The organism is Polaribacter sp. R2A056_3_33, from assembly GCF_019278485.1.
Taxonomy (GTDB): Bacteria; Bacteroidota; Bacteroidia; order Flavobacteriales; family Flavobacteriaceae; genus Polaribacter.
Window position 1 is genome coordinate 2,595,218 of sequence record NZ_CP058984.1, and the last position, 57,671, is coordinate 2,652,888.

General features: G+C 31.2%; 51 protein-coding genes and 3 tRNA genes (2 of these 54 running past the window's edge). 25 read left to right on the forward strand and 29 right to left on the reverse strand.

Going from position 1 to position 57,671, the window contains the following annotated elements:
- A protein-coding gene (locus H0I29_RS10820) for a TonB-dependent receptor (protein WP_218752299.1) crosses the window boundary here: on the forward strand, positions 1 to 2,122 show its 3' portion. It extends 938 nt beyond the left edge of the window; 2,122 of the gene's 3,060 nt are visible here — the last part of the coding sequence; its start codon lies off the left edge, out of view; the stop codon is at positions 2,120 to 2,122.
- 12 nt (positions 2,123 to 2,134) lie between these two features.
- Entirely contained in the window at positions 2,135 to 3,712 is a 1,578-nt protein-coding gene (locus H0I29_RS10825; protein WP_218752301.1) for a RagB/SusD family nutrient uptake outer membrane protein, read from the forward strand.
- Between the two features lie 451 nt (positions 3,713 to 4,163).
- On the opposite strand, the gene H0I29_RS10830 is transcribed toward H0I29_RS10825, so the two are convergent.
- Entirely contained in the window at positions 4,164 to 4,676 is a 513-nt protein-coding gene (locus tag H0I29_RS10830) for a hypothetical protein (protein WP_218752303.1), read from the reverse strand.
- 281 nt (positions 4,677 to 4,957) lie between these two features.
- A tRNA-Pro gene (locus tag H0I29_RS10835) sits at positions 4,958 to 5,032 on the reverse strand.
- An 82-nt stretch (positions 5,033 to 5,114) separates the two neighbouring features.
- Between H0I29_RS10835 and H0I29_RS10840 the strand changes: the two genes are divergently transcribed.
- Positions 5,115 to 6,197 carry a PQQ-dependent sugar dehydrogenase gene (locus H0I29_RS10840; RefSeq protein WP_218752305.1) on the forward strand — a complete coding sequence of 361 codons (1,083 nt, stop codon included), beginning with the start codon at positions 5,115 to 5,117 and terminating at the stop codon, positions 6,195 to 6,197.
- 108 nt (positions 6,198 to 6,305) lie between these two features.
- On the forward strand, positions 6,306 to 7,253 hold the full coding sequence (trxB, locus tag H0I29_RS10845; RefSeq protein WP_218732774.1) for a thioredoxin-disulfide reductase: 948 nt from the start codon (positions 6,306 to 6,308) through the stop codon (positions 7,251 to 7,253).
- Positions 7,254 to 7,331: 78 nt separating this feature from the next.
- On the opposite strand, the gene H0I29_RS10850 is transcribed toward trxB, so the two are convergent.
- The gene (locus tag H0I29_RS10850) at positions 7,332 to 7,778 is read right to left on the reverse strand and encodes a KTSC domain-containing protein (protein ID WP_165732937.1); all 447 of its coding nucleotides are present in this window, start codon (positions 7,776 to 7,778) and stop codon (positions 7,332 to 7,334) included.
- 235 nt (positions 7,779 to 8,013) lie between these two features.
- Here H0I29_RS10850 and H0I29_RS10855 point away from each other — a divergent pair, with 235 nt between their 5' ends.
- Positions 8,014 to 8,787: an RNA polymerase sigma factor gene (locus H0I29_RS10855; RefSeq protein ID WP_218752307.1), complete on the forward strand. Its 774-nt coding sequence runs from the start codon at positions 8,014 to 8,016 to the stop codon at positions 8,785 to 8,787.
- A gap of 56 nt (positions 8,788 to 8,843) precedes the next feature.
- Here the strand turns inward: H0I29_RS10855 and H0I29_RS10860 are convergent, their stop codons facing one another.
- From H0I29_RS10860 to H0I29_RS10885, 6 genes are all read right to left on the reverse strand, one after another.
- Complete coding sequence (locus H0I29_RS10860) at positions 8,844 to 9,659, reverse strand: 5'-nucleotidase, lipoprotein e(P4) family (RefSeq protein WP_218752309.1); 816 nt, start codon at positions 9,657 to 9,659, stop codon at positions 8,844 to 8,846.
- A gap of 230 nt (positions 9,660 to 9,889) precedes the next feature.
- A complete protein-coding gene (locus H0I29_RS10865) occupies positions 9,890 to 11,686 on the reverse strand; it encodes an acyl-CoA dehydrogenase family protein (RefSeq protein ID WP_218752311.1) in 1,797 nt (598 codons plus the stop codon).
- 49 nt (positions 11,687 to 11,735) lie between these two features.
- Positions 11,736 to 12,098 (reverse strand): four helix bundle protein, encoded by a 363-nt coding sequence (locus H0I29_RS10870; RefSeq protein ID WP_218752313.1) that lies wholly within the window; start codon positions 12,096 to 12,098, stop codon positions 11,736 to 11,738.
- A 41-nt stretch (positions 12,099 to 12,139) separates the two neighbouring features.
- Positions 12,140 to 13,330, reverse strand: coding sequence for an acetyl-CoA C-acyltransferase (locus tag H0I29_RS10875; RefSeq protein ID WP_218752315.1), 1,191 nt, complete (start codon positions 13,328 to 13,330; stop codon positions 12,140 to 12,142).
- Positions 13,331 to 13,407: 77 nt separating this feature from the next.
- The gene (locus H0I29_RS10880; protein WP_218752317.1) at positions 13,408 to 15,813 is read right to left on the reverse strand and encodes a 3-hydroxyacyl-CoA dehydrogenase/enoyl-CoA hydratase family protein; all 2,406 of its coding nucleotides are present in this window, start codon (positions 15,811 to 15,813) and stop codon (positions 13,408 to 13,410) included.
- 103 nt (positions 15,814 to 15,916) lie between these two features.
- A complete protein-coding gene (locus H0I29_RS10885) occupies positions 15,917 to 16,378 on the reverse strand; it encodes a MarR family winged helix-turn-helix transcriptional regulator (RefSeq protein WP_208888610.1) in 462 nt (153 codons plus the stop codon).
- Between the two features lie 283 nt (positions 16,379 to 16,661).
- Between H0I29_RS10885 and H0I29_RS10890 the strand changes: the two genes are divergently transcribed.
- The 5 genes from H0I29_RS10890 to H0I29_RS10910 are packed head-to-tail and all read left to right on the forward strand — an operon-like array spanning position 16,662 to position 21,816.
- Positions 16,662 to 17,591 (forward strand): ABC transporter ATP-binding protein, encoded by a 930-nt coding sequence (locus tag H0I29_RS10890; RefSeq protein ID WP_218732781.1) that lies wholly within the window; start codon positions 16,662 to 16,664, stop codon positions 17,589 to 17,591.
- Between the two features lie 4 nt (positions 17,592 to 17,595).
- Positions 17,596 to 18,921: an ABC transporter permease gene (locus tag H0I29_RS10895; RefSeq protein WP_218752319.1), complete on the forward strand. Its 1,326-nt coding sequence runs from the start codon at positions 17,596 to 17,598 to the stop codon at positions 18,919 to 18,921.
- 11 nt (positions 18,922 to 18,932) lie between these two features.
- A complete protein-coding gene (locus tag H0I29_RS10900) occupies positions 18,933 to 19,775 on the forward strand; it encodes a mechanosensitive ion channel family protein (RefSeq protein WP_218732783.1) in 843 nt (280 codons plus the stop codon).
- Positions 19,776 to 19,783: 8 nt separating this feature from the next.
- Complete coding sequence (locus tag H0I29_RS10905) at positions 19,784 to 20,653, forward strand: DUF6268 family outer membrane beta-barrel protein (RefSeq protein WP_218752321.1); 870 nt, start codon at positions 19,784 to 19,786, stop codon at positions 20,651 to 20,653.
- On the forward strand, positions 20,653 to 21,816 hold the full coding sequence (locus H0I29_RS10910; protein WP_218752323.1) for a sigma-54 dependent transcriptional regulator: 1,164 nt from the start codon (positions 20,653 to 20,655) through the stop codon (positions 21,814 to 21,816). Before H0I29_RS10905 ends, H0I29_RS10910 begins: the two co-directional genes overlap by 1 nt.
- On the opposite strand, the gene H0I29_RS10915 is transcribed toward H0I29_RS10910, so the two are convergent.
- Together H0I29_RS10915 and katG are read right to left on the reverse strand one after the other, a co-directional pair.
- A complete protein-coding gene (locus H0I29_RS10915; protein ID WP_218732786.1) occupies positions 21,794 to 22,294 on the reverse strand; it encodes an ankyrin repeat domain-containing protein in 501 nt (166 codons plus the stop codon). The genes H0I29_RS10910 and H0I29_RS10915 overlap by 23 nt on opposite strands.
- A gap of 163 nt (positions 22,295 to 22,457) precedes the next feature.
- A complete protein-coding gene (gene katG, locus H0I29_RS10920; protein WP_218752325.1) occupies positions 22,458 to 24,632 on the reverse strand; it encodes a catalase/peroxidase HPI in 2,175 nt (724 codons plus the stop codon).
- A gap of 301 nt (positions 24,633 to 24,933) precedes the next feature.
- Between katG and H0I29_RS10925 the strand changes: the two genes are divergently transcribed.
- From H0I29_RS10925 to H0I29_RS10935, 3 genes are all read left to right on the forward strand, one after another.
- Positions 24,934 to 25,575 (forward strand): peroxiredoxin, encoded by a 642-nt coding sequence (locus H0I29_RS10925; RefSeq protein ID WP_165732922.1) that lies wholly within the window; start codon positions 24,934 to 24,936, stop codon positions 25,573 to 25,575.
- 69 nt (positions 25,576 to 25,644) lie between these two features.
- Positions 25,645 to 25,953, forward strand: coding sequence for a co-chaperone YbbN (locus H0I29_RS10930; RefSeq protein WP_218752327.1), 309 nt, complete (start codon positions 25,645 to 25,647; stop codon positions 25,951 to 25,953).
- Positions 25,954 to 25,960: 7 nt separating this feature from the next.
- The gene (locus tag H0I29_RS10935) at positions 25,961 to 26,218 is read left to right on the forward strand and encodes a hypothetical protein (protein WP_068450561.1); all 258 of its coding nucleotides are present in this window, start codon (positions 25,961 to 25,963) and stop codon (positions 26,216 to 26,218) included.
- 34 nt (positions 26,219 to 26,252) lie between these two features.
- On the opposite strand, the gene H0I29_RS10940 is transcribed toward H0I29_RS10935, so the two are convergent.
- The 8 genes from H0I29_RS10940 to H0I29_RS10975 all read right to left on the reverse strand — a co-directional run bounded on the left by H0I29_RS10940 (position 26,253) and on the right by H0I29_RS10975 (position 33,065).
- Positions 26,253 to 27,029, reverse strand: coding sequence for an SGNH/GDSL hydrolase family protein (locus H0I29_RS10940; RefSeq protein ID WP_254712613.1), 777 nt, complete (start codon positions 27,027 to 27,029; stop codon positions 26,253 to 26,255).
- Positions 27,019 to 27,186 carry a hypothetical protein gene (locus tag H0I29_RS10945; RefSeq protein ID WP_165732919.1) on the reverse strand — a complete coding sequence of 56 codons (168 nt, stop codon included), beginning with the start codon at positions 27,184 to 27,186 and terminating at the stop codon, positions 27,019 to 27,021. Before H0I29_RS10945 ends, H0I29_RS10940 begins: the two co-directional genes overlap by 11 nt.
- Before the next feature lie 21 nt (positions 27,187 to 27,207).
- The gene (locus H0I29_RS10950) at positions 27,208 to 27,894 is read right to left on the reverse strand and encodes a GNAT family N-acetyltransferase (RefSeq protein WP_218752329.1); all 687 of its coding nucleotides are present in this window, start codon (positions 27,892 to 27,894) and stop codon (positions 27,208 to 27,210) included.
- Between the two features lie 71 nt (positions 27,895 to 27,965).
- Positions 27,966 to 28,817 carry a DUF2807 domain-containing protein gene (locus H0I29_RS10955; RefSeq protein ID WP_218752331.1) on the reverse strand — a complete coding sequence of 284 codons (852 nt, stop codon included), beginning with the start codon at positions 28,815 to 28,817 and terminating at the stop codon, positions 27,966 to 27,968.
- A gap of 78 nt (positions 28,818 to 28,895) precedes the next feature.
- Positions 28,896 to 30,524 (reverse strand): pyruvate dehydrogenase complex dihydrolipoamide acetyltransferase, encoded by a 1,629-nt coding sequence (locus H0I29_RS10960; RefSeq protein ID WP_218752333.1) that lies wholly within the window; start codon positions 30,522 to 30,524, stop codon positions 28,896 to 28,898.
- Between the two features lie 3 nt (positions 30,525 to 30,527).
- Positions 30,528 to 31,517: a pyruvate dehydrogenase (acetyl-transferring) E1 component subunit alpha gene (pdhA, locus tag H0I29_RS10965; RefSeq protein WP_218732792.1), complete on the reverse strand. Its 990-nt coding sequence runs from the start codon at positions 31,515 to 31,517 to the stop codon at positions 30,528 to 30,530.
- A gap of 129 nt (positions 31,518 to 31,646) precedes the next feature.
- Positions 31,647 to 32,321, reverse strand: coding sequence for a hypothetical protein (locus tag H0I29_RS10970; RefSeq protein ID WP_254712614.1), 675 nt, complete (start codon positions 32,319 to 32,321; stop codon positions 31,647 to 31,649).
- Positions 32,322 to 32,396: 75 nt separating this feature from the next.
- Positions 32,397 to 33,065 carry a M15 family metallopeptidase gene (locus H0I29_RS10975; protein ID WP_218752335.1) on the reverse strand — a complete coding sequence of 223 codons (669 nt, stop codon included), beginning with the start codon at positions 33,063 to 33,065 and terminating at the stop codon, positions 32,397 to 32,399.
- Between the two features lie 123 nt (positions 33,066 to 33,188).
- Here H0I29_RS10975 and ctlX point away from each other — a divergent pair, with 123 nt between their 5' ends.
- Positions 33,189 to 34,124, forward strand: a complete 936-nt coding sequence (gene ctlX, locus H0I29_RS10980) for a citrulline utilization hydrolase CtlX (RefSeq protein WP_218752337.1) — start codon at positions 33,189 to 33,191, stop codon at positions 34,122 to 34,124.
- A gap of 126 nt (positions 34,125 to 34,250) precedes the next feature.
- Positions 34,251 to 34,949: a PrsW family intramembrane metalloprotease gene (locus H0I29_RS10985; protein ID WP_218752338.1), complete on the forward strand. Its 699-nt coding sequence runs from the start codon at positions 34,251 to 34,253 to the stop codon at positions 34,947 to 34,949.
- Between the two features lie 54 nt (positions 34,950 to 35,003).
- Here the strand turns inward: H0I29_RS10985 and pafA are convergent, their stop codons facing one another.
- On the reverse strand, positions 35,004 to 36,644 hold the full coding sequence (pafA, locus tag H0I29_RS10990) for an alkaline phosphatase PafA (RefSeq protein WP_218752340.1): 1,641 nt from the start codon (positions 36,642 to 36,644) through the stop codon (positions 35,004 to 35,006).
- 108 nt (positions 36,645 to 36,752) lie between these two features.
- On the opposite strand from pafA, the gene H0I29_RS10995 reads away from it, so the two are divergent.
- The 5 genes from H0I29_RS10995 (at position 36,753) to H0I29_RS11015 (ending at position 40,190) form a co-directional block, all read left to right on the forward strand.
- On the forward strand, positions 36,753 to 37,493 hold the full coding sequence (locus H0I29_RS10995; RefSeq protein WP_165732910.1) for an ABC transporter permease: 741 nt from the start codon (positions 36,753 to 36,755) through the stop codon (positions 37,491 to 37,493).
- 3 nt (positions 37,494 to 37,496) lie between these two features.
- The gene (locus H0I29_RS11000) at positions 37,497 to 38,270 is read left to right on the forward strand and encodes an ABC transporter ATP-binding protein (RefSeq protein WP_218732797.1); all 774 of its coding nucleotides are present in this window, start codon (positions 37,497 to 37,499) and stop codon (positions 38,268 to 38,270) included.
- Positions 38,271 to 38,326: 56 nt separating this feature from the next.
- Positions 38,327 to 38,399 (forward strand) — tRNA-Lys (locus H0I29_RS11005).
- A gap of 115 nt (positions 38,400 to 38,514) precedes the next feature.
- Positions 38,515 to 38,587 (forward strand) — tRNA-Lys (locus tag H0I29_RS11010).
- A 121-nt stretch (positions 38,588 to 38,708) separates the two neighbouring features.
- Entirely contained in the window at positions 38,709 to 40,190 is a 1,482-nt protein-coding gene (locus H0I29_RS11015) for a DUF389 domain-containing protein (protein WP_218732798.1), read from the forward strand.
- A 161-nt stretch (positions 40,191 to 40,351) separates the two neighbouring features.
- On the opposite strand, the gene H0I29_RS11020 is transcribed toward H0I29_RS11015, so the two are convergent.
- The 4 genes from H0I29_RS11020 to H0I29_RS11035 all read right to left on the reverse strand — a co-directional run bounded on the left by H0I29_RS11020 (position 40,352) and on the right by H0I29_RS11035 (position 44,600).
- Positions 40,352 to 40,948 carry a SprT-like domain-containing protein gene (locus H0I29_RS11020; protein ID WP_218752342.1) on the reverse strand — a complete coding sequence of 199 codons (597 nt, stop codon included), beginning with the start codon at positions 40,946 to 40,948 and terminating at the stop codon, positions 40,352 to 40,354.
- Positions 40,949 to 40,975: 27 nt separating this feature from the next.
- Complete coding sequence (locus H0I29_RS11025) at positions 40,976 to 41,656, reverse strand: SDR family oxidoreductase (RefSeq protein WP_218752344.1); 681 nt, start codon at positions 41,654 to 41,656, stop codon at positions 40,976 to 40,978.
- A gap of 271 nt (positions 41,657 to 41,927) precedes the next feature.
- A complete protein-coding gene (locus H0I29_RS11030) occupies positions 41,928 to 43,445 on the reverse strand; it encodes a hypothetical protein (protein WP_218752346.1) in 1,518 nt (505 codons plus the stop codon).
- A gap of 111 nt (positions 43,446 to 43,556) precedes the next feature.
- Positions 43,557 to 44,600, reverse strand: coding sequence for a glutaminyl-peptide cyclotransferase (locus tag H0I29_RS11035; RefSeq protein WP_218752348.1), 1,044 nt, complete (start codon positions 44,598 to 44,600; stop codon positions 43,557 to 43,559).
- A 262-nt stretch (positions 44,601 to 44,862) separates the two neighbouring features.
- Here H0I29_RS11035 and H0I29_RS11040 point away from each other — a divergent pair, with 262 nt between their 5' ends.
- Positions 44,863 to 45,117, forward strand: coding sequence for a type B 50S ribosomal protein L31 (locus H0I29_RS11040; RefSeq protein WP_087520665.1), 255 nt, complete (start codon positions 44,863 to 44,865; stop codon positions 45,115 to 45,117).
- A gap of 287 nt (positions 45,118 to 45,404) precedes the next feature.
- Positions 45,405 to 46,373 (forward strand): YpdA family putative bacillithiol disulfide reductase, encoded by a 969-nt coding sequence (locus H0I29_RS11045; RefSeq protein ID WP_218752350.1) that lies wholly within the window; start codon positions 45,405 to 45,407, stop codon positions 46,371 to 46,373.
- An 11-nt stretch (positions 46,374 to 46,384) separates the two neighbouring features.
- Here the strand turns inward: H0I29_RS11045 and H0I29_RS11050 are convergent, their stop codons facing one another.
- The 3 genes from H0I29_RS11050 to gcvP form a co-directional block, all read right to left on the reverse strand.
- A complete protein-coding gene (locus H0I29_RS11050) occupies positions 46,385 to 47,071 on the reverse strand; it encodes a hypothetical protein (RefSeq protein ID WP_254712615.1) in 687 nt (228 codons plus the stop codon).
- Between the two features lie 447 nt (positions 47,072 to 47,518).
- The gene (glgP, locus tag H0I29_RS11055) at positions 47,519 to 49,159 is read right to left on the reverse strand and encodes an alpha-glucan family phosphorylase (protein ID WP_218732805.1); all 1,641 of its coding nucleotides are present in this window, start codon (positions 49,157 to 49,159) and stop codon (positions 47,519 to 47,521) included.
- A 375-nt stretch (positions 49,160 to 49,534) separates the two neighbouring features.
- Complete coding sequence (gene gcvP / locus H0I29_RS11060; RefSeq protein ID WP_218752354.1) at positions 49,535 to 52,414, reverse strand: aminomethyl-transferring glycine dehydrogenase; 2,880 nt, start codon at positions 52,412 to 52,414, stop codon at positions 49,535 to 49,537.
- A 185-nt stretch (positions 52,415 to 52,599) separates the two neighbouring features.
- Between gcvP and H0I29_RS11065 the strand changes: the two genes are divergently transcribed.
- The 3 genes from H0I29_RS11065 to H0I29_RS11075 all read left to right on the forward strand — a co-directional run bounded on the left by H0I29_RS11065 (position 52,600) and on the right by H0I29_RS11075 (position 56,317).
- A complete protein-coding gene (locus tag H0I29_RS11065; protein ID WP_218752356.1) occupies positions 52,600 to 53,421 on the forward strand; it encodes a hypothetical protein in 822 nt (273 codons plus the stop codon).
- 141 nt (positions 53,422 to 53,562) lie between these two features.
- Positions 53,563 to 55,455: a phosphoglycerate dehydrogenase gene (gene serA / locus H0I29_RS11070; RefSeq protein WP_218752357.1), complete on the forward strand. Its 1,893-nt coding sequence runs from the start codon at positions 53,563 to 53,565 to the stop codon at positions 55,453 to 55,455.
- A 10-nt stretch (positions 55,456 to 55,465) separates the two neighbouring features.
- A complete protein-coding gene (locus tag H0I29_RS11075; RefSeq protein WP_218732809.1) occupies positions 55,466 to 56,317 on the forward strand; it encodes a M23 family metallopeptidase in 852 nt (283 codons plus the stop codon).
- 81 nt (positions 56,318 to 56,398) lie between these two features.
- On the opposite strand, the gene H0I29_RS11080 is transcribed toward H0I29_RS11075, so the two are convergent.
- Together H0I29_RS11080 and H0I29_RS11085 are read right to left on the reverse strand one after the other, a co-directional pair.
- Complete coding sequence (locus H0I29_RS11080; RefSeq protein WP_218752358.1) at positions 56,399 to 57,133, reverse strand: flavodoxin family protein; 735 nt, start codon at positions 57,131 to 57,133, stop codon at positions 56,399 to 56,401.
- A 90-nt stretch (positions 57,134 to 57,223) separates the two neighbouring features.
- Positions 57,224 to 57,671: the 3' portion of a PAS domain-containing protein gene (locus H0I29_RS11085; protein WP_254712751.1), read on the reverse strand. It continues 98 nt past the right edge of the window; 448 of the gene's 546 nt are visible here — the last part of the coding sequence; its start codon lies beyond the right edge, outside the window; the stop codon is at positions 57,224 to 57,226.

Sequence of the window (57,671 nt, forward strand, 5' to 3'; positions counted from 1 at the left end):
AAATACAGATTTATCTATAATGGGGAATTCAGAAAATTCTAATTATTATATTTCTGTTAATCATTTTGATCAAGAAGGAATTTTAAAAGGTTCTGGATTAGAGAGAGTTACTTTTAGAACGAATTTAGATGTAAGGCTTTCAGATAAATTTAAAACAGGTATCCGTTTAAATGCAACACATTATAAAAAAGAAAATAATAAAGTCAATTATTCAAGTATTGTCTCTTCAGTTTTACCTATTAGAACTGTCTATGATGAAAATGGAGATTATACGGGTGTAAACCCAATAAGTTCTTCAACGGAAAGAAACCCGGTAGCAGATGCTAATTTAAGAGTGGATCATGATTTAGTTACCAAGCTTATTACAAATGCTTATCTTGAGTATGAGTTGTTTGAAAACTTTAAATTGAAGTCTACTTTTGGTGCAGAAATAACACATACAAAATACAACGATTATCTTCCGGGAGCTTTACCTGATAGACAGATTTCTAATGGTGGAACGGGATATGCTAATATAGCTACAAATTATGCTAAAAGTATTTTGAATGAAAATACGTTTACCTATGATTTAGGTTTAGAAGATCATTCTGTTAAGTTGTTAGGTGGGTTTACATGGCAAAAGGATACGAATGAAAGCACTGTTTCTCAGGCAGATGGTTTTCCTAATGATGCTGTTTTGTTTAATAATCTAGCTTTAGGTGATGCAACGCTTTATTATGCAAATTCTGGATATGGTCAAAGAACATTAGCTTCTTTTTTAGGTAGGGTAGATTATGGTTATAAAAGTAAATATCTTTTAACTTTAGTTGGTAGATACGATGGCTCTTCTGTTTTTGAAGAAGGTAGCAAATATGCCTTTTTTCCATCTGTGGGGCTTGCTTGGAATGTAAGTGATGAGGCTTTTTTAGAAGATATAGATGTAATTGATAAATTAAAAGTTAGAGGTAGTTATGGTATTGTTGGTGAACAAGGAGTAAATTCTTATAATTCTATTGCAACGTATAATAACACTATTAATATTTTTAACGACAATGTTGTAAATGGTGTTCAGTTGGGATCTGTACCAAGTGAAGGATTAACATGGGAAACGACAAAACAGTTAGATCTTGGTTTTGAAGTTAGTTTTTTAAAGGATAGAATTTCTTTTGAAGCAGATTACTATTTAAAAACTACCGAAGATTTACTTTTAGCAAAAGCTTTATCTGCACAAGCAGGAGGTGGTACTCAGTTGCAAAATGTAGGTTCTGTAGAAAATAAAGGTTTTGAATTTTCATTAAACACCATTAATGTGGAGAAAAAGGATTTTTCTTGGAATTCAACATTAACAATATCTACAAACAAAAGTAAAGTTTTAGAGTTAGATGGTAGAGATTATTTAGATTTACAATCTACAGGTAACCAGGGTGGTACTTCTGCAAGACTTATTGTTGGAGAGTCTATGCCAGTTTTTATTGGACTTAAATACTTAGGAACTTATAAAAATGAAGATGAGATAATTGCAGATGGTAGAAAAGGAATGTCTTTTATTGGTGGTCCTAGGTTTGAAAATTTAGATGATAACCCTACCTGGAATGATGAAGATGCTGTTATAATTGGTAGTCCAGAACCAGATTTTTATGGAGGTTTTAGAAATACATTTACTTACAAAGGTCTTTCTTTAGATGTCTTTTTTCAAGGTCAATATGGTAATGATATCTTCAATATAAGAACACAGGCATCTTATTACGGAAGAGGAGAGCAAAATTTAGATTCTAGAGTGTTAAATCGTTGGCAAGAAGGGGTAAATGAAACTTCAGATATACCTAGAGCGGGTGCTTCTACAAGTTTATTCAATCCTAATAGTACTGTTAATATAGAGGATGGTTCATTCTTAAGATTAAAAACAGCTACTTTAAATTATAATCTTCCATTAGATAAAATAGGATTAGAAAATACATTAAGCGCATTTAATGTATATGTAACCGGTACTAACTTGTTTTTATTATCTAAATTTAAATTAGGAGATCCAGAAACAAGTAATTTTAGTGCTAGTAGTGGGTTAGGTTCAGTATCTCAGGGTTTTGCTTCTGGTACTTACCCTTATGCTAAATCTGTTACATTAGGATTAAAAATGGAATTTTAAAAAAATAATAAAATGAAAAATATATTAAAAAATAAAGTTGTTCTAGTCTTACTAGGTTTATTTGCTTTAATTTCTTGTGATGATTTTCTACAAGAAGATTTAAGAGATGCAATTACTCCTGGAAATTTTTTCAATAATGACAAAGAGGCAGAATTAGCTGTAAACGGAATTTATAGAATATACCATAATAATAACCTATATGCACAAAGAGGTTTAGATGATTATTACACGCATGGTGCAGATGTTGTTGGTCCTAATAGAAATGTAAATGGATCTATACACAATTATTTAATTGCAGAAGGTGTAGCAGACGGAAACGGTGTATGGTCTCAATTGTATGAAGTTGTAAACGGAACAACAGAGTTTTTAGCAAATATTGACGGTAATGAAAAACTTACGGAAGCTAATAGAAATCAGGCGGTTGGAGAGTTACTGTTTTTAAGAGCTTTGGCTTTTTATCATTTAACAAATTTATGGGGAGATGTTCCTTATTTTAGAGAAATGTTAAACCCAATTGAGGCTGGAGAATTAGGGCGTTATGATAAAGACCTAATTAGAACAGATATGAAAGCAGATTTAGAAAGAGCGGTAAGTTTATTGCCATCTACATATTCTGGTTCAGATTTAGGAAGAGCAACAAAGTGGGCGGCTTATGCTTTAAAAGCAAAATTTCATTTATTTGATAAAGAGTGGTTATTGGCAAAAAATGCTTGTGATGAGATTATAAACAATTCTCCACATACTTTATTACCTAATTATGCAGATGTTTTTAATCAATCAGATCCTGCTAATTCAATAAATAACGAACACATTTTTATCATCGATTTTAAGTCAGATGAGGTTTCAACTACAAGAACCGATGATTATAATCCTCGAATAAGAGATGAGCCTTCAAATAGAAATGATGATGCTTTTGATGAATTTGGAGTACCTGTTTTAAAAACGAATGGTACACAAATGAAAAGATGGGAATACTTTCAAAGTGTAATGTTAGAGCAGGAGGAAGATATGCAGGGTTATGGATGGTCTGTCCCTTTACCAGAATTAGCAGATAAAAATAACTGGCAAGATGGAGATTTGCGTTATGATGCAACTGTAGTAACCGAGTATTTAGGATTTGAACTTGCGTTTCCATATTTCAGAAAAAATTGGAACTTAGATCAAGTGAATTCTTTAAGAGGGAACCACCATGAAAATTATATTGTTTTTCGTTTAGCAGATATTTATTTAATGGCTGCTGAGGCAGAAAATGAATTAAATGGTCCAGGAACTGCGTATTCTTATGTAAACGAAGTTCGTAAAAGAGCTTTTGAACCAGATCAGCCTTGGAGTGGAATGTCTCAAACATCTTTTAGAGAAGCAATGTATGATGAAAGAAAGTTTGAACTTTCTGCAGAAGGACATAGAAAAATGGATTTAATTAGATGGGGGATTTTATTAGATGTGGTTAAAAGTACAGAACATAGAAGTTGGAATAATCCGGCAGCTAATATTCAGTCATATCATGTGTTACTTCCAATACCACAAGCACAAATAATATTGAATGCAAATTTATTAACATCAGATCCTTCTAATAACGGTTATCGTTAGGATGTAAGAAGTTTTTAGTAAAGAGGTTGTTTAAAAAGTTAGTTTCTTGTCATTCTGAATTTATTTCAGATTCTTATGAAGGTTAAACTTCAGTGCGACAGGATTTATTTCTTTCTATACGGCCTCTTTTTTTTGGGGAATATTTGTCACTTAATTTTTTAATAAATAAAATACCATTTAAAAAGCATGCTTTTTAAATGGTATTTTATTTATTAAAAAGATAGATAGTTAAACAATAATCTCAAACAAAAAGTATAATATCCTTTAAGGTAATTGATAAAAGGAATGTAATGAGCTCCTTGTAGAGATAGTTAAAAGTACTAAATGTTTATCTTTGATATTTTAATATTGTTTTTGTAAATCTACTTTGTTCGCTAATTGCTTTAAGATTAAAGTTTTTTTCAATCAAAAAAACAAAATGAACAAAGAAATTATCGTTTTTTATTGAAAATTAAAATCGTTTTCCAATACCGATTCCTATGGCCCAAGTACCTAAATCATTTGCACGATAATCGTATAAGACGGTAGGAGAAACATCCCAATGATTTCCAAATTCTATTTCATATTCCAGGCCTGTTCTTATAATAAAAAGATTCTCTTGTTTTTCCAACTCAACACCTGTACCTAATACTAAGACCCAGTTTTTGTGAAACTTATAAAGTGCATCTAGAGTTAAAACTACAGGGTATTCCTTTTCAACAAAAATTTCATGTTCTTTTTCTATTTCAAAAGTTTCAAGTTCTAAATCATTGTGTAAACCCACTCCCCATTTTTCATTAATCCAATATTCTAAATCCAATCCAATAGTAGGTACAATAACAGTTTTATTTCCATCGGATGTAGAGGTGGGAATATATGTATGGCTTAATACGGGGCTAACTCTAAAGTGTTTAAAGTGATTTTCTTGTGCGGTAGTAATAAAACTAATAAAAGTAAATACGATTATTAAAATGGCTTTTTTCAAAATTATTTTTATTTAGGCAGCAAAAATAACTATAAAAATAAATGCCAAATATGATATATGTTATTTTTTTAAGAAATATTTAGAAAATATTTAAATTGCTGTAATGTCAATTTAAGTCTTTAAGTAGTATTCTTTGTTTATGGAGTTTCTTAAACTGAGAGGGCGATTTTTGTAAGAAGTTATAATTTCGACAACTTTTAGACTTGATTCAATTTTCGATTTGATTTGTAGTTTTTGTAAAATAAAAAAGCAGAATATTTTTTAAAATATTCTGCTTTTTGTCGGGGTGGCAGGATTCGAACCTGCGACCTCCTCGTCCCAAACGAGGCGCGATGACCGGGCTACGCTACACCCCGAAAATTGATACATCAATTTGCGAGTGCAAATATAGAATAATATTTATATATTTAATGAAAATTTAATTTTATTTTTAAAAAAATGAAGCAATCTATTTATTTCTTTTTCGTCTATTTTAGTTTTATTGTATTTGGGTTTTCTCAAAGTAAAGAGTATGAGTTAATTGTGCCTAATTTAACAAATCCTTGGGGTTTTACTTTTTTACCGGATAACGCTATGTTAATTACAGAGAAAGAAGGAAAGCTAATTCATTTTAAAGATGGAGTAAAAACAGAAGTAAAAGGTGTTCCAGAAATTTACCTGAGAGGTCAGGGTGGATTTTTAGATATTGAGTTGCATCCTAATTATCAAAACAACAATTGGATATACTTTACCTACGCATCATCCGAAGGAAAAGGAAGTGGTGGAAATACCAGTTTAATGAGAGCAAAATTAAAAAACAATCAATTAATAGATAAACAGGTCTTATACAAAGCAAGTCCTAACTCTTCTAGAGGACAGCATTTTGGTTCTAGAATAACTTTTGATGAAGAAAACCATGTTTATTTTAGTATAGGAGATAGAGGAAATAGAGATGAATTTCCGCAAGATATTACAAAAGATGGCGGAAAAATATATCGGTTAAATGATGATGGTACTATCCCTAAAGACAATCCTTTTGTAAGTGTTAATAATGCAAAAAAAGCAATTTATAGTTATGGACATAGAAATCCACAAGGGATGGAAGTGAATCCAGAAACAAAAGAAATTTGGTCTCACGAACATGGTCCGAAAGGAGGAGATGAAATAAATATTATTAAAATTGGTAAGAATTACGGTTGGCCTAAAGTGAGTTATGGTGTTAATTATAGTGGTACTAAATTTACAGATAATACTTCTTTGCCGAATATGGAAAACCCCATTTATTATTGGACACCCTCTATTGCACCAAGTGGTATGGTTTTTATCAACAGTAAAAAATATGGTAAATGGAACGGTAATTTATTAATTGGTTCTTTAAAGTTTCAATATTTAACAAGATGTATTTTAAAAGGAAATAAAGTTTTTAAAGAAGTAAAAATGCTTAAAGATATCGGGAGAGTCCGTTCTATAGAACAAGGTTTAGATGGTTTTATATATGTTGGTGTAGAAAATTTAGGGATTATTAAATTACTCCCAGAATAATATTTCAATTTTATAAACTTATTTTTCCATTGTTAAAACTTATAAACAATCGTGTTATAAAGGAATAAAAAAGAATATTTTTGTTATCCATAATCAAATAAATTTAAAATGTCAGATACAATAGAAAAAATAAAATGTTTAATTATTGGTTCTGGTCCTGCCGGTTATACCGCAGCAATATATGCAGCTAGAGCAGACATGAAACCTGTAATGTATACAGGAATGCAAATGGGAGGGCAATTAACAACTACAACCGAGGTTGATAATTTTCCGGGATATCCAGAAGGTACAGATGGTACTGCAATGATGACAGATTTACAAAAACAAGCAGAACGTTTTGGTACAGAAGTTCGTTTTGGTTTGGTAACAAGTGTAGAATTAAGTGACAAAGTTGGAGGAATTCATAAAGTTATTGTGGATGAGTCTAAACATATTGAAGCAGAAACCATAATTATTTCTACAGGAGCTACTGCAAAATATTTAGGTATAGAGAGTGAGCAGCGTTTAATTGGTGGTGGAGTTTCGGCTTGTGCTACATGTGATGGTTTTTTCTATAAAGGACAAGATGTAGTTGTTGTTGGTGCAGGAGATACTGCAGCAGAAGAAGCTACATACTTATCTAATATTTGTAGTAAGGTTACTATTTTAGTTCGTAAAGATTTTATGAGAGCTTCTAAAGCGATGCAACATAGAGTTAATAAAACTAAAAATATTGAAGTTTTATACAACACAGAAATTGATGAGGTTTTAGGCTCTAATGTAGTAGAAGGTGTAAGAGCAATTAACAATCAAACAAAGGAAACTACGGATATTGCAGTTACTGGAGTTTTTATTGCAATTGGTCATAAACCTAATTCAGATTTGTTTAAAGGTGTTTTAGATATGGATGAAACTGGGTATTTAATTACCAAAGGGAAATCTACAAAAACAAATTTACCAGGAGTCTTTGCAGCTGGAGATATTCAAGATAAAGAATACAGACAAGCAGTAACTGCCGCAGGTACAGGTTGTATGGCAGCTTTAGATGCAGAGCGTTATTTAGGTGCTTTAGAATAGAGTATTTTAAATATAGCATAAAAAAAGAGATTACATTAAAATGTAATCTCTTTTTTATTTATCTTTTAAAGAAAGTCTTTAAACAGTTACAGAAGCTTTCATAGATTTTCTGTAAGTAAAAGAGTTAAAAATATTTCTTTTACCAAAGTTGTTCATTGATTTCGCATTTACAAATTTTCCAAAAAGTATTTTACTAACACCAAAGTATTCGTATTTATTACCATCTGTAAAAGTTACTTCTAATAACATACTTTTGTGATGCCAGTCTGCAACTTGAAACTCTGTAATAGTTGTTTTATAAGCATCTAAATTAGCTGCTTTAGTTTCTGGAGCTATACTTACTAAGAAATGATACCCATCTATAATTTGAGTACTCATAAGATCTGCTTCCTCCTTTTTAGCATCATCGGTAAATTTATCTGGATGCCATTCCTTAACTAAACCTCTATAAGCTTTCTTTAAATCTTTTAAATCTATAGGACCTTCTACTTTAAAAAGTTTTTTATATTCTTTAATACGTTTCATTCGTGTGTTTTCAAATTGCGTGCAAAAGTATTGATATTAAATGGATTATAATGCAATAAAAGTTTATTAAATTATAAAGAGAGTTTTTAAAGGTTTAATTTCTTTTAATTAGAACAAATTTATCGCTCCCTAAAACAGTTTTTTTTATTGTTAAAGTTGATAGTTAACTGATTTTTATCATTTTATTACCAGGTTTTCTTTCGCATCTTTAGAGATATCTTTAAAGTATTTTATTATGAAAACGAGCATTTCTTATTTCGAAACCAAAACCGAATTTCGTCTGTTTGTAACGAAGTCATTTTCAAGTTTAGTAAAATTAAAAAAGGAAGAAAAACAAATCGATTTTAATCAATTGGTTTTAAGAATTTTACCTGAAATTAGAAAGTATGTAAATCAAAGATTAAATACAGCGATAAAAAAAGGTCACTTTTCTAAAAAAAAATATAAAGCAGATGATATTATAGATCAACTTTTTATTACTATTTATGATACTATTGATGAAGTAGAAAATGAAGGTGATTTCTATTTATGGTTGTATAAAAAAACGAATGATTTATTAGAAGACGTTATTGTTGAAGAAGAGTTTAATGAATTGTTTTTCAAAAACATTGATGATTATTCTAAACCAGATTGGGATGAAATGCAAGAAGAATTTAGCATAGACGGAGAGGGAGATTTATTACTGTTAGAAGAAATAGATGATGTTACTTATTCAGATAACGAATATAGCTTAGATCATGTATTTGTAGAAGATGATGAGAAAGATTTGGTAGATAAATTAGATACGCAATTAGGGGAAGATAAGGTGAATGCACATATAGAATTAGTACTGCACAATATGCCTGCTGCGATGCGTATTGTTTTCTATTTATTTACAAATCAAAAATTAAAAATAGAGGAAATTGCAGAAATACAGAAAAAGTCAATTCCAGAAATAGAAAAACTTCTAAGTGATGCTAAAAAAGCAATACAAAGAAGTTTGTTTAATAGATATTCTGTATCTGATTAATATTTTAAAACGGAGGTTCTTAAATCACTTTTTATATGATTGATAAAAAAATCAATTTAATAAGAAGTGATTTTTTTATGACGAATAGAGTCTTTTTGAGAATCGGTCCAATTATAGTTTCCTTCATAAAGACCTTTTGTTTCCCAATCACCATACATTGGGTTTGGTAAAACAATATATTTATTCCCAAAAGAAGTATGTAAACTATCAGTGTTTTTATTCCTCTTATCAGTAGTGCTATTTTCGAATATTGATGAAAAGTCAGACAAATTATCACCTAATAATAATACAATTTCATGGGTTTTGTTTACGTGACTTCTTCTTGTTCCTTTTTCGCTATTATTCGTTTTTAAAAGTACATGAGTTTCATCAGCAAAAGGGAAGCCTTTTAATTGTAGGTTTTCGATGGTTTCTTTTGTCTGTACTGCAGATCTGTTAGAGATGTAAAATATGGTTACATTTTTGGTTTCAGCGTATTTAAAAAAAGCGAGTGCTCCTGGTATTGCATTTGCTTTTTTCTGTGCTACCCATTCTGCCCATCGATCTGATGTGTAGTTTTCATCTAACTCAATTTGTTTACCAGAATACGGACTGTTGTCTAAAAGAGTTTCGTCTATATCTGTAACAATAGCTATTGGCTTTTCAGAATCATTATTGGCAAGAATTTGATCTAATCTAAATTGTGCCAAATTATATGCTTGGTAAGTTAACGCTTTGTATTCTGCAGCATTTTGAACCCATAATAAAGATTGTATGGTATGCTCTTTAATAGGAGTATTATTTATAGTTTGTTGTTTAATTGTGGTAATCTGAGTTTTACATCCTAAAAAGATGAATGCAGCAAAAAGAGAAAAAAATATTTTATTTTTCATTATTAATTATGTTTTGTAAATACTAAAGTACTTCAAAATTAATATAATTTTAATTATTCTATGAATGTTTAGGGTATAAAAAAAACCATCAAAAAAAATGATGGTTTTTACAACAAACAACTAATTTTTAACCTAAAAGTAAGATTAATTTTTTATTATATAATGATAGTCAGTTGAGTTTGAAGAAGAATTTGAAAACTTCGACAAACTCAATTTGACATCAAGAGTTTTTAGAAACAGTATTTATTTTCAGTTTTTACTTTTTCTGCGATTTCGTTACGTAAATCTACAATATCTGGGTAGTTTTGGTACTTCGTAAAACGTTTTAATCCCATTAACATCATACGCTGTTCATCACCTTCGGCAAAAGAAATAATACTTTCTTTCCCTTTTTCTTCAATAATATCTACTGCATGATATAAGTATAATTTAGACATTGCAATCTGTACAGATTGTTCAGCTTCACTAGTGCGTTTTACATTTTTCTCTGTTCTTAAAATAGCTGATTCTGCCATATAGATTTCTATTAAAATATCTGAAGCAGCAATTAATAACTGTTGATGTTTTTCAATTTCTGGACCATATTTTTGAAGTGCTGCACCTGCAACCATTAAAAATGTTTTCTTTAATTTAGAAATCATTAGTTTTTCTTCAGAAAATAATTCAGAAAAATCAGGTGTTTCAAAAGAAGGAATACCCATTAAGCTATTTGCAACTTCTGTTGCAGGGCCTAATAAATCAACATGACCTTTCATCGCTTTTTTAATTAGCATTCCTACAGAAAGCATTCTGTTAATTTCGTTGGTTCCTTCGTAAATACGAGCAATTCTTGCATCTCTCCAAGCAGATTCCATTGGGGTTTCTTCAGAGAATCCCATTCCACCAAAAATTTGAATTCCTTCGTCCGCACAATTTTGTACATCTTCAGAAACGGCTACTTTTAAAATAGAACATTCAATAGCATATTCTTCTACACCTTTTAATTCTGCTTCTTGATGTGTGTTTCCAGCTTCTACTCTTAACGCAATTCTATCTTCAATATCTTTAGAAGCTCTATAAGTTGCAGATTCGCCAACATAAGAATTCGTTGCCATTTCTGCTAATTTTACTTTAATAGCACCAAAATCTGAAATAGGAGTTTTAAATTGTTTACGTTCGTTTGCATATTTTACAGCATGTGTAACAATTCTTCTTTGAGAGTCTAAACAAGCAGCAGCTAATTTAATTCGCCCAACATTTAAAGCATTCATGGCAATTTTAAAACCTTCCCCACGTCCTGCTAACATGTTTTCTACAGGAACTACAGTATCATTAAAAAATACTTGTCTTGTAGATGAAGCTCTAATTCCTAATTTATGTTCTTCTTCTCCTAATGTAATTCCATTAGGGTTTTCTTTATCAAATTCAACAATAAAACCAGTTATATTTTTATCACCTTCTATACGCGCAAAAACAATCATTAGACGACAAAAACCTGCGTTAGAAATCCACATTTTTTGACCGTTAATTTTGTATGATTTTCCATCAGCAGATAATTCAGCGGTAGTTTTACCAGAATTTGCATCCGATCCAGCACCTGGTTCAGTTAAACAATAAGCTCCAAACCATTCTCCAGTAGCTAATTTTGGAACATATTTTTGTTTTTGTTCCTCTGTACCGTATAAAGTAATTGGCATAGTTCCAATTCCCGTATGTGCACCAAAAGCAGTACTAAAAGAACCTGTTCCAGAAGAAATATAATCGCAGGTTAAAACCGTAGAAACAAACCCCATTCCTAAACCCTCATAAGCTTCAGGAACTGCTACTCCTAAAAAACCTAATTCACCAGCTTTACGCATTACTTCTTCTGTAAGTGCGTAATCTTTTGCTTCAAAACGTGCTTTATGAGGAATAATTTCTCTGTCATTAAATTCAGTAACAGCCTCTTTCATCATTTGTTGCTCTTCAGAAAAATCTTCTGGAGTAAATATATCTTCACAGTTTGTTTCCTTAACAAGGAATTGACCACCTCTTAATAAATCTGCCATATTTTTGTTTTTTTTAGATTATAGAAGAAAGAAAATAGAAAAAAGACCATTATTGGAGGTTCCTTTGAAATCCCATAGTCATTCGTTGGAATTCTTCTATTTTTTCTTCAATTTTTTTTAAAATAATTTCAGTAATATACTGCCTATGTTTTGCTACTAATAGTTGAGTTCCTAATTCAAAAGAAGAGCCTAAAGAAATATCTAAGAAATGACTGAAAGATTTATTCGTTCTAGAAGAACCTTCAGCAATATTACTTGGCATAGACACAGAACATCTACTTATTTGTGAACTTAAATCATATCTTTCATGCTTTGGAAAGTTTAATAACAAGTCAGAAATATCATTTGTAACCTCTAAACCGAGTTTCCAAATTTTTAAATTCTTGTAATTATGTCTTTGCTTAGCACACATCTATTTATCTCTTATCTTTTTTCTTTGTTCTCTTTTTTATTTTATGAAAGAAATTCAAAAACACCCGCAGCACCTTGTCCTGTACCAACACACATTGTAACCATTCCGTATTTGTTTTTCATATCGCGTTTACGCATTTCATCAAATAACTGCACAGATAATTTTGCTCCTGTACAACCTAAAGGATGTCCTAATGCAATGGCACCTCCATTAACATTTACAATGTCTTGGTTTAAATCTAACTCACGCATTACTGCTAAAGACTGAGAAGCAAATGCTTCATTCAATTCAATTAGCTCTATATCTTTTTGTTGTAAACCAGCTTGTTTTAAAACTTTAGGGATTGCAGCAACAGGCCCAATTCCCATAATTCTTGGTTCTACACCCGCAGCAGCATAATTTACTACTCTTGCAATTGGTTCTAGATTTAATTCTTTCACCATTTCTTCACTCATTACCATAACAAAAGCAGCACCATCACTCATTTGTGATGAGTTACCTGCAGTTACACTTCCACCAGCAGCAAAAACCGGACGTAATTTATTTAAAATAGCTGTTGAGGTTCCTGCTCTTGGACCTTCATCTTTATTTACGGTATACTTTTTTTTAGCTTTCTTTCCGTTTGCATCTAAATAAGTTTCTTCAACTTCTATAGGTACAATTTGGTCTTGAAAACGGTTTTCTGCTTGCGCTTTTAAAGCTTTCATATGAGAATTAAATGCAAATTCATCCTGATCTTCTCTAGAAACTTTAAATTGGTTTGCAACTGCTTCAGCCGTGTTTCCCATTCCCCAATAATAATCTGCATGACCAGATTTAATGGTGTCATAATTCAATTCTGGTTTAAAACCTGTCATTGGAACCGAACTCATGCTTTCTGCACCTCCGGCAATAATACAACTCGCCATTCCTGCATTAATTTTAGCTGCTGCCATGGCAATTGTTTCTAATCCTGAAGAACAGAAACGGTTTACAGTTACACCAGGCACATCCACAGAGTTTAATCCTATTAAAGAAATAAATCGTGCCATGTTTAATCCTTGTGCTCCTTCTGGCATTGCATTACCAACCATAACATCATCGATGCGCTTTACATCTAAATTTGGAATTTCTTTCATCATGTGCTGAATGGTTTCTGCACCTAATTCGTCTGCTCGTTTAAAGCGAAAAACACCTTTTGGAGCTTTTGCAACGGCAGTTCTGTATGCTTTTACTATATATGCTGTTTTCATTTTTTCTTGATTTTTAGATTATTGGATTTTCAGATATTTAGATTTCTAACAATCGAGAAATCTAACGTTCTAATAATCTAATTTCTTAATGGTTTTCCAGTTTTTAACATCGCTTGAATTCTCTCTAACGTTTTTCTTTCCGTACAAAGTGATAAAAACGCTTCTCTCTCTAAATCTAATAGATACTGTTCTGTAACTAAAGTAGGTTCAGATAAATCTCCTCCTGCCATAACATAGGCAAGTTTATTGGCAATTTTCATGTCATGTTCAGAAATATACTTAGAATGTTCCATAGAATCTGTTCCTACTAAAAACATACCTAAAGCTTGTTTTCCTAAAACTTTTACATCTGTTCGTTTAACAGGTTGAGTATAACCACTTTCTGCCATTAATTTAGCGTGTGCTTTTGCAGTTGCTATTTGTCTGTCTTTATTAACAACGATTGCATCTTTTCCTTTTTGAAGTAAGCCTAAATCGAATGCTTCATACGCAGAAGTAGATACTTTTGCCATACCGATGGTTAAGAAATTTTCTTGTAAAATGTTTAGCTCAACATCTCCTTTTTGAAAAGAATCAGATGCTCTTAAAGCCATTTCTTTAGAGCCACCACCACCAGGAATTACACCAACTCCAAATTCGACTAATCCCATATAGGTTTCTGCTGCTGCCACAACTTTATCTGCATGTAAAGAGATTTCACAACCACCACCTAAAGCCATTCCGTGCGGAGCAGAAATAGTTGGAATAGATGAATAACGCATACGCATCATGGTATCTTGAAAATATTTAATGGCATAGTTTAATTCATCATATTCTTGCTCCACAGCCATCATAAAAATCATACCAATGTTTGCCCCAACAGAAAAGTTTGCTGCTTGGTTACCAACAACCAAACCTTGAAAATCTTTTTCTGCTAAATCTATTCCTTTATTAATTCCGGCTAAAACATCACCACCAATGGTATTCATTTTAGATTGGAATTCTATATTTAAAATTCCGTCTCCAATATCTTCTATAACAACACCAGAGTTTTTAAAAACTTCGTTTGATTTTCTAATGTTATCTAAAATAATAAAACCATCTTGACCCGGTTTTTTAGTTTGAGATTTCTTTGGAATGTCATAAAAGTACGTTGCGCCTTCTTTTACTGTATAGAATGATGAAACTCCACTTGCTAACATTTCTGTTACCCAAGTTGCAGGTTCTGCTCCTTCAGCTTTCATTAACTCAATCCCTTTTTCTACACCAATTGCATCCCAAATTTCGAAAGGACCATTTTCCCAACCAAAACCAGCTTTCATTGCATCATCAATCCTGTAGAGTTCATCAGAAATTTCTGGAATTCTATTTTGAACGTACGCAAACATTGCAGAAAAGTTCTTTCTGTAAAATTCACCCGCTTTATCTTTTCCGCCAACTAATATTTTGAAACGGTCAATTGGCTTATCAATCGTTTTCGTAAGTTCTAAAGTTGCAAATTTTGCTCTTTTAGAAGAACGATATTCTAAAGTATCTAAGTCTAAGGTTAAAATTTCTTTTTTACCTGCAGCATTTACTGTTTTTTTATAGAAACCTTGTCCCGTTTTACTTCCCAACCATTTGTTTTCCATCATAGTGTTGATGAAATCTGGAAGTTTAAATAGATCATGAGCTTCATCATCAGGACAGTTTTCATAAATTCCGTTAGCAACGTGTACCAAAGTATCTAAACCAACAACATCAACAGTTCTAAAAGTAGCAGATTTTGGACGACCAATAACCGGTCCTGTTAATTTATCAACTTCTTCAACAGTTAAGCCTAATTCCTTTACTTGATGGAATAAAGATTGAATACCGAAAATTCCAATTCTATTCCCAATAAAAGCAGGAGTATCTTTTGCTAAAACAGAAGTTTTACCTAAAAATTTTTCTCCGTACATCATTAAGAAATCAGTAACTTCTTGTTTACAATCTGGACCAGGAACAACTTCAAAAAGTTTTAAATATCTTGGAGGATTAAAAAAGTGAGTAACCGCAAAATGCTTTTGGAAATCTTCACTTCTTCCTTCATTCATGAATTTTATAGGAATACCAGAAGTATTAGAAGAAATAATAGTCCCTGGTTTTCTGTATTTTTCTAGTTTTTCAAAAACTATTTTTTTAATGTCTAGTCTTTCTACAACAACCTCCATAATCCAATCTACATCAGCAATTTTTGCAATATCATCATCTAGATTACCTGTGGTAATTCTGTTTGCAAATTTTTGATTATAAATAGGAGATGGTTTAGATTTTAGGGAAGCTGTGAGTGCATCATTTACTAAACGATTTTTTACAACTTTGTCTTCGAGGGTTAGTCCTTTAGCTTTTTCTTTGTCGTTTAATTCTCTTGGTACAATGTCCAATAAAAGAACTTCAACTCCAATGTTTGCAAAATGACAAGCAATTCCGCTTCCCATAATTCCAGAGCCAATGATTGCTACTTTTTTAATTCTTCTAGTCATTTGTTTTTAAAATTTTTTGACGTATGATTTAAAAAGAAATAAGATGTAAGACTTTTGTTTTCAGTCTAATTATCTCAGGTCATTCAGTCTTTAGTCAATTTTGTTATACTGCTTTATTTTTGTTGGCATTTTCGTAAATATCTTTGTCTGCAATTAGTTTGTTAATGGTAGATGTTACTTTAAAAAATCCTGCTAAATCTTCTTCAGAAACATTTTCCATTACGGTTTCATTAAACTGTATTACATACGCTTTAGATATTTTACGCATTTCTTTGCCATACTCAGTTAATTTGATGATGACACTTCTACCGTCATCTGGGTTTTTCTCTCTAGAAATAGCACCTTTATCTTCCATCGTTTTTAATATTCTAGAAAGACTTGTAGGTTCCATTCCCATTAAAGGGCCTAAAGCTGTAGATGGTGTACCGTTTAGCTTGTCTATATTTAATAAAACAAATGCGGTAGCCATTGTACTATCATGTTTTACGGCCTGCTCGTTATACACTTTAGCTACTGCTTGCCAAGTTGCTCTGAGCTCATGATCTATTGATTTTAGTTTATTCATTATGTCAAATATATAAAAATTTATTATGCATGCATAGTAAATTTGTAAAAAGTTATGCGTGCATAGTAAATTTTAACAAATAATTTAGCGTTTTTAAGGCCAGAAACTTATGTTTCTTAAGTTACATTTTATAATTATTATCTAAAAGGAGGCCTTTTGTTTTAATTAATTGAAGTCTTTTTAAATTATATTGTAACGTTTTATCAAGTTTTTATACTAATCTTTTTAAAATATGTAAGTTTGTGATTACTGAGAACTTTCAGAAAAAAATTATTAAGAGGCAATGAAAAATTTATTAGAAGTTAATAATGTTGTAAAAAATTATGGTGATTTTAGAGCATTAAATGATGTTTCATTACATATACCTAAAGGATGTGTTTTTGGATTATTAGGTCCAAATGGAGCAGGAAAAACATCTTTAATTAGAATTATAAATCAAATAACAATGCCAGATAGCGGATCTATTATTTTAGATGGAGAAGTATTGGCACCGCATCATACAGCACAAATTGGTTATTTACCAGAAGAACGTGGTTTGTATAAATCTATGAAAGTAGGGGAGCAAGCCTTGTATTTAGCACAATTGAAAGGATTGAGTAAAGCCGAAGCGAAAAAACGTTTAAAATATTGGTTTGATAAATTTGATATTTCTGCTTGGTGGAATAAGAAAATTGAAGAACTTTCTAAGGGAATGGCACAAAAAGTTCAATTTATTGTTACGGTAATGCACAATCCTAAATTATTAATTTTTGATGAACCTTTTTCTGGGTTTGATCCTATAAACGCGCAATTAATTGCCAAAGAAATTTTACAACTTCGTGACGAAGGTGCAACCATCATTTTTTCGACCCACAGAATGGAATCTGTAGAAGAAATGTGCGATGAAATTGCTTTGATAGATAAATCGAACAAAATTTTAGACGGTAAGTTAGACGATATCAAGCGTCAATTTAGAACACATACGTTTCAAGTTGGCCTGCATACGGAGCATCCTAAAGAAGTAGAAGCGAAATTAAAAGAGAATTTTGAGGTTTTTCCATCAAACTTTAAATTATTGAATGATAGTTTAACCATGAATATAAAATTAACAGAAGGGAATTCTGCAAACGATTTGTTATCATTTTTAACAAGTAAAGGAGAAGTACAGCATTTTGTAGAATTGATACCAAGTGCAAATGATATTTTTATTCAGGCAATAAATAAAAACAGTTAAGAAAATGAGCAAGTTAAAATTAATAATAGAACGCGAGTTCATAGCAAAGGTTCGTAATAAATCATTTATAATGATGACTTTTTTAAGTCCGTTATTGATGATTGGTATGGGAGCTTTGGTTTATTTTCTGATGCAAAAAAATGATGAGAAAGTTAAAGAAATTGTTTATGTAGATAATTCTGGAATGTTCTCTAAAGAAGATTTTAAAGATTCTAAAACCATTCATTATACAGATTATACTGCTTTAGGAATCGAAGAAACAAAGAAAAAAGTAGAAGATGGTAATTATTACGGAGCATTAATTATCCCAAAACAAGATAGTTTAGAGTTGTTGGCAAAATCTATAGAATTTTATTCTACAGATTCCCCAGGAATGTCTGTAATGAGTTCTATGGAAAATAAGATTGAAACTAAAATTAGGCACCTAAAACTGAATAATTTTGGTATTGATATAGAGAAAATAGAAGCTTCTAAAATTAATACAGATATTAAAATGTATAATTTTTCTGGTGAAGAATCATCCAAATTAATAAACGGATTAAAAATAGGAGTTGGAGCTATAGCTGGTTACTTATTAATGATGTTTGTAATGATTTATGGTACTTCTGTAATGAGAAGTGTCATTGAAGAAAAAACAAGTAGAATTATAGAAATTATTGTTTCGTCTGTAAAACCATTCCAACTGATGTTGGGTAAAATTTTAGGAAATGCCTCTGCAGGTTTATTGCAGTTTCTAATATGGGGAATTATACTTTTTGTGATTTCTATAGTAGCGTCTTCTGTATTTGGAGTAGATATGGTAGAAATGCAATCTGCAAGAGTACCTGCAGAACAAATGGAAGCTGTAAAGCAAGCAACAGCTGGAGATAAAGGTCAGATGATTGTACAGGAAATTTTGAAACTACCAATTTTAAAAATGTTTGTATTATTTATTTTTTACTTCCTAGGTGGTTTTATGCTGTATAGTTCTTTATTTGCAGCTGTTGGTGCCGCGGTAGATAATGAAACGGATACACAACAATTTATGATGCCAATAATGTTACCTCTTATTTTAGGAGTTTATGTTGGTTTCGCAACTGTAATAAATGATCCTCATGGTTCTATTGCTGTGTTGTTTTCTCACATTCCGTTTACAAGCCCTATTGTAATGTTAATGAGAGTTCCTTTTGGAGTTTCTTGGTATGAATTGGTTATATCTATGGCATTATTAATGGTTACTTTTGTATTTATGGTTTGGTTAGCGGCTAAAATTTATAGAGTAGGTATTTTAATGTATGGTAAAAAGCCAACTTATAAAGATTTATATAAATGGTTAAAATATAAAGGGTAATACTAATTTTAATGAGAGAAATTCTAGATTTATTAAACAAAAACTACGAAATTACCAATGCTTTTAGTTTAAGTATTATGGATGTTATTGTTTTGACAATTACTTTAGCAATAGCATATACGGTGCTTAAATTGTTCAAAAAATTTGTTAATAGAAAATTACAGCCAGAGAATGAATTAAAAGTACGAAGTATTTTTTCTTATTTAAGTTGGATCATCTATGTAGTTATTTTTTTAGTAACTATGAGTAAAATGGGGGTAAACTTAACGGCTCTTTTTGCTGCATCTGCAGCACTTTTAATTGGTGTTGGTTTAGCTTTACAAACGTTGTTTCAAGATATTATTTCTGGGGTATTTATAATGATAGATAAATCTGTTCGTGCTGGGGATATTATTGAACTAGAAGGAAAGGTTGGTAGAGTAGAGGAGATAAAATTAAGAACCACAAGAGCAGTCACTTTAAATAATAAAGTATTGATAATTCCTAATCATTTATATTTAACCAACAGTTTGTATAATTGGACGCAAAACGGAAATACAACAAGAGAATCTGTAAAAGTTGGTGTTGCTTATGGTAGCGATGTGCAATTGGTAAAAGAGTTATTAATTAAAGCGGCAAAATCTCACCCAAGTGTTTTAATAAATCCACCAGTTTCTGTTCTTTTTGAAGATTTTGGAGATAGCTCTTTAAATTTTAAAGTAGTATTTACGCTCTCAGATAGTTTTAAAGCACAATTTCCACAAAGTGATATTCGTTTTGAAATTGATAGATTATTCAGAGAACATAAAATTTCAATTCCATTCCCTCAGAGAGATCTACATATTTATTCTAATGCGCAAGAATTGGTTAAATAAGAATTAAAATGAAGAGGTATATAATTGTTTTAGTATTATTTGTTAGTTTATCAACAAATGCACAGTTAACAGATTTAGCAAGAGTAGAATATTCTTTTATTCCTAAAAAAAAATCTGATGATCAATATACTAGAATTAGAGCGCTTTTTAATTATCCTATAAAAATAAAAGAAGATAGTTATTTAATAATTGGTTCAGAATTTAATAGGATATTTTTAAATTTAAAAGATGAATACCCTTTTGATACATCGTTATTAGAGAATATTAATGTTATTGATTTAAATTTAGCATACACTCATAAAATTAGCGATCATTGGAGAGTTGCTTATAGCTTTACACCTAGATTAGCAGCAACCTTAACCAAAAAAATAACGAGCGAAGATTTTTTTATTAACGGAGGTCTTTTTTTTATAAAAGATAGAACAAAAGATAAAAGTGTAATAAAACCATATCGTTTAACTTTGGGTTTAACATATAATACAACTGCGGGTATTCCTTTTCCGTTACCTTTAATAAATTATTTTAGGCAAGTAAACGAGAAATGGTCTTATACAGTTGGTGTGCCTAAAATGAATTTAAAATATAAAATAAACCCAGTAAACAGTTTACAATCTTTTGTTGGTTTAGATGGGTATTTTGCCCATTTAAAGACGCCAATAATTATGGATAATAAAGAAGCCGACAATATATCTTTATCTGTATTGGTGGCAGGTTTGGGCTATGACTATCAACTTACAAAGCACTTAGTTCTGTTTGCATATAGTGGTTACACTGTTAGGTTGAGTAATGTTTTAAGAGATAAAGACAGAAAGCATGTATATACTTTAGATAAAGTAAATGCGTTTTATTTAAGAACAGGTATTAAATTTAAAATATAATGTCAAAGATTTTAATTATAGAAGATGAAGCCGCAATTAGAAGGGTTTTAACAAAAATTATTTCTGAAGAAAATGAATCCTATGATGTAGAAGAAGCAGAAGACGGTTTGTTAGGAATAGAAATGATTATGAATAACGATTATGATTTGGTTTTATGTGATATTAAAATGCCGAAAATGGATGGTGTTGAGGTATTAGAAAAAGCCAAGAAAATAAAACCAGAAATTCCTATTGTTATGATTTCTGGCCACGGAGATTTAGACACTGCGGTAAATACAATGCGTTTAGGCGCTTTCGATTATATTTCTAAACCACCAGATTTAAACAGACTTTTAAATACAGTTAGAAATGCTTTGGAAAAAAAAGTTTTGACTGTAGAAAATAAAAGACTGAAGAAAAAAGTAAGTAAAAACTATGAAATGATTGGTGAAAGTGCTGCAATTTCTCAAATAAAAGAGATGATTGAAAAAGTAGCACCTACAGATGCAAGAGTTTTAGTAACCGGACCTAACGGAACAGGAAAAGAATTGGTTGCACATTGGTTGCACGAAAAATCAGATAGATCTAAAGCGTCTTTAATTGAGGTAAACTGTGCTGCAATTCCATCAGAATTAATAGAAAGCGAGTTGTTTGGTCATGTTAAAGGTTCTTTTACAGGAGCAAATAAAGACAGAGCAGGTAAATTTGAAGCAGCAAACGGAGGTACTATTTTCTTGGATGAAATAGGAGATATGAGTTTGTCTGCACAAGCAAAAGTTTTACGTGCTTTGCAAGAAAATAAAATTCAGCGTGTTGGTTCGGATAGAGATATTAAGGTTAATGTTAGAATTGTCGCAGCGACTAATAAGAACCTTAAAGTTGAAATAGAAGAAGGTCGATTTAGGGAAGATTTATACCACAGGTTAGCGGTTATTTTAATTCAAGTTCCGTCCTTAAATGATAGAAGAGAAGACATTCCGTTATTGGTAGATTTCTTTACTGGAAAAATATCTGTAGAACAAGGAACGCCTAAAAAATCATTTTCATCGGATGCAATAAAACTGTTGCAAGAATATGATTGGACGGGAAACATCCGTGAATTAAGAAATGTAGTAGAACGTTTAATTATTTTGGGAGAAAAAGAAGTCTCTGCAAACGATATTAAAATGTTTGCAAGTAAGTAGCTTCTTTTGAATCTAATAAACTAATGATTTCTGTAAAATTTTTAGCTTTTGCAGTATCTAAAGCAGATTTGTTTTCTTTATCTTTAAGAGATAAATCTGCATTTTGTTCCAATAAGAATGCCACCATCTTTGGTTGATTATACATAGTCGCAAAAATTAAAGGAGTGTAACCAAGGTTGTTTTGTGTATTTATATTTGCATTATTCTTTAAAAGAAGTTTTGCAATATCAACATTGCCTTTAAAAGCGACACCCAATAAAGCGGTGTTTCCTTTAGCGTCTCTATGATTTACATTTGCTTTGTGATTTATTAAAGTTTCTGCAATTTCTATTTTATCAAAATAGGTAGCAAAAACTAAAGGTGTAAAACCTCTTTTATCTTGTGCGTTTGCCAATTTTGGAAACCTTTTTAAAAGTGTTTCTATTACATTGATATTTACAGATTGAATTGCTTCAAAAAAAGTATTTAAGATATTCATAAGTAGGGTATTTATTAAAAGAAGCTGTTCAAAAAGGATTAAATCTTGTCATACTGAACTTGTTTCAGTATATCAACTTGCTGAAAATGAATCTTCATAAGAATCTGAAATAAATTCAGATTGACAAAAAAATACTTTTTAGACAGCCTCTTTCTTTAATTATTTATTTGTTATCAAATCGATCAGCATTCATCACTTTTGTCCAAGCTTTTACAAATGCATTTACAAATTTTTCTTTATTATCATCTTGCGCATATACTTCTGCGTAAGAACGTAAAATTGAATTAGAACCAAATACCAAGTCTACACTTGTTGCAGACCATTTAAAAGCATCTGTTTTACGGTCTCTAATTTCATACAAACCTTCACCAACAGAATTCCAAGTATTTCCCATATCTGTTAAGTTTACAAAGAAATCATTTGTTAAGGCACCTTCATTATCTGTAAAAACTCCATGTTTCGTTCCTCCGTAGTTGGTACCTAAAACTCTCATACCTCCAATTAAAATTGTCATTTCTGGAGCTGTTAATCCTAAAAGTTGTGTTTTATCTAACATCATCTCTTCTGGACTAACAATATATTCTTGTTTTAACCAGTTTCTATATCCATCTGCAACTGGTTCTAAAGGCTCAAAAGAAGCTGCATCTGTCATTTCATCGGTAGCATCTCCACGTCCAGCAGTAAAAGGAACAGTTGCATTAAAGCCAGCATTTTTAATTGCTTTTTCTACACCAACATTACCTGCTAAAACAATCGTATCTGCAATACTAATTCCAAATTCTGTTGCAATAGGAGTTAGAATATCTAATACTTTGTTTAATCTCTCTGGTTCGTTACCAACCCAATCTTTTTGAGGAGCTAAACGAATACGAGCACCATTTGCTCCTCCACGCATATCAGAACCTCTATAAGTTCTTGCACTATCCCAAGCGGTAGAAACTAATTCTGCAACTGTTAAATCTGTATTAGAAATTTTTGCTTTAACAAGGTTTACGTCATATTCTTTATTTCCTGTAGGAATTGGATCTTGCCAAATTAAATCTTCAGTAGGTACATCTGGACCATAATATCTAACTTTTGGCCCCATATCTCTGTGTGTTAATTTAAACCAAGCACGTGCAAAAGTTTCAGAAAAATATTGGTGGTCTTTGCTGAATTTCTCACAGATTTTACGATAGATAGGATCTACTTTCATGGCCATATCTGCATCTGTCATCATAGGGTTCAAACGAATAGAAGGGTCTTCTACATCTACAGGTTTGTCTTCTTCTTTAATGTTGATTGGTGCCCATTGTGTAGCTCCTGCAGGACTTTTTGTTAATTCCCATTCATAACCAAATAAAAGATCGAAAAATCCATTATCCCATTTTGTAGGCTCTGTTGTCCATGCTCCTTCTATACCACTTGTTACAGTGTCTCTACCAACTCCAGTTCCGGTAGGATTAGACCAGCCAAAACCTTGGTTTTCAATAGGAGCAGCCTCTGGTTCTGGTCCTAAAATACTTGCATCTCCATTTCCGTGTGCTTTTCCAACTGTATGACCACCTGCAGTTAATGCAGCAGTTTCTTCATCGTCCATTGCCATACGAGCAAAAGTTTCTCTAATGTGTAAAGCGGTTTTTGCAGGATCAGATTTACCGTTAACTCCTTCTGGATTTACATAAATTAATCCCATTTGTACGGCTGCTAATGGGTTTTCCATTGTGCTAGCGTCCTCTACATCATTATAACGCTCATCACTTGGAGCTAACCATTCTTTTTCATTACCCCAATAGGTATCTTTTTCTGGTTGCCAAATATCGGTTCTACCAAATGCAAAACCATAGGTTTTTAATCCCATAGATTCATAAGCGATGGTACCCGCTAAAATGATTAAATCTGCCCAACTTAATTTATCTCCATATTTTTTCTTAATTGGCCAAAGTAAACGTCTTGCCTTGTCTAAACTAGCATTGTCTGGCCAAGAATTTAAAGGAGCAAAACGTTGGTTTCCGGTTCCACCACCACCACGTCCATCACTAATTCTATAAGAACCTGCAGAATGCCATGACAGACGAATCATTAATCCTCCATAGTGCCCCCAATCTGCTGGCCACCAATCTTGACTATCTGTCATTAGTTTGGTTACATCTTCTTTTAAAGCCTCAACATTTAAGCTTTTAAGGGCTTCATGATAATTAAATTCTTCACCAAGTGGATTTACTTTTGTGTCATGCTGGTGTAAAATATCTAAATTTAAAGAATTTGGCCACCAATCATTATTAGTTTCATTTGTTGTGTTTCCTCCGTGAAATGGACATTGTGAAATGTCTCCAGAACCATGTTTTAAGTTTTCCATTATATGTGTTTTAAATTTTATGTTTTAATTTTTGACAAAACTACAACTTGTTTTTAGATAATTTTTATCTATTGTTTTTATTTTAGAATAGTTAAAAGCTATTTAGTTGATAGTTTTTAAAAATACGAATTTTATAAACATAATTTTATTAATAGTGAAAATTTATTTAGTTGTTCTTTGTGTATAGTTAAAAGCTATAGCAATATTGAAACTAACCATTAAAATACTATTTTTTTTTGCTTTATTTTTATCTTTGCGTCAGTAATAAATAGAACATTAATAATTATAAAACTTATATAGAATGGCAACAGCAGTTGGAAAAAAATTCCCAGATTTAAACGTAGACGCAATGAATGAAATGGGCGATACATTTAAAGTGAATGTATTGGAAGAAGCGGTTAATAATAACAAGAAAGTAGTGTTATTTTGGTACCCAAAAGACTTTACATTTGTATGTCCTACAGAATTACATGCTTTTCAAGCAGCTTTAGGTGAATTTGAAAAAAGAAATACTATTGTTATTGGTGCGTCTTGTGATACTCCTGAAGTTCATTTTGCATGGTTAAGTCAAGCAAAAGACAACGGAGGAATCGAAGGTGTTACATACCCACTTTTAGCAGATAGTAATAGAAATTTATCCTCAATTTTAGGTATTTTAGATATCACTAACGAAACTTTTGATGAAGCTACACAAACTATACAGGTAGAAGGAGATAATGTAACTTATAGAGCTACTTATATTATAGATGAAGAGGGTGTTGTACAACACGAAAGTATTAATAACATGCCTTTAGGTAGAAATGTTGGTGAATATTTACGTTTAATAGATGCTTTAACGCATGTACAAGAAAAAGGTGAAGTTTGTCCTGCAAACTGGGAAGAAGGAAAGGATGCTATGTCTCCAGATGCAAAAGGAACAGCAGCTTATTTAGCTTCTCACTAAAAACTAATTATAAATTAAGGATTGCGGATTTTTTAATCCGTAGTTCTTAATTTTAAATTCATAATTAAAATGGTACAAGAATTAACAGAAGATAATTTACAAGAAATTGTAAATGGAAACGATAAAGTAGTTGTACAATATTCTGCAACATGGTGTGGAAATTGTAGAATTATGAAACCAAAGTTTAAAAAGTTAGCTTCAGAAAATGAAAATGTAACTTTTGTGATTGCAGATGCAGAAAAATTTCCTGAAAGTAGAAAATTAGCAGATGTAAGTAACTTGCCAACTTTTGCAACTTTTGAAGGTGGTAGTTTAAAAAATCAAACGCAAACAAACAAGTTTGATGTGTTGAAAGAATTAGTAAACGAAGTAATTTAATTAGATTATGAAGTTACCTGTAATTAAACATCTTACTAATTTTATCGAAGAAAACGATCAAGATTATGTGCTAGAAACTATTGAAACTCTAGAAGCTTTAACAGAAGTTCCGTCTTTAAAAGACGAAGAATTAGATGTTATTGGAGAATTAATTTCTAATATGTATGGTGCTCTTGAAGTTGATAAAATGGTAAAAGATGGAACACCTAAAAAGGAAGCGTTAAATACTTTTATGAAACGCGTTTTAGGTTCTATAGACCAATAATATATAGAACTGTTTTATATATAATCCTAAGTATTTAACTTGGGATTTTTTTTGTGATAAAATTAGCCATTTCTTCTCCCCAAACTTTATAGGTCAATTCAGACGGATGCACCCCATCGCTAAAGTAAATTTTAGAATTGTTCTTAGATAAAGAGTGCTTTTTACTCCATTTTTTTAGGGTGATGACTTCATTATAGTAAAAAACGTTTTTTCTATCTTGTGCTACATTTTGAAGTCTTTCTCCTAAAATTTCTACCAAATTACCAATTACAAATTTTATAGGTTTTGTAAATGCAGGGAATTCTTTAATAGGAGGCATGTTTGTAAAGAATAGAGGAGTGCTAGGAAATTTGTTTTGTAATAAATTGATGAGGTTTTCTATTGAATCAGCCCATTTTTTTGGAGAATTTAAGGTAAAAGCATCATTACCTCCCATACCTATAACAATAATATCTGTAGATGTTTCTTCAATTTTAGGAATAATTTTTTTACAGACTTGTGCTACAGTATAACCACTTCTGGCATATACGCGCCAATTTATGTTACTCTTTAAATTGATAGAAAGTGTATTTGATAAAGACCCTGTAAATCCATTTTTATGATGGCCTACACCAACGCCTGCAATAGTGCTCTCTCCAATAGAAAGTATATTTAGCGTTTTATTAAAATTACCATTTATAAAACCTTTTGGTTCTTTGGCCTCTGGAAGTTTTGGGACCTTTTTTCGAATGTTTTTTCCTTGGAAATATAAGATGGGTAATAATGGCACGGAAACTATTGCACCAAAAAAGTATTTTACTTTATTCATCATCCTTTTTGGCATCATTTACTTTTTTAATGATAGCTTTTAAACGTTCTCTATTTAACTGTTTTTCTAACTTCACCTTATTAATTTTCTGATTCATCAATTTAGTGTGTTTTGCTTTATTAACGGAATTTTTAGCTTTTCCTTTCCCTTTTTTTGGCATGTTATTAAATTATAAGGTGTATTATTTTCTGCGGAATAACCACCAATTCATATCTCGACTTAATTTAAAACCTAATTTCTCATATAGTGAAATTGCGGTGTTTCCTTTATTGGTATGCAATATAGGAAGTTTTTTTTCTTTTATAATTTCTTTAGTTGTATGATGAATTAATTGTTTTGCAAATCCTTTTCTAGTATAATCTGGATGTGTAACTACAGAACTAATTTCAATAAAATCATCAGTTTGCATTCGTTGTCCTGTAATAGCAACTAATTTGTCGTCTTTAAAAATACCAAAGAACTTACCCATTTCAAAGCCTTTCTTTTGATAAAAACCAGGCATTACTAACCAAATTAAATCATATACTTCGTCTATGTGTTCTTGTGTTAATAAAACAATATCTTCTGTAATTTCTACAGATATAAGGTTCTCTAATACCATCTGGCATCCGTTTATTTTTTTCTCAAGAACTACATACTTGTCATCTACTGTAGGAGTGCCTTTTTCTGAAACTAAAAAGAATTTTTCTACAATTTTAGAATGAGCTGTTAATGCATTTGCTGTTTTCCCAGAGTCAAAAAAAGAACCAAAAGAACAGGTGTTTGGCCGATAAAATTGTACGCCATCATACTTTATTAAAGAGGTATTGTGGGTTTCATTTAATGAATACCAGACAGGGTTTTTTAGTTTTTGTTCTAAGTCTTTCATCAGAAATAAATATATTGAAAAAAGCTCACAATTTGCGAGCTTTTTTTCTTGTTTCGCGTTTTTAAAAAGTATTATAATTCTTTCTTAAATAGTTTAGAGCTCTCTGAAAATTGAGTTAAAATTATTTTAGCATCTCCATATAGTTCTGTTTTGCTTTTATCTGAAGCTTCTATAGTAATACTTTCTGATGCATTTATTGTAATAGCAGCAGAATCTTTTATAATACTTTTACAAGTAGTAACATTTAATTTTTCTCCATTTAACGCTGAATTTTCTAATGTAATCGCATTAAATAAATTAGCAGTTCCTTCAATATTTAAGCCAGAATTACCAATCATTCTTGTGTTTAAATTTTCTGCTTTAAGAACCATGTCTACCTTGCAAGATTCACTTAAATCTAGATCTACATCTTTACTTTCTACATCTAACTTACTTTTAGATCTAAATTGCATTCGAGATTTATTATTATTAAAGAGCTTAAAAATATCAGATTTTATCTTTAAATCAGCTATTCCATAATCATTTATTTTAAGTGACATAGAAGTTGTTTTTATGGTGCCTAAAGATTCTATTTCTGCATCATTATTTAAAATTATTTGCTTTAATGCATTTTTATAATTTACTGAAATATTTAACTTTTTTGCTTTTAATTTTTTGTCAGTAGCTATTGTTAAAACAGAATCCGTAACGTTAAAAATAATATGCTCGTGTAGGTTTTTATCGGTTTCTATCTCTATAGATGAAGATGTATTAGAGACTATCAGCTCTACTTTAAAATCATTATTTATGATCACACTATGAAAAGGAGCTAGATCTGTTTTTATCTTTGATATTAATCTATTTCCTTTTATTTTTTCCTGACTAAAGGTGCTGTTAAATAAAGCGAATACGAATACTAATAATAATGTAGTTTTTTTTGTCATAATTGTTATTGTTATAAAAACTAAAAACCATTTCAAAAAATATTGAAATGGTTTTTATTATAAAATTTAAGGTAAACCTTAAGCTAACATTGTAACCGGGTTTTCAATAAATGTTTTTAATGTTTGTAAAAATTGAGCTCCAACAGCACCATCTACAGTTCTGTGATCTGATGTTAAAGTCAAATTCATTGTATTACCTACAACTATTTGTCCGTCTTTTACAACTGGTTTTTGTACAATTGCGCCAACAGATAAAATTGCTGAGTTAGGTTGGTTGATGATAGAGTTAAAACTACCAATACCAAACATACCTAAGTTAGAAACTGTAAAAGTACTTCCTTGCATTTCTGCAGGAGTTAATTTTTTATTTCTAGCTTTCCCTGCTAAATCTCTTACACCAGCACCAATTTGAGTTAAACTCAATCCGTCTGTATGTTTAATTACAGGTACTAATAAACCATCATCTACAGCTACAGCAACACCTACATGAATATGACTGTGGTAAATTGTATTTGCCTCAGACCAAGAAGTGTTTACTTGTGGGTGTTTTTTTAATGCCATTGCACATGCCTTAACTACCATATCGTTAAAAGATACTTTAGTGTCTGGAATTGCATTTATTATTTTTCTAGATGCCATTGCATTGTCCATATCAACTTCAATATTTAAACTGAAATCTGGAGCAGAGAATTTAGAGTTACCTAAAGACTTAGCTATTGCTTTACGCATTTGAGAATTCTTAACTTCTTCTGAGTTTTCTACACCAGCAGCAGCAACATTTGCAGCGGCAGGAGTAGCTTCAACTTTAGCAGCAGGAGTATAGTTTTCTATATCTTTTTTAATGATTCTTCCGTTTTCACCAGAACCACTAACATCTGCTAAATTAATTCCTTTATCAGAAGCAATCTTCTTTGCTAAAGGAGATGCAAAAATACGACCGTTAGAAGTATTTGAAGTAGAAACAGTTTTAGTTTCTTCTACTTTAGCAGCTGGTTTTGTAGCAGCAGCTTCAGCTTTTTCAGGAGCTTTAGCAGTAGCTGTTTTTTCTTCAGTAGGAGCAGATGCAGCACCACCATTAGCAACTATTGCAGAAACATCTGTTCCGGCAGGGCCAATAATAGTTAATAAGCTATCTACAGGAGCAGTTTCTCCTTCTTGTACACCAATGTATAAGATAGTTCCTTCATAGAAACATTCAAATTCCATTGTTGCTTTATCTGTTTCAATTTCAGCAAGCATATCACCTTCAGAAACTTCGTCTCCAACTTTCTTTAACCATGTTGCAATGGTACCATCAGTCATTGTATCGCTTAAACGAGGCATTGTAATTACTTGCACTCCTTCTGGAATTGTAACTGAATCACTAGCAGTTGTTTCTGTACTAGTTTCTTCTTTTACTTCTTCGGTAGTTGCTTTTTCCTTTGCAGGTTCTGCTTCATCACCATTTATAATTGCAGAAATGTCTTCACCTTCTTCACCAATAACAGCTAATAAAACATCAACAGGAGAAGTTTCTCCTTCTTGAATACCAATATATAAAAGTGTTCCTTCATGGAAGGACTCAAATTCCATTGTAGCTTTGTCTGTTTCAATTTCGGCTAATATATCACCTTCTTCAATTTTATCTCCAACACTTTTTAACCATTTTGCCACAACACCTTCTTCCATGGTGTCACTTAGTCTGGGCATATTTATTATTGTAGCCATATCTTAACTTATAAAAGGATAATCTTCTTGTTCATAAACCATATCGTACATCTGTTGAGGTTCTGGATAAGGAGAATCTTCTGCAAATTGCTCACATTCTTTAACCTTCACTTTTACCTCTTTATCAACAGCAGCTAATTCTTCTGCAGTAGCATATCCTTTTTCTAAAATAACATCTTTTACTTGTGTAATAGGATCTATTTTTTTGTATTCTTCTACTTCGTCTTTAGTTCTATAGTGCTGTGCATCAGACATAGAGTGACCTCTATATCTATATGTTTTCATTTCTAGGAAAGTTGGTCCATCACCACGTCTCGCTCTATCTAAAGCTTCGTCTATAGCTTCTGCAACTTTAATTGGGTTCATTGCATCTACTGGTCCACAAGGCATTTCGTATCCTAAACCAAGTTTCCAAATATCTGTATGGTTTGCAGTTCTTTCTACAGAAGTACCCATTGCATACCCATTGTTTTCACAAATAAAAATTACAGGTAATTTCCATAACATAGCTAAATTAAAAGCTTCATGTAATGAACCTTGTCTTGCAGCACCATCTCCAAAACAGGTTAATGTTACACCACCTGTATTATTATATTTATCACCAAAAGCAAGACCTGCACCTAAAGGAATTTGACCTCCAACGATACCATGACCACCATAAAAACGGAATTCTTTTGAAAAAATATGCATAGAACCACCCATTCCTTTAGACGTTCCGGTTGCCTTTCCGTATAATTCTGCCATTACACGTTTAGGATCTTCTCCCATACCAATCGGTTGTACGTGATTTCTATAAGCCGTAATCATTTTGTCTTTAGATAAGTCCATTGCATGTAATGCACCTGCTAAAATTGCCTCTTGCCCATTATATAAGTGCAAGAAACCTCTAACTTTTTGTTGAATGTAAACAGAAGCAAGTTTGTCTTCGAACTTACGCCAAAAAAGCATGTCTTTGTACCAATCTAAATAGGTTTGTTTGGTGATTTCTTTCATTTTTAGTGATATTGTTTGTTTTAAGACTATTAAAATTTACTTTTTTAATAACCAGTTACAAAAATAACTGTTTTTGATAGAATAAAAAAACTAGATTAGTTTAAAATAAAACAAAATATTTTAAGAGTATTATTTGTCTTTAGCTATTACTATCGTGGCTTTAGCGCCAGTTGCCAAGTTCCATTCATTAGAAGAGAGTAGTGTACCTTCATCATTATATACCTTAAAAGCGGCTGTATTTGGCCCAGATGTACCCTGATTTAGAGCTTTAAAGGCAATCTTATTAATACCTATTTCTAAAGGGATGTTAAACTTTTGATAGCTTCGTTTTAATGTAATGTTATGTACTACGGGTATGTCATTCACAAATATGGTAACCATATCTCCATCAGGGTATTGGAAATCTCTGCAGATGATATTAACACTTTTAGAATCTGTTCTAAAACTACCTAGATCTTGATCTATTATAGGATAAATATATTGTCCGTTTACTTTTTTAAATGCTTTTAAAAAACGCTCTTCTCTTTGCTTTTCTTGTGTTATAATACCTTTATTATTAAGGTCATTTTCTTCCTTTTGCTTTTTTAATTTAGCATTTTCTTTATCAAAAGCATTTTTAAAACCATCATTTCCATCTAATTCTAATGCCTTTGGTTTTGTTACTTCTTTAGAATTATTTAAAACAATGCCTTTAACTTTACCTTTTTCTTTGCTTCCTGAATTAGAATCTAATTGTGCAGATAGTTGTAAAACAGAGAATAATGAAATAGTAAAAAAAAGAAGTAAGTTTATATTTGTTTTCATTTATAGGACTTTCAGGCAATTATGCAAATATAATGCCGATTTTGAGTGAGGCTGTTTCTATTTTGTTAAAACTTCTTACTCTATCGGGAAATTGAAGTATGTTTTAGGAAAAGGTTCGTTTCTTAAAGTAAAATGCCACCATTCGTTTTTATAAGGTCTAAAATTATTTTTTGACATTAAGTTACGGAGTAACAATCTGTTTTTTTGTTGTTCTGGAGTGATGTTTTTTGGTAGATAATGAGACTTTATACCAAAAAAGTCAAATGGGCTGCCCATATCTAATTCTTTACCTGTTTTAATATCTACAATTGTTAAATCTACAGTACTTCCTCTTGAGTGTCCAGATCTAGAGGCAATGTATCCTCTTTTAAATAACTCTGATTTTGGTACATCTGGGTAATAGGCCTTTTTCATTAAGGTATCATCTAAAACCTTTGCCCAGCGCACAAAATGGTTTACTGCTTGTTGCGGTCTGTATGAATCAAATATTTTAAGACTGAATCCTTCTTTTTGAAGGCTCTTTTGTACTTTAGTTAAAGCATCAGCGGAAGCTTTAGTAACTATTATAAAGTTTTTATGATAGCCATCAATTGGTTTTCCTATAAAGTTATTATCGCTTAGATAGCGCAATTCTTTTTGAATTGTTTTATCAATATCAGATAAATAGACAAAACCCTCAGGAAGAATTTGTCCGAAGGAAAAAAGAGAAATAAAGAATATAAAAAAGGCAAGTGTTTTTTTCATGAAGTAAAAATAAACAAAAAGTCAATAGTAAACTTTTAGAATTGTTTTATATCAGAAAATAAAATCATTGAAATCTATAGTGATTAAAAAAAAGGCTAATTTTGTACCTAATAAATGAATTAAATGAAGCAAACTACAAATACAATTTTAATGATTCGTCCTGTTAGTTTTAGGATGAATGAGCAAACTGCTGTAAATAATTACTATCAACATAATATTGATAATGCATTACCAGCTACCATTAATACAAAAGCGCAGAACGAATTTGATGATTTTGTGGAGAAATTGCGTGGTTTTGGTATTGGTGTAATTGTTGTTTCTGATACAAAGGAAGTGGATACACCAGATGCTGTTTTTCCAAATAATTGGATCTCTTTTCATGAGGATGGTACCGTTGCTATTTACCCCATGTTTGCAGAAAATAGGCGTTTAGAAAGACGTGAGGATGTTTTAGAACAGATAGAAAAAGAAGGCTTTTTAATAGAGAATATTGTTGATTATACTTCTGCAGAAGACGAAGGTGTTTTTTTAGAAGGAACGGGTAGTATTTGTTTAGATAGAGGGAATAACAAGGCATATTGTGCACTTTCGCCGAGAGCAGATGAAGAGTTGTTTATAGAGTTCTGTGAAGATTTTGAATATACACCAGTTGTTTTTACGGCAAATCAAACAGTAGACGGTAAAAGAGCGGCAATATACCATACCAATGTTATGATGTGTGTTGGAGAAACTTTGGCTATTATCTGTTTGGCTTCTATTGATGATAAATCTGAGCGCAAAAATGTATTGAAGCATTTAAAAGAAGATGGTAAAAAGGTAATTGACATTACAGAAAAACAGGTTACTAACTTTGCTGGGAATATGTTAGAAGTTAGAGGTAAAGATGATGAACGTTTTTTAGTAATGAGTCAAGCTGCTTTTAATAGTTTAACGCAATCTCAAAAATCACAAATTAACAATCATTGTAAAATTATTTCTAGTCCTTTAGATACTATTGAGTTTTGTGGTGGAGGTAGTGCGCGTTGTATGATGGCAGAAGTTTTTTTGCCTAAAAAATAAAGTTAGCGAATAATTAATCACAAAAATACAAGGCAAACGCAAGGTTGGTAAAGGGATTATAAAATTATTCTTTTCAAAACTTTGCGTTTGTTTTATTTTATAAAAAAAAAATATTTAAATTTCTCCATGCATTTACTTCTTCTTGCTATCGCTCCTGCAACCATTATTATTCTATATATTTATTTTAAAGATAAGTTTGAAAAAGAGCCTATTCCTTTTTTATTTAAAAACTTTCTTTTAGGTGCAATGGCAAGTGTGCTAATTACGGTAATTCTTGGTGGTTTTGCAGATAGATTGCTGCCTGTTACTAATGTAACTAATATATTTCAACAATTTGTAAAGGCTTTTATAGTAGTTGCCTTGGTAGAAGAGTTTTCTAAATATGTAATTGTAAAATATTATGCACAGAGAAATAAAGAATACAACGAGCCTTTTGATGGTATTGTCTATGCAGTAATGGTTTCTATGGGCTTTGCTACCTTAGAAAATGTTTTGTATGTTTTTCAACACGGAGTGTCTACTGGAATATTAAGAGCATTTACTGCGGTTCCAGCACATGCAACATTTGCCATTTTAATGGGATACTTTATGGGGAAAGCAAAGTTTTCTAAAAATAGAATAGTTTCAAATTTAACAGGTTTGTTATTTGCAACGCTGTTTCACGGTGCATATGATTTTTTTCTGTTCATCAATTTTATACCGGGAATTTTTATAGGTGCATTTATTTCTTTAGGAATTGGAATCCTACTATCTAAGAAAGCGATAAAAAGACATCAAGATAATTCTGTATTTAAATTTTTAATCAAAAAGAAACCCCAAAACTAAGTCTTGGGGTTTTCTAATAACTTATTCCTGTTAGAAAGGATTATAAAATAGAACTTATTTTTCTAAAACTTCATCAACTACAACACCGTTTGTTCCGTTTGGCGACTCTATATTTAATAGATTTGCAATAGTTGGCGCAATATCTGTAATGTTGTATCTTTTTGATGATGAACCTTGTTTTATTCCGTTTCCATAGAAAATAATTGGTACATGTGTGTCATAAGAATATCCAGACCCATGACTTGTACCTGTTCTTCCTCCGGTTAAAGTAGCCGGATTAGGAATCATTAAAACATCGCCAGATAATTTTTGATTATACCCGTTTTGAAGCGAATTCAATATTCCAGAAGAGAAATGTGTTGTTTGCAAAGTTCTTGCGGTTACTGCTTTGTAGATTCCGTCAAAATTAATTACTTCATCAGCTAATTTTTGAGCAACGCTATTCACCTCTAAACCTAAAGATTCTACTTTATCTTTATCTAAGAATATTTGATAATTAGAAACGTTTTCAATTAAATCTACAGAATTAAAATATTTTTTAGTGGTTTCTAAAATAAACTCTTTAAATTTCGTCATCTTTAAATAGTGAGCAGGTATTTTTAAAGATTGTAAATAAGCTGGTACATGCACTGCTGCATGATCTGCAGTTAAAAATAAGGTGTAATTATCTTTTCCAACTTGTTGGTCTAAAAATTGAAATAAATTAGCCAAATCTTTATCTAAGCGCAAATAGGTGTCTTCTGTTTCTATGGCAGCAACTCCGTATTTATGACCAATATAATCTGTAGAAGAATAACTAACAGCTAAAAAGTCTGTGTGTTCACCTTTACCTAAGTTTTCACCTATAATAGCAGCTTTGGCAAAATCTGTTGTATAAGTATTACCTGCTGGTACTGTTTTTATCAAATCGAAATTACCATTTTTAGAGCGCAATGCTTTTAAGTCTTTCGGAAAAGTTGGTGCTTCCTGTCCTTTTAATTTACCTTCATAAATATTATCGTCAACTCTACTGTTTGTGTATGTTTTAATATCGTAAAGTGTTTCCCAAGGTGTATTTAGGTATTTATCTGCGTTATTATTTCCATTAAAATCTTTTACCCATTTAGGCAATTCATTCATATAATATGTACTAGTAATCCAAGTGTTAAAATTACCACCATCATACCAATAAGCAGCATTTGCAGAATGGCCAGCAGGTAAGATTGCAGATCTATCTTTTATAGAAACTCCAATAGTTTTACCAAACATATTTTGAGCCAAATGTAATTGATCTGTTATGGTTGATGTAAAAAGTCTTTTTGGAGATTTTTGCCCATATTTACCCTCGTTTCCAACAGTTTTGTAATTGTTGTCATCTACACAGTAAATAGATTCTTTTTGATATTTGTCATACCAGTTGTTAGAGATAATTCCGTGTTCACTTGGTGTTGTTCCTGTGTAAATAGAGGTGTGCCCAACGGCTGTATAGGTTGGTATGTAGTTATAATGAGCATTTTCTAAAGAAAACCCTTCTTGTAAAATTCTATTAAATCCATCTTTTCCATATCTATCGGAATACCTTGTTAAATAATCATATCTCATTTGATCAATAACAATACCAACCACCAATTTTGGTTTTTTATTTTGTGATGTTAGTTTGTTGTTTCCTAAACAAATAAATAGGCAGATGAAGCTGAAAAGTAATTTGAATTTCATAAGTACATATATAAATTATGAGTCAAAAGTAATTATTTTTTGTTTTGATTTGGTCAATTTAACGGACTATTAATGATAATTTAATACTTTAGCATAAAATTAAAATGAATGGGTTACCTAGAACATGTTGGTAAATATTTTATGATGTTAGGGCGTGTTTTTAAAAAACCGCAAAAAGGAAAAGTTTTTTACGAAGCTTTGATAAAAGAGATTGATGAATTAGGCTTAAAGTCTTTAGGGATTATTATGTTTATTTCCTTTTTTATTGGAGGTGTAATTGCCTTGCAAACGGCTTTAAATTTAGACAATCCTTTTATTCCAAAATCTTTAATAGGTTTTGCAGCTAAGCGTTCTATTATTTTAGAATTTGCTCCTACTTTTTGTTCCATTATTTTAGCAGGTAAGGTAGGTTCTTATATAACTTCTAGTATCGGTACTATGCGAGTTACAGAACAAATTGATGCATTAGAGGTAATGGGTATAAATGCTTTAAGTCATTTAGTATTGCCTAAAGTGATTGCAACAGTTTTCTTTTATCCTTTTTTAATCTCATTGGGGATGTTCTTAGGTATTTTAGGAGGATGGGTTACAGGTGTTTTATCGGGTCTTTTTTCTGGAGCAAATTATATAGAAGGTATTCAAACAGATTTTGATCCTTTTTTATTATCCTACGCAATTATTAAAACCTTAATTTTTGCATTTCTAATATCTACAGTGCCTTCTTATCATGGTTATTATGTAAAAGGAGGATCTATAGCGGTTGGTAAAGCAAGTACGCAAGCTGTAGTTTGGACGACTATTTTAATTGTAATAGCGAATTATTTTTTAACTCAAATGCTTTTAACCTAAAATATGATTGAAGTAGATAATTTACATAAAGGTTTTGGAGATGTAAAAGTATTAAAAGGTATAACAGCTACTTTTCTTCCTGGTGAAACCAGTTTAATAATTGGTCAAAGTGGTTCTGGTAAAACAGTATTTATAAAATCTTTAATAGGTTTACACACACCAGAAGAAGGTTCTATTTCTTTTGATGGTAGAATAAATACAAAATTTACTGAAAATGAAAAACAGCAATGGAGACAAGAAATTGGTATGGTTTTTCAAGGAAGTGCCTTGTTCGATTCTCAAACGGTAGAAGATAATGTAATGTTTCCGTTAAAAATGTTTACAGATAAATCTCACGCAGAAATGCTAGAGCGCGTAAACTTTGTTTTAAATAGGGTTAATTTAGAAAACTCTAATAAAAAATTACCAGCAGAGCTTTCTGGAGGAATGCAAAAAAGAGTTGCCATTGCCAGAGCAATTGTTATGAACCCTAAATACCTTTTTTGTGATGAACCAAACTCTGGTTTAGATCCAAGAACTGCAATTGTAATAGATAACTTAATTCAAGAAATTACTGATGAATATAAAATTACAACCGTAATTAATACACATGACATGAATTCTGTGATGGAAATTGGAGAAAAAATAATTTTTTTAAAGGAAGGTCGAAAAGCTTGGGAAGGTACCAGTGAAGATATATTTAAAACTGACAATGAGGCTGTTGTAGACTTTGTGTATTCTTCTAATTTATTTAAAAAAGTAAGAGAAGCATATTTAAATGAAAAAAAATATAAATAGATTTGTTTTTTCTAATATAAAGTATATATTTGCAGCCGCTTAAAAGGAAATAAATTGACCTGGTAGCTCAGTTGGTAGAGCATCTCCCTTTTAAGGAGAGGGTCCTGGGTTCGAGCCCCAGCCCGGTCACAAAAAATAAGAACTTCATAGTAATGTGAAGTTCTTATTTAAACAATTTAAAAGAGAAAGTCGTTTCTCTAATTAGTAAAAAAATATCTTTTTAGTCGTTAAGATAAAAATAAATGACCTGGTAGCTCAGTTGGTAGAGCATCTCCCTTTTAAGGAGAGGGTCCTGGGTTCGAGCCCCAGCCCGGTCACATTAGATTAAAAGCTTCACAGAAATGTGAAGCTTTTTTTATGCAAAAAATTATTATAATCAGTTTTATTGTCAATTTTAAATTTTTGTATCTTTCCCAGAATAATTGAAACTTAAATTTGATGGAAGAAAATAAGGGAGCTGAGGAAAAGGTAGATCAATCTAAGCAGGGAATGAAAGATGAAGCTAGAGGTTTACTCTTTAGTATCAGAAAATATTTAACCGAACTTTTAGACTTTAGACACGATACGGATCATGAAGCTACCATGGAGGCTATTAAAGCAGATATACCTTTTAAAGGGGCCACTGCTTGGATTCTAATTTTTGCAGTCTTTGTGGCTTCTATAGGGTTAAATGCTAATTCTACTGCAGTTGTTATTGGTGCCATGTTAATTTCACCCTTAATGGGGCCTATTTTGGGAATAGGAAGTGCTTTTGCAATTAATGATATTGAAGTGTTTAAAAAATCATTAGTCAGTTTGGCAACGATGATCACTTTAAGTTTACTTGCGTCATTTGTTTTTTTCTATTTCTTTCCCTTGAGTGAAGATACATCCGAGTTGTTAGGGAGAACAAGACCAGATATTAGAGATGTGTTAATAGCCTTTTTTGGTGGTTTGGCTTTAATGGTTGCAAGAACAAAAAAGGGAACGGTAGCTTCTGTTATTTTTGGAGTTGCTATTGCTACTGCATTAATGCCGCCCTTGTGTACTGCAGGATTTGGTTTAGCAAAAGGTTTTTCTGGAGATACTGTTGGTTTTACGTATGCTTTAGGAGCTATGTATTTGTTTACAATTAATACCATTTTTATTGCTTTGGCAACATTTATCGTATTAAAACTGTTAAGTTTTCCAATGCATAAATATGCAAATGCAGCAAGAAGAAAACGATATGCTACTATTGCAACAGTAGTAGGTATTGCTGTTATGATTCCTGCTGTTTATACTTTTTTACACGCCTTAGAAGAAAGTAGGGTAAATGCACAGTTAAAAACGTTTGTTAAAAATGAGGTAATGACTATTGATAACTATCAATTAATTGATGAAGATTATGATTTTGATACTAAGGTTTTAAAACTTAATTTCTTTAACGAAGTAACTGCTGTAGAGAAAAATATGTTAGAAAACAGCTTGATTAATGACCCAAGATATGATCGCTTAAAAGAAGTGAAGATTAATATTAAAGGAAGTGATACTAAAAGTTTTGAATTAATAACAACAGCTTATACAGAAAAAAGAGAGGAGTTAAACGAGAGTAAAAAGTTAATACAAGAACTTCAAGACAAAATTACTGAGTTAGAAGGTATTATTTCTGGTTTAAATATAAGAATTGAAAATGATGCACTTAATAATGATAAAAAAGCAATTGCTTTTAGTAGAATTTCTAAAGAAGCAAAAATTCTATATAATGAAATTGAAGAAATAGGGTTTTCTAAAGTTTTATTTTCAAAAGATTTTATTAATATTGATACAATTCCTACGGCAACGGTAAAGTGGAATTTAAAGGTGTCAGATACTGTTATTCGTGTAAAAGAAAAAAAATTACGTACTTGGTTACAAAAAGAAATGAACTTAGATACATTATTTATTAAAAGAGATAAGTAAGTTTTAAGGAGTTTTTCTAAAGAGGATCGTTTTTTGTCAATCTGAATTTATTTCAGATTCTTTTGATCATTGAAATTTAGATTGTTTAAATGGAGAAAGAACTTCAGTATGATATGATTCAATCCTTTTTAGAGATTTTTTTTATTATCAAATATTAAATTCTAACCGTTTTTGTAGAATTCAATTTCTACATTTTGGTTGAATAGATACACTTTTTTATTGCTCATATTCATGCATTCATATCGGGTTCTACGTAAATTTCCTCTTTTGTAGATGGTGTTTTTAAATACAAATAAACTACCAAACGGAATATCAAAAATAAAATGCTTGCCGGTTTCTGCTACACTTCCTCTTAGCGCTAAAGATAGATCTGCATCAGTATCTGTACTTGCTTTTGGGTTTTTAAAATACCTTGCTAAAAAAGGTAGCATTTCCATAGGGTAAATTTCTGGGCGTAAAAAAGGTAGCATTAAATGCTGAAAAACCATTTTCCACTCTTTACCATGAGGCTGTACGCGTCCGAATTTTTGATGCGTGACATGATGTGCAATTTCATGAACTAGCGTAAGTAAAAACTGATATTTATTAAGGTTATTATTTACGGTAATTTGAAATCTTCCGTCGGGTAATTGTCTAAAATCACCATGTTTTGTTTCTCTCTGGTTTACAATTTTTAGCGTAAAAGAATGCTCGTTTATAAGAAACTCTATAAACGGGATTGCTTTGGAAGGAACGAAATCTTTGTAATTTGAATTCAATTTTTAATTTTTTTGAATGCTTACTGCTTACGGAGTTGAAGAGGATACTTGTAATACTTTTCCGTTATAAAATTTATTTCCTGTTAAAGAGAAATCAAAAATATAATTCGCCATTTCTGTAGCAGAGGTAGGTGCTTCGTATCCAGGGAAAGCTTCTTCTAGCATTTCTGTTTGTACGGCTCCTAAAGCCAAAACATTAAATGCAATTTGTTGTTCTTTGTATTCTTCTGCTAATAATTCTGATAGCGTAATTACTGCGCCTTTGGCGGATGAATATGCTGCTAATCCAGGAAATTTCATACTCCCTTGAATTCCTCCCATTGAGCTTATGGTAACTACATGACTTCCTTTTTGCATGAACGGAATCATTAATTTAGTCAACTCAGCAACGGCAAAAACATTCACTTTATAAACTTCTAAGAAATCATCCGAAGATAAATCTGTAAAAGGCTTATTGATTAATTTACCTGCATTATTAATTAAAACATCTACTTGTTGCCAGTTATTTTTAACATAATCAGTTACTTTTCCTAGGTCTGAATTCACAGATAAATCAACAGAAATTAAAGTGATGTTTTTATGATTAAACTCAGATAGTGGTTTTGTGTTTCTAGATAAGGCTAATACCTGATGTCCGTTTTCTGCAAACTGTTTAGCGAGTTCAAAACCAATTCCTCTGCTTGTACCTGTAATTACAATGTTTTTCATTTCAATAAAAAAATTTGAACGAGCAATTTACTCAATTTTTCATAAATTTAAACTCAAAATCATGACAAATGAAATCTGTTGGAATTTTAATTTAAACCTCAAGGGTTTTAAAATCTTTGAGGTTTATCTGTATTTAAAAAAAAAATAGAAAGGCTAGTAATACTTAGGAGTATAAGGCTTAAATTACTTATTAAAATTCAGAACCATGAAATTCAATATCTTATAGAACCTATTGTACCTCAATTAAGGTTGGTTTTATTTAATAGAAAAACTACTCTTCTGTTTCAAAAGTGATATGTTGGTAAGCACCAATATCAGGATTTGTACTTCTGTCAATGCCTAAAATATCTGTAGTGAAAGAGGTTGCTTTTGCTTTATTAATAGCTTCAGATTCTTCACCAATTATAAAATCACTCTTTTGAGTATTTCTAAAGTGTGCGTTTCCGTTTATAATATTGTCTTGGTAAAAAGTACTTGTAAAATCTAGCTCTGTGTTGTCTATAAAAGAGTCATTACTATCTGTAAACTTAATCATGGAATTACTAACGTTGTAGTTAAATATACCGCCTCCATCAACTTTATCTAAGATAAACTCTATGTTGTTATTTCCATCAAAAATACAATTGGTAAAATTAGCCGCATGTAAATTTCTGGTCTCAATAATTTCTTGTCCTGTTGCATCCGAATATACAAAAAAGTTGTTCACCAAAACAGCAGGAAGTTGACGTAAACCACTGTTCCAGAAGTTTGCAAAAGTAGAATGCGTAAAATTATACGTTCCACCAATAGTTGCTGCTAAAGAAACCTGACCAGCAGCGCCAACAACTACATTGTTACCTTCAATATTTGCTTCTCTACCTAAAATACCATAACTAGAATGGTTGTAGATTTCTGTGTTTTGTAATTTTAAAGTTGGAGTAGAAGGTGTGCCAATGCTATCAACCAAAATACCTATTATTCCGTTTTTAATAATGGCGTGGTTCATTTCATTGTTTTTACTTCCAGCACGCATCCAAATAGTTCCCCATTGTCCTGCAGTTTCACTAAAAGAGTGTTCTAGTCGGTCTCCTTCGAAAATTACTTTATTAGCAAGTGTTCCGTTTACTTTTAAGGTAGCTTGGTTATCTACAATTAAACCAGAATTATCATGAAAATAAACTTTTGCTCCAGCTTCAATAGTTAATGTTTTGTTTGCTGGCACAGCTGCAAATCCATAAATAACCGTAGGTTTTACATTGGTAAAGGTTAATTCTGTATCTGTTAAAAAACGTCCTTTTAAAGTGGTTGGTTCTCCGTCTAAAGTTAAGCTATCAATTTTCATGGAAATAGCATCTTTTCCAGGAAATATAAAATTAGCATCTTGTACTAAAGTAACTAAATCTACATCTTGTTGAGAACTACCAGAATCGAATAGAATTCTATCCGTGTATAACGGATTAACCACATTACTCGCATTTATAGTAGTTTCTACAAAGATAAAAATACTGTCTTTGGCAAGAATATCTATGTTTTTAAAATCTTTTCCAGGAATTCCATCTACATTTAACCTGTAGTTAGAATTCGTACCGTTTTCTAATTTTATTTCAGGAATGGTAATTGCATTTTTTTCTCTATTATATACTTTTAATTTATACGTGGCAGAACCAATATTTGTAAATATAGTATCTAGAAAAACGGTGTCTTTAGAAAATTCTAATGCACCAGAACTTGGTGTTGTATTAAAATCTTTTCTACAAGAACTTACAGAAATAAGAACGAGACAAATAATAAAGGAAATAAAGTAACGCATAATAGTAATTTCTGTCTCCTCGAGCGCAGTCGAGAGGTTGGTTATAGGTCTCGACTGCGCTCGACCTGACATTTTATTAAAATATAATAATAGAACTTTTTAATAAGTCTATTATTGTTTTTTAATCAATTCAATTTCAAATAATTTACCCCAATGTTTACCTGTTACAAAAAGACGGTTATTCTCTTTGTCATAAGCAATACCATTTAAAACTTCGTCATGAGGAACTAATTTTTGTGTTTTTTCCATTTCTGTATGCAATCCTTTTAAGTTTGCAATACCTTCTACAACACCTGTTTTTGGATCTATGACAACGATAGCATTTTGCTGATATTTATTCGCATAGATTTTTCCATTGATCAATTCTAATTCATTTAAGTCAGCCACTGCGTATTTGTTGGTGTACACTTGAATCGATTTTTCTTCTTTTAAAGTCTCTGGGTCTAAGAACCAAATTTTGTTTGTACCATCAGATTTTATCAACTGAGTTCCGTTATGTGTAAAACCCCAACCTTCTGCACTATTATTATAGGCAAATTCTTTTTCTTGTTTAAAGGTTTCTAGATTATAAACAAAACCCTTTTTAGCCTGCCAAGTTAACCAGTAAATCTTATTATTAAGAATGGTCATTCCTTCACCAAAATACTTTTTATCTAAATCTATTTTTTGTAAAACTTTACCCGTTTCAATTTCAACTTTTCTTAGTGTAGATTTTCCTCTTTGACCTGTAGTTTCATATAAAAAACCATCATGATATTCTAAACCTTGTGTGTATGCGGTTTTATCATGCGGATATTCATTTATAATTTTATAGTCATATACAACAGGTTTTTTATTTGATAAAACTTCAAAAAAACTATTTTCTTTTTTTGTCTTTTCAGCATAAAAAACCAGCGCAGAAATTTGGTGCTTTCCAACGCCTAATTCAGTTGTATTAATAGAAATTGCATTTCCATCCGAAGAAACTTCATTTCCATTCACGAAAAATTGAACACTATTTATGGCTTTCTCTTCTTTCTCTTTTAAAGTAACTTCTACATTAGAATTTAGAGCGACTTGTTTTTTATGCTCTAAACTAAATTTATAGACATCAGAACAAGATGTAATTAGTAGAAAACACGCAAAAAATGCAACAAGTAAGGTATTCTTTTTCATTTTTGTAATTATTTATATTTATTTTTAGTCTTTTTAGCTTTTATAAAAGTGCTGAAAAACCACTATTTATCAACGAAATCTGATGTAAAAATAACTAATGTGATTGTTAGACCAAATAAAAACAAAATATTTATTTGTTAATTAAAAAATATAGTTAAATTTGCATCCTCAAAATAGTAAACAACAACTATTTAGAGAATCGAGTAAGCTTTACCAACTTCACTCATGCAAACATAACATTAAAGTATTAAAATATAATAAAATGAGAAAAGGAATTCATCCAGAAAATTACAGAATGGTAGCTTTTAAAGACATGTCTAACGAAGATGTATTTTTAACACGTTCTACAGTAGACACTAAAGAAACGTTAGAAGTTGATGGTGTTGAGTATCCTTTAGTAAAATTAGAGATCTCTAGAACATCTCACCCATTTTACACTGGTAAATCTAAACTTATTGATGCTGCAGGACGTATCGATAAATTTAAAACGAAATACGCAAAATTCAAAAAAGAGTAATTCTTTTAGAATTTTCAACATATTTAAAACTCCAACATTTATTTGTTGGAGTTTTTTATTTTAGATTATATTGATTTTTTGGGGTGTTTAACATGGAAAACAAGATATTGTAATTTGTGGTTTTCTGTGTAGTCTATTTTTTAGTAATTTTGATGTTGTCTTGCAGGTCAAGACTTAGGTGATTATCTGTTTTTAAGTTGATATTATTAAGAGTTTTTAGAGGTGAAAAAGAAGGAAGTAATTAGATTAGAAACAATTTATTATAATAAATAAGAAGAGTATATTTTATGAAAAATTTTGATATTGTTATTATTGGTGGTGGTCCTATTGGAATTGCTTGCGGATTAGAAGCTCAAAAAAATGGGTTGAGCTATGTAATTTTAGAAAAAGGGCCAATAGTAAATTCATTATATAATTATCCAGTGAATATGCAATTTTTCTCTTCTTCAGAAAAGTTAGAGATCGACGAAATTCCGTTTATTAGTAAAGAAGCTAAACCAAGAAGGAGTGAGGCTTTAGAATATTATCGAAGAATTGCAACTTCAAATAAGCTACATATTAATTTATTTGAAAAAGTAACTTCTGTGTCTAAATATGAAGATGAATTTTCAATTCTTTCTGATAAAAATACCTATAAGTCTAAGAATATTGTTATTGCAACTGGTTTTTATGATATTCCGAATTTACTAAACGTACCTGGTGAAGATCTACCAAAGGTTTCTCACTATTATAATGACCCACATTTTTATGCTGGACAAAAATTAGCTGTAATTGGGGCGAGCAATTCGTCTGTAGATGCAGCTTTAGAAAGTTATAGAAAAGGAGCAGATGTTACCTTAATTATTAGAGGGACAGAAGTTGGACAACGTGTAAAATATTGGGTGAGACCAGACATTATCAACCGTATAAAAGAAGAAAGTATTCAGGTTTTTTATAACAGTACGGTAAAAGAAATAACAAAGGATACCATTGTTATAAATACTGAAAATGGAGAAGAAACGTTACTAAATGACTTTGTTTTAGCATTAACGGGTTATAAACCAAATTTTACGTTTTTAGAGCAAGTTGGTGTTTCTTTTTCTAATGATGAAAAGAAAATTCCTACTTATAATGATGAAACGATGGAAACCAATGTGAATGGAGTCTATTTAGCAGGCGTTATTTGTGGTGGAATGGAAACGCACAAATGGTTTATAGAAAACTCAAGAATCCATGCAAAAATGATTGTAAGTAATATTAAAAAATTAAAAGAATAGTTTGCTGCAAACTATTCTTTTAATTCATAAACATCAATTTGAAGTTCATCAACTTGATCTTTAGGTATTTTTTTAATCACTTTTTTAGTAAAATTAGGTGTCTGAATATAATAACTAACTTCACCTTCGCGCCCGGGTACATATTTAATCTCTAACGTATTTGTACCTTTAATTAAGTGTAAATCTGTAAGTCCGCCTGTGCCTCCAAAATACATTAAGCTATTACCATTTAGAGTTGCTTGAAAGACATCCATTCTTTCAGAGTAAATAAAAGCAGCATCTTTATTACCTAAAGTAACTTTTTCTTTTTCTGATTTATCTTTTTTAAACTTTAAGTCAAACTTTGAAGTTATAGTTCCAGATTCTTTTTCGCTTGAAACATAGTAAAAAGGAATATATTCTATTGAGCTTCTTAAACCAAAACTAAACTTTCTAGGTGGATTGAAGTTTGTTGTTCTTCTATCAAATTTTATTTCAATAGTATTCTCGCCTTCTTTTAATACAAAAGCCATTAGGTCTTGAATAAAAGGAGGCATGTCTTGTAATTGATTTTTAAATGGGTGTTCTTCATTAAAAATCTTTAGACCAGAAAGGTCTCCTTTGCTTACCGGTTTTCCATTAATTTTTAGCTGAACATCGTAATTACTATTATGTCCAGAAACAAAAGCTTTAATATGTTTAGTGTCTTGGGATGTCATACTTATAAAAATTAGTGAAATTAAAATTAATAAACTCGCTCTTTTCTTCATGTCAGTTTTCTTGTTTTTAATTGTTATATTTTAGAAATGTTACTTTCTTAAATAGCAATATAGAGGGGGAGGTTTTTATTAATATTCTTTAAAATCGATAGATTTATTGGGCAAATGTAAATGTTATTCTATGATTTTTAAACGTTGTATCTATTTCATTCTGGAAATAAATGAACCCTCTTTTTAGTTCGATACCTAGAAGGTAGTTACTCAACTGTTTATTTACTTTTTTATTTAAAAAAGCTAGCTGTAAAAAAGACATTATGGAAACCAATTTAAAAGGTGTGTGTTTAGTAGATCTTGTTTTCGGAGGTGTGGAATACACATAGAATTTAAAAGAAACAAGCCTTAACATTTAATTGTTAAGGCTTGTTTTTAGCTGTTTTAATATTTTGTTTAAAACAATTTCTTATAATAATCAGTTGCCATTCTTTGGGTTGTAAACTCAGGAATAACATCATCCATAGCTTTAAATACTATTTTTTGCCAGTTTTTAGGAGCATCGTAATACGTTGGTAATACTTTGTTTTCTAAAATATTGTATAAATTATCGGCGTCCAATTTGTCTTGCTCATAGGTTGGTAATTTATAATCTATTGCTGGTAGTACGAAACAGTTTTCTTCGTTCTTTTTAAATTCAGGAATCCAGCCATCATCTGTAGAAACATTTACAGAACCATTCATTGCAGCGGTCATACCACTTGTGCCAGAAGCTTCACGTGTAATTCTTGGCGTGTTCAACCAAACATCAGAACCACATTTTAATTTTCTAGACAAGTCTATTTCGTAACCAATAACTACTGCTAAATTTGGTTCTTGTTTAGATTGATGTACCAAGTGGTTAAAAGTATCGATTGCACCATAATCAAACGGATATGGTTTTCCTGCCCAAATAATTTGTACCGGATATTTTTCATTATGAATTAATTTTTTAAATCGATCGTAATCATGTAAAAGTAAATCGGCTCTTTTATAACCTGCAAAACGTCTTGCCCAAACAATGGTTAACACATTCGGATCTAATTTTTTACCAGTTTGTTTGTAAACTTCTTCAAAAAGTTCGCTTTTTAACGCCGTTTTTTTCTTTTTATAAGCAGTGACATTTCCTTTATTCCAAGATTTTTTGATAGTTTCATCTTGCCAAAATTTTTGATTTTGAGCGTTTGTAATCGGAATTATTTTACAAATACCTTCGTAATCTTTCCACATATCATTTGCAACAATAGCATGAAGTTTAGAAACTCCATTTGCTTTTCTTGCCATTCTTAACGCAGAAATTGTATAATTAATCATGCCACCATTCACCATTTCGGTTTGCAATTCTTGTTCAGAATAGGTTCTACCAAAGAATCCACATCGGTTTAAATGACGCGCATCTCGCTCTTCATTTCCTGCTTTTTCTGGTGTATGTGTTGTAAATACCATTTGATCTTTGGTTACACCTTTATCTTTTAAATAATAAAAGGCAGGTAAAGCATGCCCTTCATTTAAATGGTAGGTGTCTGCGCCTCCTAGTGCTTCTACTACTTTAGCTCCCGCAATTCCTAAAACAATACTTTGAGATATTCTTGTTACCTGGTTTTGATCGTATAAATGGTTGGTAATAGTTCTAGATAAATGGTCGTTTCCGTCTACATCTGTACTTAAAAAATACATTGGTACGGTTCCAAAAACCTCTGGTTTTAAAACATAAGCCCTTACTTTTACATTCGGATTGTCATGAAGTTTAATAGTTACTTCAATCCCTGTATATTCTAAAAAATCGAAGTGTTTTTCATTAAATTCAGTTTTTAATGTTTGGTCATCATTTCTTGCTTGGTCGTAGTAGCCATATTTCCAAAGCATACCAATACCAATCATATTTTGTTTTAATTCGAAGCCAGAACGCATGTGAGAACCTGCTAAAAAACCCAGTCCTCCAGAGTAAATATTAAAAGCTTGATCGATACCGAATTCCATACTAAAATACGCAACTTTCTTTTTATATTTTGTTGCAGGTTTGTATGGGTGATGCCATTTACTGTATATATGTTCCATGATTTTTTTTGATTTTAATATTAAAAGTAAGGAAAATAGATAATTTATGATGTTGTTTATAAGTTAAATTTAGGTAATTAAAGTTAATTTATAATGCTTTTAAATTTAAGGTAAATGGTTTGTTTTTAGTTTTTTATGATATCCGTCATTTGTGGTTTAAATAGGTTTTTTAAATGCCTTTTTTAACTTTTCTGAGATTTCTCAATCGCTTTAAAAAAACTCATTTTGGAATGACATTCGTTTTATTATTCCGAAGAATGAGGGGGGATAAAACGAATTAAAAAAGATAGAATACTTCTAAGTTATTATAAAAAACAAAAAAAAAACCGCTTCAAAAAGAAACGGTTTTAAAATACTAAAAGAACACTGTGTGTTCTACATATAATCTTCAATTGGGTTACAAGAACAAATTAAGTTTCTGTCTCCAAATGCATCATCAACTCTACGTACAGTTGGCCAAAATTTATTTTCAGCAATGTACTCTAAAGGAAAAGCCGCTTGTTTTCTAGAATAAGGTAAGGTCCATTCATCTGCAGTTAACATTTCTTGCGTGTGAGGTGCGTTTTTTAAAGGGTTGTTCTCATCCTCTTTGGTTGCGTTTTTAATTTCTTCACGAATAGAAATCATCGCATCACAAAAACGATCTAACTCTGCAATAGATTCAGACTCTGTAGGTTCAATCATCATAGTTCCTGCAACAGGGAAAGAAACTGTTGGAGCGTGAAAACCATAATCCATTAAACGTTTAGCGATGTCTACAACTTCAATTCCGTTTTGTTTAAAATCACGACAATCGATAATCATTTCGTGCGCAGCTCTGTTCATTTCTCCAGTGTATAAACTGTTGTAATGTCCGTGTAAACGTTCTTTAATATAGTTGGCATTTAAGATGGCATTTTTGGTAGCATCCGTTAATCCTTTTGCACCTAACATGGTAATATAACCGTAAGAAATTAAACACACTAAAGATGACCCCCAAGGAGCAGCAGAAATGGCAGTAATTGCATTTTCACCTCCTGTAGCAACTACAGGGTTTGTTGGTAAAAACGGAACTAATTGTGGAGCGACACAAATTGGACCAACTCCAGGACCTCCACCACCATGTGGAATGGCAAATGTTTTGTGCAAGTTTAAGTGACAAACATCAGCACCAATCGTTGCAGGATTTGTCAACCCAACTTGTGCGTTCATATTTGCACCGTCCATGTATACTTGTCCGCCGTTATTATGAATAATTTGTGTAATCTCTTTAATTGCTTTTTCATATACTCCGTGTGTCGAAGGATAGGTAACCATTAAGGCAGCTAAATTATCTTTGTGTAAAACTGCTTTTGCACGTAAATCTTCAACATCAATATTTCCTTTTTCATCTGTTTTGGTAACCACAACCTTCATACCTGCCATAACTGCTGACGCAGGATTTGTTCCGTGTGCAGAAGCAGGAATTAAACAGATATTTCTGTGAGAATCGTTGTTAGATTCGTGATATGCTCTAATAGTCATTAAACCAGCAAACTCACCTTGTGCACCAGAATTTGGTTGTAAAGAAGTACCAGCAAAACCAGTAATAATATTTAATTGATGCTCTAATCTTTTTAAAACTTGTTGATATCCTTCAGCTTGATTTAATGGCACAAAAGGGTGAATATTTCCCCACTGTGGATTACTTAAAGGCAACATTTCAGAAGCTGCATTTAATTTCATGGTACAAGAACCTAAAGAAATCATAGAGTGATTTAATGCTAAATCTTTACGCTCTAATTTTTTAATATAACGCATCATATCTGTTTCAGATTGATACGTGTTAAACACGTCGTTGTCTAAAAACGATGTACTTCTTTTGGTGTTTTCTGTTATAACTTCAAAATCTGCACTAAAAGATTCTTTTGTTAAGATTTGATGAAAATCATCTACAGTTTCCGATGCAATCGGTTTCTTTTTAAGTTGACCAAAAATGGTAAACAAGTTCATTAAATCTTTCTGTGTAGTTGCTTCGTTTATAGAGATAGAAATGTGTTTTTTATCAACATAATTAAAGTTCACTTTAAAAGACTCTGCAACAGATTTTAACTTAATACAATCTATTTCTACCAATAAAGTATCAAAATAAGAAGAGTTTAACTGCTTAAAACCTGCTTTTTCTATAAAATTGGCAACTAATTTAGTTTTGTTGTGTACAGAGTCTGCAATAAATTGTAAACCACTTTTACCATGGTAAACAGCATACATACCTGCCATAACTGCTAATAAAACTTGTGCTGTACAAATGTTAGAAGTCGCTTTTTCTCTTTTTATATGTTGCTCACGAGTTTGCAATGCCATACGTAAAGCACGTTCTCCGTTGATGTCTTTGGTAATACCAATAATACGTCCGGGAATACTTCTTTTGTATTTGTCTTTTGTAGCAAAATAACCAGCATGAGGACCTCCATAACCTAACGGAATTCCAAAACGTTGTGTAGTTCCTACAACAACATCAACTCCAAATTCTGCAGGAGCTTTTAATTTTACCAATGATAAAATATCGGCAGCAACAGCAACTTTTATATTGTTTTCATTCGCTTTCGCTACAAAGGCAGTATAATCATAAACTTGACCATGTTTACCTGGATATTGTAAAATAGCTCCATAAAATTCCTCAGAAAAATCAAATTCCTCATGGTTTCCAATTACCAACTCAATTCCAATAGGAGTAGCGCGCGTTTGTAAAACAGATATTGTTTGAGGTAAAACTTCTTCAGAAACAAAAAACTTATTTACACCAGCTTTCTTTTGTGCTCTTTCTCTAACATCAAATAAAAGTGCCATTGCTTCTGCAGCTGCAGTACTTTCATCTAATAAAGAAGCATTTGCCAATTCCATTCCTGTTAAATCACAAACCATGGTTTGAAAATTTAACAACGCTTCTAATCTACCTTGTGCAATTTCTGCTTGGTACGGTGTATACGCTGTATACCAGCCCGGGTTTTCTAAAATATTACGCTGAATTACACTTGGCACAATTGCCTCATGATATCCTAGACCAATGTAACTTTTAAAAACTTTATTTTTTTCTGATAACTCTTTTATATGTGCTAAATACTCGTATTCGCTCTTAGCAGGCGCTAAATCTAACTCATTTTTTAAACGAATATCATCTGGAACAGTTTGGTAAATTAACTGATCTAAATTATCCGCTTTTATAGTTGATAACATTTTTTCTTGCTCCTCTTTGTTAGGACCAATATGTCTGTTTTGAAACAAATTTGTATTCATGTAATAGGGTTTTGTTAATGCTCTTTTAATCTGATTTCGATTGTTCTTAGTTGTGTGTGTTTATTCGAAATTACGCAGACCAAAAGTAGGGAAATAATAAAATAATTTAGCCCATTTTTTTGCCAAAAAAGGGGGAATTATTAACCAAAAAAGAATGTTATGAACATAAAACCTATTTTTGCCGAATGAGATTCTTAAAATTGGTTTTAGATTTTTATATAAATGCAAGTATTCATGTTGCATTTTCTGTGTATGCGCTGCTAAGAATTACAGAAGTTTATTTAGATCTACCTTATAATAGCGACTTAAATTATTTTATGTTTTTTGGAACTATTACAGGGTATAATTCTGTAAAATATGCAGGTGTGGCAAAATTGCATCATAAAAGTTTAACCAAAAGCTTAAAGAATATACAAGTGTTTTCATTTTTCTGTTTTTTAGCCTTGGGATACTTTGCATACCAAATTTCTTTAAAAACACTGTTTTATACCATTCCTTTCTGTTTATTAACGGTATTGTATGCGGTTCCTTTTTTAAGTGGATTTCATAAAAATTTAAGGGAAGTAAGTTATTTAAAAATTGTAGTTGTAGCTTTTGTTTGGGCAGGTTTTACAGTGTTAATTCCTGTGGTAGATGCGAATAAAGAAATCACTTTAAATATACTTTTACTAATGTTGCAAAGGTTTTTAATAGTGGTGGTTTTAATATTGCCTTTTGATATAAGAGATGTGCAATATGATGCTATTTCTCTACAAACAATACCGAAGAAAATAGGTGTAGCAAAAACAAAGAAATTAGGATTAATGCTATTGGTTTTTTCTTTAGTTTTAGAATATTTGATTACAGCTAATACGCTAGTAAAAACTCCTTTTATGCTTTTCTTTTTTCTATTGATAATTTTCTTAATGAGAGCAGAAAAAGAACAATCTAAGTACTTTAGTTCCTTTTGGGTAGAGGTGTTGCCAATTGTTTGGTGGTTATTTCTTTTAGGATTCCATAATTTTTAAGGATGAAAAACTATTATTCTATCAGTATTTTTAAATTATCAGAATAAATAAAATAGATATCATAAAACTGTAAATTAGCTTCTTCATTCCCTACTATATTTGTAGATTTACTCACTTAAATTCAACCAAGATTCTTAAGTAATGATTAGCACAAAAAGAAATTATATTTTCGATTTTGACAGTACCTTAACCAAGGTAGAAGCATTAGATGTTTTAGCAGAGATAACCTTAGAGAACAATCCTAAAAAAGAGGCAATTATTCAAGAAATAATTGACATTACCAATTTAGGAATTGACGGCGAAATATCCTTCACAGAATCATTAGAGAGAAGAATAAAATTATTAAAAGCTAACCAAGCCGATTTGTCTGGTTTAGTAGCAGCTTTAAAAAAGCAAGTATCAAAATCCATAGAAAGCAACAAAGAATTTTTTGAAAAATTTGCAGAAGACATCTATGTGATTTCTTGTGGATTTAAAGAGTTTATAGATCCTATTGTAGAAGAATACAATATACCTTCAGAAAGAGTGTATGCAAATACTTTTGAGTTTGCAGCAGATGGTGAAATTATTGGTTTTGATGCTAATAACCCATTGTCTCAGCACAACGGAAAAATAAAGTGTTTAAAAGACATGAATCTCGAAGGAGAAATACAAGTTATTGGTGATGGGTACAGCGATTATGTAACTAGAGAAGCTGGTGTAGCAGACAAGTTTTTTGCATACACAGAAAACGTTTCTAGAATTAAAACAACAGAAAACGCAGACCACATTGCCCCAAATTTAGATGAATTTTTATACGTAAACAAGTTGCCAAGAAATATCTCATACCCAAAGAATAGAATTAAAATATTATTATTAGAAAACGTACATCCAGATGCTTTTAACAAGTTGTCTACAGATGGTTTTTCTGTAGAAACCGTTTCTAAAAGTTTGTCTGAAGACGAATTGATAGAAAAAATAAAAGACGTACATGTTTTAGGTATTCGTTCTAAAACAAACGTAACGCAAAGAGTTGTAGACGCTGCAGAAAAATTAATGGTAGTTAGTGCATTTTGTATTGGTACCAAACAAATAGATTTAGAAGCGTGTAAAGAAAATGGAGTGGTGGTTTTTAATGCACCTTACAGCAATACACGTTCTGTTGTAGAATTAGCAATTGGAGAAATCATTATGTTAATGCGTAGTGTTTTTCAAAGAAGTACAGAAATTCACAATGGTCAATGGAATAAAACGGCAGAAGGTTCTAGAGAGGTTCGTGGTAAAAAACTAGGTATTGTAGGTTATGGTAATATTGGTAAGCAATTATCAATTTTAGCAGAAGCTTTAGGTATGGATGTTTATTATTACGATGTAGAAGATACCTTAGGTTTAGGAAATGCAACTAAGGTTGATCAATTATCAGACTTATTAGCATTATCTGATGTGGTTACTTTACATATTGATGACAATTCTGCAAATAAAAACTTTATTGGAGAAAAAGAAATTTCTCAAATGAAAGATGGCGCACTTTTAGTAAACTTAGCAAGAGGTTTTGTAGTAGATATTCCTGCATTGGTTGCCGCTTTAAAAAGCGGGAAATTAGCTGGTGCTGCAGTAGATGTATATCCTTCTGAACCAAGAAAAAACGGAGAATTTTACTCTGAATTACAAGGTTTACCAAACGTAATTTTAACGCCGCATGTTGGTGGAAGTACAGAAGAAGCACAAAGAGATATTGCAGATTTTGTGCCAAGTAAAATTATGGCGTACATTAATTCTGGAAATACAGTAGATGCTGTAAACTTCCCTAATATCCGTTTACCAAGACAAACAAATGCGCACCGTTTTTTACACATTCATAAAAATGTACCGGGTGTAATGGCTAAAATAAATAAAGTTTTAGCAGAATATGATTTAAATATTAATGGTCAATTTTTATCTACAGATCCAAAAGTTGGCTATGTAATAACAGATTTAGACAAAGAATACAACAAAGAAGTTTTAGATGCCTTAAGAGAAATTGAAGGGACTATTAAATTTAGAGTGTTGTATTAGTAGATAACAAATGAATAAATATCTATTTATTTTCATTTTATTAATTTCTTATAATTCATTCTCTCAACTTAATTTTAAAACTTATTTTAAAAAAGCAGAGAATGGATTTGAGTTTTTAGCAGACAACAATGAGTATTGTCCGGTTTCGGTAGAGGTAGATTTAGAGTTGGTTAACTTGTCTACATCCAACGGAAATTTTAAAACATACGTAATTCCTGCAAGAACTACAGGCTTTGTAATTACTACATTAAAAGCAATAAAAGCTGGTTCTTACAAGTACAATTCTAAAACACGGTATAATTACGGAGATTTTGCAACGAAAGAGAAAGATACTATTGCCGTAAATAAGAAAGACACCATTGCTGTTGAAGAATACATTTACAATCTTCCTTTTAAACAAGGAAAAAAGTTTAAAGTATCTCAAGGTTATAATGGCATAATAACACATCAAAAGAAAAACGCACTAGATTTTCTAATGCCAATTGGTACAGAAATTTATGCAGTAAGGGAAGGTGTTGTAATTAAGGTGGTAGATCATAACACCAAAACATGTGTTACTAAAGGCTGTTTAGAGTATAATAATTTTATTTTAATCTATCATTCAGACGGTACATTCTCCGATTATGCACACATAAATACCAATTCTGCTACCGTAAAACCAGGCGATAAAGTAGCTAAAGGTCAGTTAATTGCTAAAAGCGGAAATATTGGTTGGTCAACAGGTCCTCATTTACATTTTGAAGTTTTTAAGCAAGAAATTATCAAGCGAGAAACCCTTAAAACCAAGTTTAAAATTAACGACGGAACAGAAGTACCCGTTTATTTAGAAGAAAAAGTAAAGTATCAAAGAAAGTATGAATAGGCTTTTTTTATATAGAAAACACCCTTCATATTTTATAATTTGAAGGGTGTTTTTTTTGAAGCTATTTAATGTAGTCAGTTTTTATCTGTATTCTGGATTTTCAAATTCCCAACGTTCTCCATCATCCCATTCTTTTCGAGAGTTTCCATAATTATTGTAGCCACCATTTTTCTTTAACATCAGTGCTAAGTGAAGTAAATTATAGGTCATAAAAGTTGTATTTCTATTTGTAAAATCACTATCGAAACCAACAGGTTTATCTAATTTTTCTCCTTTCCACTCTTTATCACCATAACTTGGTCCAGGACCAACTTTTCCAATCCATCCAGAATCTGCTTGTGGCGGTATGGAGTATCCTACGTGTTGAAGCGAATATAATATTCCCATTGCACAATGTTTTACGCCATCTTCATTACCTGTAATTATGCAGCCACCAACTTTACCATAAAAAACATACTGACCTTTATCATTAGTTAAACCACTTAAAGCATAAAGTCTTTCAATTAGTTTTTGGGCTTCAGAAGATTTTTCTCCAAGCCAAATTGGTGTTCCAACGATAAGAATATCTGCGTCTAGAACTCTCTTTGTTAATTCTGGCCACTCATCAATATCCCATCCATGTTCAGTCATATCAGGATAAACACCACTCGCTACTTGATGGTCTATTAGTCTAATCTCATCTATTTTAACGTTTTCTTTAACCATAATGGCTTTTGAAACTTCCATTAATGTTTTGGTGTGGCTTTCTTGTGGTGACTTTTTAAGAGTACAATTTATGTAAATTACTTTTAAATTACTGAAATCTGTTTTTTGCATAATTTTAGTTTTAATAGGTTACAACGAACTATGATTAAGCTAAAAATAAGCAATTTTTAATAGACCTTATTGATTACAGTAATTTTTAACCTATCCTATTTTTTTTTCGAAGGCTAAGTAGTGAGTTGTATTCTCATTGAATAATGGAATTATCTTAACTTCACAATTATAAGCTGTTCCGTCTTTTTTGTAGTTTACAATAATTTCTTTAAAAGGGTTGACTTGCTCTATTTTTTCCTGAATTCTATTTTTTGTTTTTACAGAAGTTTCTTCTCCTTGTAAGAATTTAGGTGTTTTGTTTATTGCAAATTTTTTAGAATAACCAGTCATTGATGTAAATCCTTCGTTTACCCAAATTATGTTTTGATTTTTGTCAGTTACGATTAATGCTTCATAGTCATTTTCAGAAAAAGCAAGATTTAAGTCATTTTTCCAATTGAACTTTTTAGCAAAAGAAAGTACTTGTTCGATTTCCATTCTCTTTTTAGCTTCAATTAACCTTATATAATAATCATCCATAAAAATATCCCAACTGACT

What these genes read in the sequence shown, in the direction of transcription:
- H0I29_RS11015 (WP_218732798.1), top strand. Translation starts at nt 38,709, where the DNA reads ATGGAAGAAAATAAGGGAGCTGAGGAAAAGGTAGATCAATCTAAGCAG.
- trxB (WP_218732774.1), top strand. Translation starts at nt 6,306, where the DNA reads ATGTCAGATACAATAGAAAAAATAAAATGTTTAATTATTGGTTCTGGT.
- H0I29_RS11030 (WP_218752346.1), bottom strand. Translation starts at nt 43,445, where the DNA reads ATGCGTTACTTTATTTCCTTTATTATTTGTCTCGTTCTTATTTCTGTA.
- H0I29_RS11075 (WP_218732809.1), top strand. Translation starts at nt 55,466, where the DNA reads ATGAATAAATATCTATTTATTTTCATTTTATTAATTTCTTATAATTCA.
- H0I29_RS10855 (WP_218752307.1), top strand. Translation starts at nt 8,014, where the DNA reads ATGAAAACGAGCATTTCTTATTTCGAAACCAAAACCGAATTTCGTCTG.
- H0I29_RS10900 (WP_218732783.1), top strand. Translation starts at nt 18,933, where the DNA reads ATGAGAGAAATTCTAGATTTATTAAACAAAAACTACGAAATTACCAAT.
- H0I29_RS10950 (WP_218752329.1), bottom strand. Translation starts at nt 27,894, where the DNA reads ATGAAAGACTTAGAACAAAAACTAAAAAACCCTGTCTGGTATTCATTA.
- H0I29_RS10970 (WP_254712614.1), bottom strand. Translation starts at nt 32,321, where the DNA reads ATGAAAACAAATATAAACTTACTTCTTTTTTTTACTATTTCATTATTC.
- H0I29_RS11040 (WP_087520665.1), top strand. Translation starts at nt 44,863, where the DNA reads ATGAGAAAAGGAATTCATCCAGAAAATTACAGAATGGTAGCTTTTAAA.
- pdhA (WP_218732792.1), bottom strand. Translation starts at nt 31,517, where the DNA reads ATGAAAGAAATCACCAAACAAACCTATTTAGATTGGTACAAAGACATG.
- H0I29_RS10985 (WP_218752338.1), top strand. Translation starts at nt 34,251, where the DNA reads ATGCATTTACTTCTTCTTGCTATCGCTCCTGCAACCATTATTATTCTA.
- H0I29_RS10875 (WP_218752315.1), bottom strand. Translation starts at nt 13,330, where the DNA reads ATGAAAACAGCATATATAGTAAAAGCATACAGAACTGCCGTTGCAAAA.
- H0I29_RS10930 (WP_218752327.1), top strand. Translation starts at nt 25,645, where the DNA reads ATGGTACAAGAATTAACAGAAGATAATTTACAAGAAATTGTAAATGGA.
- H0I29_RS10895 (WP_218752319.1), top strand. Translation starts at nt 17,596, where the DNA reads ATGAGCAAGTTAAAATTAATAATAGAACGCGAGTTCATAGCAAAGGTT.
- ctlX (WP_218752337.1), top strand. Translation starts at nt 33,189, where the DNA reads ATGAAGCAAACTACAAATACAATTTTAATGATTCGTCCTGTTAGTTTT.
- H0I29_RS10955 (WP_218752331.1), bottom strand. Translation starts at nt 28,817, where the DNA reads ATGACAAAAAAAACTACATTATTATTAGTATTCGTATTCGCTTTATTT.
- pafA (WP_218752340.1), bottom strand. Translation starts at nt 36,644, where the DNA reads ATGAAATTCAAATTACTTTTCAGCTTCATCTGCCTATTTATTTGTTTA.
- H0I29_RS11035 (WP_218752348.1), bottom strand. Translation starts at nt 44,600, where the DNA reads ATGAAAAAGAATACCTTACTTGTTGCATTTTTTGCGTGTTTTCTACTA.
- H0I29_RS10850 (WP_165732937.1), bottom strand. Translation starts at nt 7,778, where the DNA reads ATGAAACGTATTAAAGAATATAAAAAACTTTTTAAAGTAGAAGGTCCT.
- H0I29_RS11065 (WP_218752356.1), top strand. Translation starts at nt 52,600, where the DNA reads ATGAGATTCTTAAAATTGGTTTTAGATTTTTATATAAATGCAAGTATT.
- H0I29_RS10865 (WP_218752311.1), bottom strand. Translation starts at nt 11,686, where the DNA reads ATGGCAGATTTATTAAGAGGTGGTCAATTCCTTGTTAAGGAAACAAAC.
- gcvP (WP_218752354.1), bottom strand. Translation starts at nt 52,414, where the DNA reads ATGAATACAAATTTGTTTCAAAACAGACATATTGGTCCTAACAAAGAG.
- katG (WP_218752325.1), bottom strand. Translation starts at nt 24,632, where the DNA reads ATGGAAAACTTAAAACATGGTTCTGGAGACATTTCACAATGTCCATTT.
- H0I29_RS11025 (WP_218752344.1), bottom strand. Translation starts at nt 41,656, where the DNA reads ATGAAAAACATTGTAATTACAGGTACAAGCAGAGGAATTGGTTTTGAA.
- H0I29_RS11045 (WP_218752350.1), top strand. Translation starts at nt 45,405, where the DNA reads ATGAAAAATTTTGATATTGTTATTATTGGTGGTGGTCCTATTGGAATT.
- H0I29_RS10995 (WP_165732910.1), top strand. Translation starts at nt 36,753, where the DNA reads ATGGGTTACCTAGAACATGTTGGTAAATATTTTATGATGTTAGGGCGT.
- H0I29_RS10915 (WP_218732786.1), bottom strand. Translation starts at nt 22,294, where the DNA reads ATGAATATCTTAAATACTTTTTTTGAAGCAATTCAATCTGTAAATATC.
- H0I29_RS11050 (WP_254712615.1), bottom strand. Translation starts at nt 47,071, where the DNA reads ATGACATCCCAAGACACTAAACATATTAAAGCTTTTGTTTCTGGACAT.
- H0I29_RS10885 (WP_208888610.1), bottom strand. Translation starts at nt 16,378, where the DNA reads ATGAATAAACTAAAATCAATAGATCATGAGCTCAGAGCAACTTGGCAA.
- H0I29_RS10860 (WP_218752309.1), bottom strand. Translation starts at nt 9,659, where the DNA reads ATGAAAAATAAAATATTTTTTTCTCTTTTTGCTGCATTCATCTTTTTA.
- H0I29_RS10840 (WP_218752305.1), top strand. Translation starts at nt 5,115, where the DNA reads ATGAAGCAATCTATTTATTTCTTTTTCGTCTATTTTAGTTTTATTGTA.
- H0I29_RS10890 (WP_218732781.1), top strand. Translation starts at nt 16,662, where the DNA reads ATGAAAAATTTATTAGAAGTTAATAATGTTGTAAAAAATTATGGTGAT.
- H0I29_RS11000 (WP_218732797.1), top strand. Translation starts at nt 37,497, where the DNA reads ATGATTGAAGTAGATAATTTACATAAAGGTTTTGGAGATGTAAAAGTA.
- H0I29_RS10940 (WP_254712613.1), bottom strand. Translation starts at nt 27,029, where the DNA reads ATGATGAATAAAGTAAAATACTTTTTTGGTGCAATAGTTTCCGTGCCA.
- H0I29_RS10935 (WP_068450561.1), top strand. Translation starts at nt 25,961, where the DNA reads ATGAAGTTACCTGTAATTAAACATCTTACTAATTTTATCGAAGAAAAC.
- H0I29_RS10870 (WP_218752313.1), bottom strand. Translation starts at nt 12,098, where the DNA reads ATGTGTGCTAAGCAAAGACATAATTACAAGAATTTAAAAATTTGGAAA.
- H0I29_RS10905 (WP_218752321.1), top strand. Translation starts at nt 19,784, where the DNA reads ATGAAGAGGTATATAATTGTTTTAGTATTATTTGTTAGTTTATCAACA.
- glgP (WP_218732805.1), bottom strand. Translation starts at nt 49,159, where the DNA reads ATGGAACATATATACAGTAAATGGCATCACCCATACAAACCTGCAACA.
- H0I29_RS10925 (WP_165732922.1), top strand. Translation starts at nt 24,934, where the DNA reads ATGGCAACAGCAGTTGGAAAAAAATTCCCAGATTTAAACGTAGACGCA.
- H0I29_RS10960 (WP_218752333.1), bottom strand. Translation starts at nt 30,524, where the DNA reads ATGGCTACAATAATAAATATGCCCAGACTAAGTGACACCATGGAAGAA.
- H0I29_RS10880 (WP_218752317.1), bottom strand. Translation starts at nt 15,813, where the DNA reads ATGACTAGAAGAATTAAAAAAGTAGCAATCATTGGCTCTGGAATTATG.
- H0I29_RS10910 (WP_218752323.1), top strand. Translation starts at nt 20,653, where the DNA reads ATGTCAAAGATTTTAATTATAGAAGATGAAGCCGCAATTAGAAGGGTT.
- H0I29_RS10825 (WP_218752301.1), top strand. Translation starts at nt 2,135, where the DNA reads ATGAAAAATATATTAAAAAATAAAGTTGTTCTAGTCTTACTAGGTTTA.
- H0I29_RS10975 (WP_218752335.1), bottom strand. Translation starts at nt 33,065, where the DNA reads ATGAAAAAAACACTTGCCTTTTTTATATTCTTTATTTCTCTTTTTTCC.
- serA (WP_218752357.1), top strand. Translation starts at nt 53,563, where the DNA reads ATGATTAGCACAAAAAGAAATTATATTTTCGATTTTGACAGTACCTTA.
- H0I29_RS10945 (WP_165732919.1), bottom strand. Translation starts at nt 27,186, where the DNA reads ATGCCAAAAAAAGGGAAAGGAAAAGCTAAAAATTCCGTTAATAAAGCA.
- H0I29_RS11080 (WP_218752358.1), bottom strand. Translation starts at nt 57,133, where the DNA reads ATGCAAAAAACAGATTTCAGTAATTTAAAAGTAATTTACATAAATTGT.